Annotated in this window: 39 protein-coding genes and 3 pseudogenes (1 of these 42 only partly in view); 3 read left to right on the top strand and 39 right to left on the bottom strand. The window is 41.9% G+C overall.

Annotation, left to right across the window (positions count from 1 at the left end; translation table 11 throughout):
• Positions 1-192 precede the first annotated feature (192 nt).
• From G4417_RS08255 to G4417_RS16935, 21 genes and pseudogenes are all read right to left on the bottom strand, one after another.
• Positions 193-885, bottom strand: coding sequence for an LrgB family protein (locus tag G4417_RS08255; RefSeq protein ID WP_173683272.1), 693 nt, complete (start codon positions 883-885; stop codon positions 193-195).
• On the bottom strand, positions 885-1,250 hold the full coding sequence (locus tag G4417_RS08250; RefSeq protein ID WP_173683271.1) for a CidA/LrgA family protein: 366 nt from the start codon (positions 1,248-1,250) through the stop codon (positions 885-887). Before G4417_RS08250 ends, G4417_RS08255 begins: the two co-directional genes overlap by 1 nt.
• A 19-nt stretch (positions 1,251-1,269) precedes the next feature.
• Positions 1,270-1,737 carry a hypothetical protein gene (locus G4417_RS08245; RefSeq protein WP_173683270.1) on the bottom strand — a complete coding sequence of 156 codons (468 nt, stop codon included), beginning with the start codon at positions 1,735-1,737 and terminating at the stop codon, positions 1,270-1,272.
• Between the two features lie 261 nt (positions 1,738-1,998).
• A complete protein-coding gene (locus tag G4417_RS08240) occupies positions 1,999-2,940 on the bottom strand; it encodes a type I phosphomannose isomerase catalytic subunit (RefSeq protein WP_055150182.1) in 942 nt (313 codons plus the stop codon).
• A gap of 116 nt (positions 2,941-3,056) precedes the next feature.
• Complete coding sequence (locus G4417_RS17505; RefSeq protein WP_055150358.1) at positions 3,057-4,769, bottom strand: phospho-sugar mutase; 1,713 nt, start codon at positions 4,767-4,769, stop codon at positions 3,057-3,059.
• A pseudogene (locus G4417_RS17500) lies at positions 4,761-5,909 on the bottom strand (glycosidase); the annotation flags it as partial. The gene G4417_RS17505 and the pseudogene G4417_RS17500, both read right to left, overlap by 9 nt.
• Entirely contained in the window at positions 5,899-7,077 is a 1,179-nt protein-coding gene (locus tag G4417_RS08225; protein WP_055150185.1) for an AGE family epimerase/isomerase, read from the bottom strand. The gene G4417_RS08225 and the pseudogene G4417_RS17500, both read right to left, overlap by 11 nt.
• Positions 7,078-7,194: 117 nt before the next feature.
• On the bottom strand, positions 7,195-7,923 hold the full coding sequence (locus tag G4417_RS08220) for a hypothetical protein (RefSeq protein ID WP_156331184.1): 729 nt from the start codon (positions 7,921-7,923) through the stop codon (positions 7,195-7,197).
• A 57-nt stretch (positions 7,924-7,980) separates the two neighbouring features.
• Positions 7,981-9,339 (bottom strand): GH1 family beta-glucosidase, encoded by a 1,359-nt coding sequence (locus G4417_RS08215; RefSeq protein ID WP_173683269.1) that lies wholly within the window; start codon positions 9,337-9,339, stop codon positions 7,981-7,983.
• A 24-nt stretch (positions 9,340-9,363) separates the two neighbouring features.
• Positions 9,364-10,440, bottom strand: a complete 1,077-nt coding sequence (locus G4417_RS08210) for an SGNH/GDSL hydrolase family protein (RefSeq protein ID WP_173683268.1) — start codon at positions 10,438-10,440, stop codon at positions 9,364-9,366.
• The gene (locus G4417_RS08205) at positions 10,440-11,489 is read right to left on the bottom strand and encodes a GDSL-type esterase/lipase family protein (RefSeq protein WP_173683267.1); all 1,050 of its coding nucleotides are present in this window, start codon (positions 11,487-11,489) and stop codon (positions 10,440-10,442) included. Before G4417_RS08205 ends, G4417_RS08210 begins: the two co-directional genes overlap by 1 nt.
• Positions 11,490-11,664: 175 nt before the next feature.
• Complete coding sequence (locus G4417_RS08200) at positions 11,665-12,687, bottom strand: glycoside hydrolase family 130 protein (protein ID WP_173683266.1); 1,023 nt, start codon at positions 12,685-12,687, stop codon at positions 11,665-11,667.
• Positions 12,688-12,719: 32 nt separating this feature from the next.
• The gene (locus tag G4417_RS08195) at positions 12,720-13,565 is read right to left on the bottom strand and encodes a carbohydrate ABC transporter permease (RefSeq protein ID WP_118247109.1); all 846 of its coding nucleotides are present in this window, start codon (positions 13,563-13,565) and stop codon (positions 12,720-12,722) included.
• Positions 13,565-14,578 carry a carbohydrate ABC transporter permease gene (locus tag G4417_RS08190; RefSeq protein ID WP_118247108.1) on the bottom strand — a complete coding sequence of 338 codons (1,014 nt, stop codon included), beginning with the start codon at positions 14,576-14,578 and terminating at the stop codon, positions 13,565-13,567. The genes G4417_RS08195 and G4417_RS08190 overlap by 1 nt, the downstream gene beginning before the upstream one ends.
• A gap of 221 nt (positions 14,579-14,799) precedes the next feature.
• Positions 14,800-16,158, bottom strand: coding sequence for an ABC transporter substrate-binding protein (locus G4417_RS08185; protein ID WP_118247107.1), 1,359 nt, complete (start codon positions 16,156-16,158; stop codon positions 14,800-14,802).
• A 286-nt stretch (positions 16,159-16,444) separates the two neighbouring features.
• Positions 16,445-17,455: a LacI family DNA-binding transcriptional regulator gene (locus tag G4417_RS08180; RefSeq protein ID WP_173683265.1), complete on the bottom strand. Its 1,011-nt coding sequence runs from the start codon at positions 17,453-17,455 to the stop codon at positions 16,445-16,447.
• A gap of 27 nt (positions 17,456-17,482) precedes the next feature.
• Positions 17,483-19,675 carry an alpha-galactosidase gene (locus tag G4417_RS08175; protein ID WP_173683264.1) on the bottom strand — a complete coding sequence of 731 codons (2,193 nt, stop codon included), beginning with the start codon at positions 19,673-19,675 and terminating at the stop codon, positions 17,483-17,485.
• Positions 19,676-19,920: 245 nt separating this feature from the next.
• Positions 19,921-20,342: pseudogene (locus tag G4417_RS17145) on the bottom strand (family 1 glycosylhydrolase).
• The gene (locus G4417_RS17140; RefSeq protein WP_055150219.1) at positions 20,329-20,718 is read right to left on the bottom strand and encodes a family 1 glycosylhydrolase; all 390 of its coding nucleotides are present in this window, start codon (positions 20,716-20,718) and stop codon (positions 20,329-20,331) included. Before G4417_RS17140 ends, G4417_RS17145 begins: the two are co-directional and overlap by 14 nt.
• Before the next feature lie 110 nt (positions 20,719-20,828).
• Positions 20,829-21,431, bottom strand: coding sequence for an IS630 family transposase (locus tag G4417_RS08165; RefSeq protein WP_156331185.1), 603 nt, complete (start codon positions 21,429-21,431; stop codon positions 20,829-20,831).
• The gene (locus G4417_RS16935; protein WP_156331186.1) at positions 21,401-21,541 is read right to left on the bottom strand and encodes a hypothetical protein; all 141 of its coding nucleotides are present in this window, start codon (positions 21,539-21,541) and stop codon (positions 21,401-21,403) included. Before G4417_RS16935 ends, G4417_RS08165 begins: the two co-directional genes overlap by 31 nt.
• Positions 21,542-21,923: 382 nt before the next feature.
• On the opposite strand from G4417_RS16935, the gene G4417_RS08155 reads away from it, so the two are divergent.
• On the top strand, positions 21,924-22,145 hold the full coding sequence (locus tag G4417_RS08155; protein WP_055150225.1) for a hypothetical protein: 222 nt from the start codon (positions 21,924-21,926) through the stop codon (positions 22,143-22,145).
• Positions 22,146-22,189: 44 nt separating this feature from the next.
• On the opposite strand, the gene G4417_RS08150 is transcribed toward G4417_RS08155, so the two are convergent.
• The 16 genes and pseudogenes from G4417_RS08150 to G4417_RS08075 form a co-directional block, all read right to left on the bottom strand.
• Complete coding sequence (locus G4417_RS08150; protein ID WP_055150228.1) at positions 22,190-22,843, bottom strand: ribulose-phosphate 3-epimerase; 654 nt, start codon at positions 22,841-22,843, stop codon at positions 22,190-22,192.
• 17 nt (positions 22,844-22,860) lie between these two features.
• The gene (locus G4417_RS08145; RefSeq protein ID WP_055150231.1) at positions 22,861-23,481 is read right to left on the bottom strand and encodes a KpsF/GutQ family sugar-phosphate isomerase; all 621 of its coding nucleotides are present in this window, start codon (positions 23,479-23,481) and stop codon (positions 22,861-22,863) included.
• Positions 23,462-24,166 carry an L-ribulose-5-phosphate 4-epimerase AraD gene (araD, locus tag G4417_RS08140; protein WP_055150234.1) on the bottom strand — a complete coding sequence of 235 codons (705 nt, stop codon included), beginning with the start codon at positions 24,164-24,166 and terminating at the stop codon, positions 23,462-23,464. The genes G4417_RS08145 and araD overlap by 20 nt, the downstream gene beginning before the upstream one ends.
• Position 24,167: 1 nt before the next feature.
• A complete protein-coding gene (locus tag G4417_RS08135; RefSeq protein ID WP_055150237.1) occupies positions 24,168-25,856 on the bottom strand; it encodes a ribulokinase in 1,689 nt (562 codons plus the stop codon).
• A gap of 5 nt (positions 25,857-25,861) precedes the next feature.
• A complete protein-coding gene (locus G4417_RS08130; RefSeq protein WP_055150245.1) occupies positions 25,862-26,827 on the bottom strand; it encodes an ABC transporter permease in 966 nt (321 codons plus the stop codon).
• Positions 26,820-28,325: a sugar ABC transporter ATP-binding protein gene (locus G4417_RS08125; RefSeq protein WP_055150251.1), complete on the bottom strand. Its 1,506-nt coding sequence runs from the start codon at positions 28,323-28,325 to the stop codon at positions 26,820-26,822. The genes G4417_RS08130 and G4417_RS08125 overlap by 8 nt, the downstream gene beginning before the upstream one ends.
• 79 nt (positions 28,326-28,404) lie before the next feature.
• The gene (locus G4417_RS08120) at positions 28,405-29,430 is read right to left on the bottom strand and encodes a sugar ABC transporter substrate-binding protein (RefSeq protein ID WP_082419140.1); all 1,026 of its coding nucleotides are present in this window, start codon (positions 29,428-29,430) and stop codon (positions 28,405-28,407) included.
• Between the two features lie 15 nt (positions 29,431-29,445).
• Positions 29,446-30,285, bottom strand: a complete 840-nt coding sequence (locus G4417_RS08115) for a MurR/RpiR family transcriptional regulator (protein WP_055150254.1) — start codon at positions 30,283-30,285, stop codon at positions 29,446-29,448.
• A gap of 287 nt (positions 30,286-30,572) precedes the next feature.
• Complete coding sequence (gene hxlB, locus G4417_RS08110; RefSeq protein WP_055150258.1) at positions 30,573-31,127, bottom strand: 6-phospho-3-hexuloisomerase; 555 nt, start codon at positions 31,125-31,127, stop codon at positions 30,573-30,575.
• Between the two features lie 747 nt (positions 31,128-31,874).
• The gene (locus G4417_RS08105) at positions 31,875-32,174 is read right to left on the bottom strand and encodes a transposase (RefSeq protein ID WP_082419141.1); all 300 of its coding nucleotides are present in this window, start codon (positions 32,172-32,174) and stop codon (positions 31,875-31,877) included.
• A gap of 243 nt (positions 32,175-32,417) precedes the next feature.
• Positions 32,418-32,876, bottom strand: a complete 459-nt coding sequence (locus G4417_RS08100) for a metallophosphoesterase family protein (RefSeq protein WP_055150263.1) — start codon at positions 32,874-32,876, stop codon at positions 32,418-32,420.
• Positions 32,877-33,020: 144 nt separating this feature from the next.
• A pseudogene (locus tag G4417_RS08095) lies at positions 33,021-34,244 on the bottom strand (endonuclease Q family protein); the annotation flags it as partial.
• A gap of 125 nt (positions 34,245-34,369) precedes the next feature.
• Positions 34,370-34,951, bottom strand: a complete 582-nt coding sequence (locus G4417_RS08090; protein WP_161276208.1) for a M48 family metallopeptidase — start codon at positions 34,949-34,951, stop codon at positions 34,370-34,372.
• A 66-nt stretch (positions 34,952-35,017) separates the two neighbouring features.
• Positions 35,018-35,827 (bottom strand): HD domain-containing protein, encoded by an 810-nt coding sequence (locus G4417_RS08085; RefSeq protein WP_161276207.1) that lies wholly within the window; start codon positions 35,825-35,827, stop codon positions 35,018-35,020.
• A 39-nt stretch (positions 35,828-35,866) separates the two neighbouring features.
• Positions 35,867-36,838, bottom strand: coding sequence for a DUF3878 family protein (locus G4417_RS08080; RefSeq protein ID WP_173683263.1), 972 nt, complete (start codon positions 36,836-36,838; stop codon positions 35,867-35,869).
• A 45-nt stretch (positions 36,839-36,883) separates the two neighbouring features.
• A complete protein-coding gene (locus tag G4417_RS08075; RefSeq protein WP_173717675.1) occupies positions 36,884-37,609 on the bottom strand; it encodes a transglutaminase domain-containing protein in 726 nt (241 codons plus the stop codon).
• Between the two features lie 337 nt (positions 37,610-37,946).
• Here G4417_RS08075 and G4417_RS08070 point away from each other — a divergent pair, with 337 nt between their 5' ends.
• Positions 37,947-38,333 (top strand): AbrB/MazE/SpoVT family DNA-binding domain-containing protein, encoded by a 387-nt coding sequence (locus tag G4417_RS08070; protein WP_202048513.1) that lies wholly within the window; start codon positions 37,947-37,949, stop codon positions 38,331-38,333.
• Positions 38,334-38,603: 270 nt separating this feature from the next.
• Here G4417_RS08070 and G4417_RS08060 read toward each other — a convergent pair whose 3' ends face one another.
• On the bottom strand, positions 38,604-39,278 hold the full coding sequence (locus G4417_RS08060) for a hypothetical protein (RefSeq protein WP_173683261.1): 675 nt from the start codon (positions 39,276-39,278) through the stop codon (positions 38,604-38,606).
• A 58-nt stretch (positions 39,279-39,336) separates the two neighbouring features.
• Positions 39,337-40,182: a hypothetical protein gene (locus tag G4417_RS08055; protein ID WP_173717674.1), complete on the bottom strand. Its 846-nt coding sequence runs from the start codon at positions 40,180-40,182 to the stop codon at positions 39,337-39,339.
• A 615-nt stretch (positions 40,183-40,797) separates the two neighbouring features.
• Between G4417_RS08055 and G4417_RS08050 the strand changes: the two genes are divergently transcribed.
• On the top strand, positions 40,798-40,952 hold the 5' portion of the coding sequence (locus tag G4417_RS08050) for an AAA family ATPase (RefSeq protein WP_173683259.1). 1,435 nt of this gene lie beyond the right edge of the window; 155 of the gene's 1,590 nt are visible here — the first part of the coding sequence; the start codon lies at positions 40,798-40,800; its stop codon lies off the right edge, out of view.

Genomic DNA, 40,952 nt, shown 5'->3' with positions numbered 1-40,952 from the left:
ATCCCGCATAAAATCAAGGTATATTAGAATGTAGAATTTACTTTTTCATTCAAGCAAAAACTGTTATGTCAGTTCATCTGTTCATCTGACACAACAGTTCTCTTGTATAAATTCTTGTATAAATAATATGATGTTAGGTTAAAATCAACAGATATATTGCCCAAACAATTTATCAGGCAATTACTACTGTTCTTACATAAACTGCGCAAACACAGACGCACCTACAACAGTCAGAAGACCGGCAACTGCGATTGCAAGACTGCTCATGGCACCTTCTATTTCACCCAGCTCCATTGCCTTTGCAGTACCGATGGCATGGGCAGAGGTTCCAAGCGCCAGCCCCTTAGCGATGGGTTCTTCAATGCGCGCAAGTTTGATCACAGTCTCTGCGATCATGTTTCCCAGAACGCCGGTAATGATAATAACCGCAACCGTAATCGTTACTATACCACCCAGTTCCTCGGAAACCCCCATTCCGATAGCAGTGGTAATGGACTTCGGAAGAAGTGTTACATACTGCTCATGGCTCAGGCTGAACAGCTTTGCAAGAATCAGCACACTGACCAGACTGGCAAGTACACCGGAAATAATTCCAATAACTACTGCTTTCAGATTCTTTTTCAGAAGTTCCATCTGCTGATACAGCGGAACTGCCAGGCAGACCGTTGCAGGTGTGAGCAGGTAGCTGATATACTGACCGCTCTGATTATAGGTGTCATAATCAATATGCAGTAAACAAAGCACCGCTATTACTGCAATAATCGCGATCAGAAGGGGATTAAAAATTGCCATCTTAAATTTTCTTTTCAAAAGAAGTCCTGCCTCATATGCGATCAGGCTGATCGCTGCGCCAAAAAACAGGGAATTACTCATAAATTGTGTCATTATCTTTTCTGTCCTTTCTTTCTGTCCATACGAATAACTGCCTGTGTGACACGCCCCGTCACAACCATTACCACAACTGTGGTGATCACTGTAATCAGAATAATCGGCACACATACCGGTTTCAGTATGCCCCAGGCTGTCAGTAATCCGACACCTGCCGGGATAAACATAACCGGCATAATCTCTATGAGAAATTCCGCTGCATCTTTGACCTGTTCCAGTTTGATAATGTGTGTTCCCAGTGCGATCAGCATAATCACAAGTCCGTACACACTTGCAGGTACAGGAAGCGGGATCAGAACATGTAATGCCTCTCCCATTGCAGATATCAGTAAAATAATCCAGAATTGTCTTACGTATTTCATTTTCAGTCTCCTCTAATCCTTACTGAACGGCTACAGGCTTCATCATTCCATTTACCAGATCTTCATACTCCTGAGTTTCCTCAAGAGATGCACGACCGGTTCTCTGAATCTTTGTCACGCCCGGATACTGTCCCGGGAAAGATTCCAACATGATCCCATCGCCGTATATCTTTACTTTATCCCCATTTTCCAATACATCATCGGAAATTAATTTTCCTTTTTTATTGTAAATGCCCTCTGCCGGTATGTCTGCGCTGAAAATAGTTCCATTGTTCAGATCCACAAAAACTCCGGTCTTCAAAAATTCTCCTGTTTCGATATAGATTGCAGAAATAGCATTTGCTTCCTCTTTCTGCTCTTCTTCTCTGACCATCTGTGCCTGCTTTCCTACCATATTCCAGAAAGCACCTCCCATTACAGCAAAAATGGCAAGCAGAACAATCATACCGATAATAAACTTCCAGTCTCGTTCTTTTTTACTTTTCAAATATTCAACTCCTTCATATTGGTCTAACCAATTTAGGTTCGTTACGTTTTTTTATTATAACGTATTCATCACAAATTGCAAGGCTGTTTCTGCGGAAATCCTGTTGTTTTCCTTCATATATTTATATGTTTTTCAAAAAATACAAAATAATCCGGTCTGCATCACCGGTCTGATAAGCAAAAAAAGAAAAAGTTTTTACAGGCTTCACAGGCTTTCTGTAAAAACTTTTTCTTTAATAATTTTTTTAAGAAGTACGCTTATTTATACAGTGGTAAGCAGTGCCTCCATATCACCTTCCAGCTCATACTCGCCGGAACCGGCTGTGATAAAGATACTGTCACCCTTCTTCACTTCCATAGTCTGTCCGCTTGCAGTGATCTTACCTGCACCACTCATAACCAGTACACTTACGAAAGAAGTGCCGTCAGCTTCTCCTGTCAGTTTCTTTCTTCTCAGTCCGTCCAGGATCACTTTGTCTACTGTGAAATATTCGCAGGATGCAACGTGTGGTCCGAAATCCCTGTCAGTAGCTGCAGGCTCACGTTTTGTCACCTGGAGAGCCTTGTCTACATGAAGTTCTCGCTCTTTTCCGTCCGGTCCTTTGCGTCCATAGTCGTAAACACGGTATGTAACATTGGAATTCTGCTGAATTTCAGCGATCAGGCTTCCTGCTCCAATGGCATGGATAGTGCCCGGATCAATAAAAAGTACGTCACCTTTATGGATCATTACTTTATTCAGAACATCTGTGAGAGTATGATTGCGGATACGTTCCTCAAATTCTTCTTCAGAAACTTCTTTTGCAAATCCGTAGAAAAGGCTTGCCCCTTCTGCCGCATCCATCACATACCACATCTCGGTCTTTCCGTACTGTCCTTCGTTTTTCAGTGCGTAAGCATTGTCCGGATGTACCTGGATGGAAAGGTCTTTTTTTGCATCAATAAATTTGATCAGAACCGGGAACTGCTCGAAGGACTGGCAGTCAGTTCCCAGAATCTCTTTCCCGTTTTCATCAATATACTGCTGCAAAGTTTTCCCTGCATATTCTCCGTTTACAATATAACTTGGTCCGTCCGGATGACAGGAAAGCTCCCAGGACTCTGCCAGAGGATCCCTGTCATATTCAATCCCAAACTCAGTTCTTAATCTTGTACCGCCCCAGAGGTAATCCTTGCAGCTTGGTTTTAATTTAAAAATTGCCATTTGTAAATTTCCTCCATTTACTTCAGGCACGCCTGAGAGATTCTCCTGCGTGCCCCTTTTCTTTACTACCTGTCTACTATTTTACTTAGTCAGACAAGTATTTCAGGCTCTTTGTGTTAAAGTTCCACAACTGCCTTGGATAATGCTTCCAGCTTGTCTGCAGCATCCTGTGCATCTGTACCCTTCACGCCTGCATAGTATTTAATCTTCGGCTCTGTTCCGGATGGTCTTACACAGAACCATGCACCATCCTCCAGCTCAAAGTACAGTACATTGGATTCCGGAAGTGTCAGTGCAGAAGTTTCGCCTGTTGCGATATCTGTGCGTACGCTCTTCTTATAATCCTCAAGCGCAGTTACCTTGAACGGACCAACCTGTTTCGGAGGCTCGTTTCTCAGCGCATCCATCAGACCATCAATTTTTGCTTTTCCTTCTGCTCCAGGGAAGGTCTGGAAGAAAAGGCTTTCTTTATAGAATCCGTATTTCTGATAAAGCTTCTCCATCTGCTCGCAGAGAGTGATTCCTTTTGATTTATAGTAAGCTGCTGCCTCGCAGAGAGCCATAACAGCTACAACTGCATCTTTGTCTCTTGCATGGGTACCTTCCAGACAGCCGTAGCTTTCTTCGTATCCGAAGAGGAATTCATGGTCATGATTCTGCTCAAAGAATTTAATCTGCTCACCAATGTATTTGAATCCTGTCAGTGTCTCGATCAGTGCCACATTGTATTCTTTCGCAATAGCTCTTGCCATTTTTCCGGAAACAATCGTAGTTACAACAGCACCATTCTCAGGAAGCATACCCAGTTCTTTTTTCTGGGAAAGAAGATATTCCAGGATCAGCATTCCGGACATATTTCCTGTGAAACTTTCATACTCGCCGGTTTTCTCATTCTTTGCATAAATTCCAAGTCTGTCTGCATCCGGGTCAGTAGCCAGAACGATATCTGCGTCCACTTCTGCCGCAAGCTTCAGAGCCAGTGTAAATGCATTCTTATCCTCTGGGTTCGGATAGCTTACTGTAGGGAAATCTCCGTCAGGAAGCTCCTGCTCTTTTACTACATAAACATTGTTAAATCCAAGTTCTTTCAGTACACGTCTTACCGGAATATTACCTGTTCCGTGAAGAGGTGTGTAAACGATTTTCAGCTTATCTGCCTGCTCTTTGATAGCTTCCGGACGGAGAACCAGTTTCTTAAGAGCTTCCATGTATCTGTCATCAATTTCTTCACCGATCACTTCGTAAAGGCCGGCTGCCTTTGCATCTTCTTCAGACATTGTCTTCACCTGAGCGAAATCTGTAATCGCCTGAACTTCTGTAATGATCTGTTTATCCTTAGGAGCTGTGATCTGTGCGCCGTCCTCCCAGTAAACTTTGTATCCATTGTACTGTGGCGGATTGTGGCTTGCAGTTACCACCACACCTGCTATGCAGCCTAACTCACGAAGTGCAAAGGAAAGCATTGGTGTAGGACGAAGGGACGGGAAAATATATGCCTTAATTCCGTTTGCAGCCATGCACAGAGCTGTCTCTTTTGCAAATTCCGGTGACATATGTCTGGAGTCAAATGCAATGGCAACACCCTTTGCCTGTGCGTTCTCTTTGATGATAAAGTTTGCAAGTCCCTGAGTTGCTTTTCTTACTGTATAAATGTTCATACGGTTGGTACCAGCACCGAGAATTCCTCTCAGTCCGCCTGTACCGAATTCCAGATCTTTGTAAAATCTCTCTTTGATCTCCTGAGGATCATCTGCGATTGCTTTTAGCTCAGCTCTTGTGTCTGCGTCAAAGTACTCATCCTCGCACCAGCGCTGATAAGTATTGTTCATGATCAGTTCGCAGCGCTGCTTTACGCAGTCCGGAGAACGGTGTGGATCTCTTGGTGTGTTGAACAGATAGTCTTCCAGTTTGTCAATAGTTGTAGTTGCTACGTGCATTCTTGTATCGCAGGATGCATAGTAAATATAAACATCTCCGTTTTCTCTTGCGATGGCACCGTTTGTAAATACTACATTGGAAACATCTCCGACTCTCTCTTTTCCAAGCGGAACAAGGAATACACCTGATGGCTCAGCGATCACTTTAGACGGATCATTTAAATCTGTTCCGAATACATAGAGAACATAACGAAGTCCTGCTGCTGTATTTCTTACACCGTGAGCAATGTTGATCCAGCATTTCTTACCTCTGATCGGCACTGCACCTGCACCGTTCTTGGACTCTGTCAGTGTGTGGTAAATTCTTCTGCTGATGATCTTCTCTTCATCGATCACTGCATGTTCGATATCGTCGCAGAGACCGAATCCGATTCCTCCGCCGCTTCCTGTTTCAATGAAGCCGTCCATCGGACGTGTGTAGAATGCATATTTGCCATCTACAAATTCCGGATGAAGAACTACGTTTCTCTGCTGCGGGGACTGAAGAGTTTTCAGATTGTCCAGACGCTCCCATGTCTTGAGATCTTTTGTTCTTACAATACCGGCTTCTGCAACTGCTGCAGACAGATCCGGATTTGTTGTATCTTTGCTCTCAGAGCAGAATACACCGTAGATCCATCCATCTTCGTGTTTGGTCAGACGCATGTCATATACGTTTGTTTCCTCCGGACAGGTATCCGGAAGCTGTACCGGATAATCCCAGAAATGGAATCCGTCGATTCCTGTATCACTTTCTGCTACTGCAAAGAAAGATTTACGGTCATTTCCCTCTACACGGACAACCAGATAATATTTTCCGTTCAGTTCAATAGCACCGGAATTCATTACTGCGTTGATTCCAAGGCGCTCCTGGAAATTGGGGTTTGTCTTCGGGTTCAGGTCATATCTCCATTCAACCGGTGCGAACTCTCTTGTCAGTACCGGATATTCATAACGGTCATAAATTCCATTGTAAAAATCTGATTTCTGATTCTTTCTTGCGATCAGTTTTTCTACTTTCGCTTTTTCAACGTAATACTGTTTATTCAGCATCTTTCATCCTCCTTATAACTTCCATACACATACGTCCGTTGTGATACGGGCATTTCCACGGTTCTACGATTGGTTCATCTGCAGGTGTGTGGTCTGCGTTTACATACCAGAACCACTCAGAACCCTCTCTCGGGTCCAGCAGATATGCTTTGATATAGCTCCATACATCCTCGGCAGCCTGCAGGTACTCTTTCTTCTCCGGATTTCTCTGGTATCCGTTCAGGAAACCTACCACTGTCTCAGCCTGTACCCACCAGACTCTCTTTGTATCATTCACACCCTTTTCACATTCGTTCATCAGGGAATGATCATTATAGGCCCTCTGATAAATGTTCTCTACAATCTCGGCTGTGATCGGTGCGATCTTCGCTGTGTATTTCTCATCACCCAGCACTTCAAGGCCTCTGTCCATCAGCCAGGAAGTCTCAATATCATGACCGTAAGAATACAGATCGATCAGACTGTTCCATGTCTTATCAAAGAAAACTTCCTGTCTTCCAAGTTCCTTATTATAAACCTTGTCTGCGAAAATATCCATCATAAAACGCAGCCTGTCACCGGTCTTTTCGTCCTTTGTCACACGATAGAATTCGGTGTATGCTTCGAATACATGAAGAAGTGTATTCATGGTCTTCTCTGCAATGACTCCGTTCTCAGAAAGTTTGTCATTTTCTTCCGGTTCAAATTTACGGTTGAATGCTTCCAGATATCCGTACTCATCCGTACATCTCTCCTCGATCACCTTCTGAAGTCCTCTGGCGATCTCCAGGGCTTCCTCATTACCGGTGGCATCATAATAGGAAGAAAGAGCATAGATTGCAAAAGCCTGATTATATGTATGCTTAGTTGTATCTGCCGGTTTTCCGTCATAAGTGACTGACCAGAACATGCCACCATATTCTCTGTCCAGACACTTCTCTTTCAGGAATGCATATGCATGATCTGCATCCTCTTTCAGTTTTTTCTGTCCCAGTGTCATATAGGCATTGGCAAAGAACCACAGGATTCTGCTGTTTAAGATACATCCCTTTTCATAATCCTTCTGTACCTTAAGGTCATAACCCATATAGCCATAATATCCGCCATTCTCTTCATCCCTCAAATTCTCCCAGAAAGGGATTAGCTTCTGCTTTAATTCTTCCTCAATTTCCTTTGCAAATGTACCCATTCTTCTCCTCCTGATACAAACAAGTCCCCACCCACTGCTTATTGCTTTTTTGCAAACTCAGCAGGGGACTTCCCTGATTTGGTTAAATTATTTTTACAGATGCTTTTTATCTTCATCTTATCTCTGTTTGTAAATAAAGTCCAGCAATTTCACTGCATTTTCCATATTCTCAGCTCCCTGCGCTATCGACAGTACAGGCATCTGGATCTTTGTTTTAATATCACTGATCCTGCTTGCGGAAATGTCCACTCCATAAGGAAGTTCCTCACCTTTTGCGGTTGAATGATCCTCAAAAGAATCTGTGTCTTTATCTGTATCTTCATCTTTATATCCGGCTGCTTTCACATACAGATCTGCATATTTTGAAGAAACACCGGGAACAGTACTGATATCCTGAAAAAAACCATAACCTGCCAGTTCTTTGTACACAGCTTCATCCGCTATGACCACATCAATCTGCTTATTATAAAGATACACTTCCAGCTTCTCAAGGCCTCCATCATCCATATAAAAGCTGTCATCGATTATTATTTTCCGATATTTTCCATCTGCCCCCAGATATTCTGTAAGCTCTTCTTTCAGTTTCTCAGTTCCTTCTGTCTGTAAGACTTCATCAACCACAGCCACATAGAGTACTGTGTCTTCTTTTGACTTACTTATAAAATTCCATACAAACAGAACAACTGCCAGGATAATTCCTGTAAAAACCAGCAGCTTCACCAGATAGTAATCCAGAAAATACTGCATTCTCTGATGTCGGTTCATTTCTGACCATTTTTCTTTTTCTGTCTTTTCTTCTCTTTTCTGATAAAGATAAGCATCATCATCAAGTGCTGTTTTCTTCATTGCATTACCTTTCCGCCTGAAAGTCCGGAGATACTGCCGAGCATTTCCGGAAACCATTTACAGATTATTGCCATTCTCCCGGATCACATCTCTGTACCAGTATGCAGAATCCTTCAGAATTCTCTGTTGATTTCTGAAATCTACATACACAAGCCCGAAACGCTGGGCATATCCTTCTGCCCATTCAAAGTTATCCATCAGTGACCACTGGAAATATCCTCTCAGGTCAATCTCCGAAGCAGCTCTCTTCAGCTCATGAAGATAACGTGCCAGAAAATCAATTCTGTTTGGATCGTGGACTTTTCCATCCAGTGAGATCACATCATGACAGGAAATTCCATTCTCAGTAATATAGATTGGTTTCTGATAGCGTTCATATAAGAACTTCGGCCCCCAGTAAAGTACTTCCGGTGTTACCGGCCAGTTGATGGCTGTTTTCGGAAAACCTGCATAGCGTTTCACATCTTCCGGTTTCCCGTCAGCCCCCATGCGGACACATCTTCCATTGTAGATATTCTGTCCGTAAACATCGATGGGCTCAGAAATCAGCTTCATATCTTCTTCTGTAATCTTTGGCAGATATAGTTCATAGCGTTTCAGCCCTTCTTCCGGATAATGACCAAGAAGAACCGGGTCTGACCACCAGGAAACATTCCATGTCCAGTTACTGTTATCCGGCTGCAGAGCGAACATTGCCTGTCTTGCCGCCTCAATATCCTCCGGCTTCTCTGTTTCCGGATAAACCATACCGCAGGTAGGTGCATAGCCAATAACAAGGGGCTGCCTGCCATACTGGCGCAGCATTCGGACTGCCTGTCCATGGGCTTTCATTACATTGTGCGCCATCTCAAAGGTATCACGTAAAGGTGATTTCAGCCCGGGAGCATGCGCCCCTGTCAGGAATCCAAGTCCTACAAAACACTGAGGCTCATTTACTGTAAAATAATGTGTCACCCTGTCGCTGAATCGTTCGGCTACAAGCTTTGCGTATTCGCCAAACCACTCTACAATCTGAGGATTCATCCAACCTCCCTGTTTATAGATTTCATAGGGAAGTTCCCAGTGATACAGAGTAATGTACGGTTCAATCCCATTGTCCAGAAGCTCGTCGATCAGTGCATTATAAAACGCAATCCCCTTCTCATTTACTTTTCCATATCCATCAGGAAGCACTCTTGTCCAGTCAATGGAGAAACGATAAGCCTTCAGTCCCATCTCTTTCATGATCTTTACATCTTCCGGATATCTGTGATAATGATCACAGGCAGTTTCTCCTGTATGGCCTTCAAACACGTGTCCCGGTTCTTTTGTATAAACATCCCAGATATGTTCTCCCTTTCCTTCGCCTTTTACAGCACCTTCTATCTGATAGGAACTGGTTGCAGTTCCCCATGCAAAATCTTCTCTGAATCCCATAATCGGTTCTCCTTGTCTGATATTTCACGCCACGATCAAAGACATCAGGTAAAATGGCGTTGCGTCTTTATTGTTATCCGGCAGGATTTCAATTTCTACCGTATGAGTTTTGTTTTCCCCATGGTGAAGGATTGGTTCCAGATACAGGCAGTCACCCCAGTCTTCATCGAAATTTGCATCAAGAAGTACCTCATTGGCTCTGTCCCCATCCAGCACAAGCTTGGCACGCAGTGCAGGCTTATGAATGGTTTTTCTGTACTGTACCGCAATACAGGAGCCTTCTGTCTCAAAAGTAACCTTATCTCCCGGCTTCTTTCCGATCCATCCGTTTTTGAAGTGATCCAGATGTCCTGTTTTCTCTTCTGTATCTGCCCGGAATCCTGCAAGCTCCGGAGAAATTTCCCGGATTGTCAGTCGTCTGGCATTTTCATATGCGTTCTGGGTCATTGGTTCCGGAATCGTCAGCTCATCTTCCGGCTCTGCCATATGGCTTCGAACCTCTTCCAGAAATGCAATGATCTTCTCTGCCACCAGTTTATGGCCTTTATCATTTGGATGAAGACCGTCCGGTGTCAGTTCTTCTCTTGTATATTTTCCCTGCTTCATTTCCTGATACAGAGTATCTTTCATGCTGACATGAGGAACCTGATACCGGTTACCCACTGCATTGTGAAAATCCTGAGCAGTTTTTCCCGTGTCATAAAATACATTGTTCAGGATTACCACTGCAGGTTCTGATTTCCACCGAAGAAGTTTACGTATGACACCTTCATAGGTTTCCTGGAAAAATTCATCCGGTTCGTCATTCACACTGAAATCCACCATTACGAAATCCGGCTGATACATCAGCACATCCGTAACAGCTCTGGAAACTCCATAATGAGAAGTTGTTCCTCCGATCCCGCCATTTACATAATGAAATTCCCCTTTTGGAAAGGTTTTCTTCCACCAGGTAAACACTCTGTAGGCATATGTATTCTCATGCTCAGTGGCAAGGCTTCCCTGGGTAATGGAACCTCCCAGGAAACCAATGGTCAGTTCTTCACCTCTCTGTGCTCTTGCCATACAGTTTTTCAGTCTTGAAAGATTTATCTTTTCCATCACTTCTCCCATCCCTTCACATTCAGTTTCTCTATATAAGCAGCCAGCTCCTGAGACATTTCCTCTGCCTCCGGGATACGTAGATGTCCGGGAGTACCCTTTCCATTTCGTGTGAAAAGACACTGGGTGATGTCCGGATGATCCAATTCTTTCACAACTTCCCCGATTGATCTGTCCCAGGACTCATCATGGCAGAGCAGGGTTGTACAGCAGACAATTTTTACCTCCGGATACTGTTTCTTCAGCCCTTCTATAAATGCCTTATAATGTTCTCTCCACTGCTTTGATCTCTCACTGTTGTAGTCTTCTTTCATGTAATCGTCCGGATGATTATCATTCTGACCGATTGCCACAATTACCACCTGCGGTGTATATTTGGAGAAATCCCACTCTGTTGCATTCCCAAACAGTGGATTATAATGTATTTTATTCCAGGCTGTCTCCATTCCAATTGCTTCCGGTTCGTAAAACCAGCCAGTATGATCCCTCAGAGCAATTCCACCCTGAGCAATATCATGGATCTGCGCATTCAATCTTCTCGCAGTCATCCATGCATAGGAATACCAGCTGTTGGAATATTCGCCATTATGTTCCGGGTCTTCTTTTCCCGTGTAGTCCACAGCCTCAGATACCTCACCTGCTGATACAGAATCTCCATACACTTCGATTCTTCTTTCCGGCAACGGATCTGAATCCATGATTTCTGCTCCCTGGCCAAGCTCAAATCCCAGGAAAGTAAGTTCATGGCAGGAATCCTGTCTCTTGAAGATCATCACTTCATGTTCCGTTTTCTCGGATTCTTTTACCGGAATATCCAGCAGCGCTTCTCCGTCTTTCGGAAGGAGAACACAACTTTGCTCCCCATCCAGGATCACTCCCAGATAATTGTTCCAATAAGCATTACGGTTCTTCACATGAACTTTCAAAACGTTTCCTGTAAATTTCATTTTTACAAATGTACACGGAAATACAAAAATCGGTTCCAGCGGATTACTCCAGTCAATTCTTCCACTGTAAATCAATTTCTTATGATCTGCTAAAATTGTCATTCTTCCTGCCCTCTGTCTTCTATAATCTCATAATCTCCCATATTACTGATCAGTACAGCGAAAATTAAGTTTCTGCTATATTCACTGTACTAGCCGGTAAGGCAAAACAGGAGCCTCACGCCATCACACATGGCACGACGCCCCTGTCTCATCCTGTTTTATAATTGCAGGTTGATTATCTCTTTCCGATTTCAGTATCTTCTTCTGTCACAACACTGTGTTCTTTAATATAGGAAACAATCTCATCAACTTCTGTAAATGCAAGGCCTACATAAGTATCTGCACATCCGTAATAGATAGCAATCTTTCCGCTTTCTGCATCATGGATTGTTGCGCATGGGAAGGTGACATTCGGAACAAATCCACGTTCTTCATACCATTCTTCCGGTGTGAGAAGGAAGTTCTGGCAGCGGTATTTCACGATAGACGGATTGTCGATATCAAGGATTGCACCACCGATACTGTAAACATATCCGTTACAGGTTCCACTTACTCCATGGTAGAACAGAAGCCATCCTTCTGTTGTCTCAATCGGAGCTGCACCGCCGCCAATCTTCAGAGATTCCCACCATTCACTGCTCTTACCCATTACATGACGGTGTTTTCCCCAGTAAGTCAGGTCAGGGCTCTCAGAAAGGAAGATATCTCCGAATGGTGTATGTCCGCTGTCGCTCGGACGGGAAAGCATTACAAAGTTTCCATTGATTTTTCTCGGGAACAAAACTGCATTTCTGTTAAATGGAAGGAAAGGATTCTCAACTCTTACAAAAGTTTTGAAATCTGTTGTTTTTGCCATACCGATCGCTGCACCGTAGAAATCCTGGCACCAGATGATATAGTAAGTATCTTCTACTTTTACAAGACGAGGATCGTAAGCATATACAGGCATGAATTCTTTCCCGTCTTCATCTACGAACTGAATCTTATTTTCATCAAAGTTCCAGTGAATAGCATCTTTGCTTCTGCCAAGGTAAATATACGGGATTCCGTTTGTCTGCTCACCACGGAACACACCGATGAATTCTCCTTCATAAGGAATTACTGCACTGTTGAAAATTCTTGCAACTTCTTTGACCGGATTTCTTCCGATGATCGGGTTTTCGTTATATCTCCATACCGGAGCTCCCATAAATTCTGCCGGTTTTTCCTGCCACGGTACGTTTGGCACTGCAGGTCCGATAATTTTAACTTCGCTCATTGTCATTCTCCTCTTTCATATAAAGTCAGGCATCAACCCTTAACAGCTCCTGCTGCCATTCCGCCATAAACCTGTTTCTGGAAGATCAGGAAAAGAATCAGGATCGGAATGATTGTGATGATAACACCAGCGCAGATGTAGTTGTACTGGTTACCATAAGGGCCTGTAAATGTATAAAGTGCTGTGGAAATTGTCTTCAGATCCTGGTTCTGCAGATACAGGTTTGACATATAGTACTCGTTGTAAACGCCAACACCTTTCAGAACAACTGAAGTAACAATCGCCGGTTTCAGAAGCGGGAACAGAATCTTGAAGAATACTCCAAAATATGTACATCCATCCATAATCGCTGATTCATCTAAAGATACCGGAAGGTTCTCGAAGAACTGCAGGAAAATGTAAATGGAAATAATATCTGTGCCCATTAATACGATCATATATCCGTAAAGATGATTGATCAGACCTAAGGAATACATGATCTGATAAACAGTAACCTGTGTAGCAATACCAGGAATCAGTGCTGCAAACATAAACAGGTTCTGGATCACTGCGTTTCCTTTGAACTGGAAACGGTTTAAAACGTAAGCAAGCATTGCACCTACAAATACGGAAACAGTCAGTACCACGATCAGTACAAGTGCTGTGTTGATAAATCCGCGAAGCATATTAGCCTGTGTAAATGCAATTTTAAAGTTTTCAAAGTAAGCAAATGTCTTTGGAAGATCCAATACAGAAGATGCATTGTATTCATCTGTTGTCTTAAAAGCAGTAAGGATACACACGCATACCGGAACCAGCGCAATGACTGCTGCCAGGATCAGTACCACATATTTAAAAATATTAAAAATAACTGTAATCGGACTGGTTTTTGTTCTCATTATGCCTGTCCTCCCTTCATTGCCTTTCTTGCTGCTTTTTCTGCTTTCTTTCTCTTTCTTACTGCTGCCTTGGACTCATCGGATGTACCGTCATCAAAAGCATATTTGAAGAAGAGTTTCTGTGCGACTGTGCAGACAACGATAATTGCCAGAAGTACGACTGCCATTGCGCAGGCAAGGCCAACTTTCTGATTTTCATGAGCCAGACGGTTCATGATTACGAAATATGTACCCGTTCCCATAGTACCGTTTGTGATAACATATGGCGGCTCGAATGCACTTAAGGAACCGCTGATGGAAAGGATCAGATTCAGTACTACGATAGATTTGATACTTGGAAGAATAATGTAGCGGAACTGATGCCATTTATTTGCACCGTCCAGAGAAGCTGCCTCATAAAGGTCAGAATCTACAGACATCATTGCACCCAGGAACAGGATCATATTCTGGCCTGTGTATCTCCATACGGAAGTCGCTGCCAGCGAAATGTTGTTAATCTTTTTGTCCTGTAACCAGTAAGGAATATCTTCCAATTTAATTCCCAGTGCCTGGAGGATGGAGTCAAGTACGAATCCTCTTGCATAGAAGAATTTGAAGATGAAACCAACTGCAATACCACAGATCAGATATGGGAAGAACATTGCTCCCTTGAAGAAGGATTCACCTTTTGTCTTAAATACCATTAATGTTGCAAAGAAAAGTGCAAGTGCAAGCTGAATCACTGCCCCGCCCATGTAATAAAGGCTGACATACAAAGATTTGAAGCACTCACTTCTGGAAAATACTTCTTTGTAGTTCTTTAAGCCTACGAAAGTTCTCGGTCCGATATATTTCATCTTATAGAAACTGAACTGTACCATCTTAAAGAACGGAACATATGTAAAAACAGTAAGAAGCAGTAACGGTACGAACATGAATGTGATAATTACGATCCATTTCTGACCTTTTCTGCTCTTAATCCATTCTCCGAACGACTTTTTTGTTTTAGGAGTTGCTGTTGCCGGATTACTCATAATTCCCTCCTTATAAAACTCTCTTCAGTATCCACCGATAGGGATCTTGCTTCAGATTCCCGTTGGTCAATACTGTATGTCTTGTTACTGTCTACTCCGTGTAAAGTAACTATGTTTCTTTCACATAGAGAGCGTGTCTGAAAAATTTCTGTGTAAACTTTTCCAAACACGCTCATGAGTGTTTTGTAACTGCTCAGTACCTTTACAGTTACAGCAATTTTTTATTCGTTAACTTCTACACCAAGACTGTCCTGTGCATCAGACCATTTTTCATTCCACTGATCCATCATTTCATCTAATGTGTTAGAACCATACAGAGCAGCTTCAAGGATTTCACAGTCTGGGTAATCATCGTTGTTGATACCAACTTCGCTTTCGCTGTTAAGTTCGTTGAATAAGGACTCTTCGCCTTCTTTTGCAGGGTTGTCTGCAAGAAGTTCAACACCTTCGAAATCAGCAAGTGCATCCGGAAGATCTCCGCTCTTTAATGCCGGGATGCTTCCTTCATCATCATAGATAGAAGAATCTTCGATGAGCCATTTCATGTAAAGCATTGCTGCGATCTGGTTGTCTGTATCCGCCTGATTGTTTACACCGAAAGAATAGTTTCCGCCTGCACCTGCATAACGTTTTCCGTCAACTGTGATCGGGAATGGCATATATCCTACATCATCAGGAGTGTCACCAGCGTCTTTACACTGCTGTACTGCCCAGGAGCCAAGTACCATTGTTGCGATCTCACCGGAGTTCATTTTTGTTTTGGAAGATTCCCAGTCACTGGATGCAGGGTCATCTTCTACAAGTCCTCTTGCAACAGATTCATACATGGTATAGTAAACTGCGTATGGACCTGTCATATCGTCCTGTTTTGCAAACGGATTCTTTGTGTGGCAGATTGTGTTGTTCATGTAATCTGCATCGCCTGTTGCAGTTACACCGATGTAAGCATCCCATGCTCCCATTGGCCATCCTGCTGCAAAGTTTGTATACAGTGGAACTGCATCTGTGTTATCTTTAATTGTTTGTAAGTCCTCAAGGAATTCATCCGGAGTAGATGGAAGTTCATCGATTCCTGCCTCTTTCCAAACTCTCTTATTATAAACGATACCACTTGCTGTACCGCCGTTAGCGATTCCGTATACAGTTCCGTCATAGCTCTTGTCCTGTACGAAATTGTATGTCTGATCTAATGTGTCATAATCGCCAAGTGGTGTAAAATAACTGCTTAATTCACTCTTGTCAACACTGGTAGGAATGAAACAAAGATCACCCCAGTCGCCTGTTGTAAGACGAAGCTCCAGAGACTGCTCATAATCTGTGATTCCTTCGTATTCAACCTTGATGTTTGGATACATCTTCATAAATTCATCTGCATATCCTTTATATACAGTATCCACAATATCAGTTCGGTTTGTCAGCACTTTGATGGATGCTTTCAGATCCTGATAATCTTCTCCTACCTTGATCTGATCCAGTGTTGGGATTTCCTCATCTGCTGCAAAAACACCAACTGCCGGGATCATAGATGCTGCAAGTACTGCAGCCAGACCTACACTTAACACTTTCTTTGACACGCTCATGTCGGTTCCTCCTTTACCCTTTTCACTTTTCCTTAAGCTTTTCTTAATTCGCTTACCTTTAAGTTGATTTAATCTTACCACATCTAACTTAAATATCAAGCTATTTTCACTTAAATAAACATTTTTGTTAATAGTACGAAATATTTAAGTTGAGGTTTTGTATAAAATCACAAGAAAAAAGCTCCTGTCATACCCGCTTTTGACGGGTAGCAGAAGCTTTTGGTGGTTTTTGATTAATTTTTATTTTAAGTCATCTATTAAGTTGCGCAGAAGAACTGCTAATTCTTTAGTTTTTCTTGCGAACGCTTTCTTTTTCCACAATCTTTCCGGAAACAATGCTCAGGCCTCGTCCTGAAGCAGGATTCTTAATCTGTTTCAGTGCTTTTTCCAGCGCCACTTTTGCCATCGCCTGTGTATTTACCTCATAGCTGGTAATTTTTTTGTCCGGGAATCCAGGGTACAGGTAATTATCAAAACCAACTACGGAAATATCCTCCGGCACGCGATATCCCTGTTTCTCCAGTTCCATGATCAGCATTCCCGCAGCAAGATCGCAGTTGCATACAAAGGCTTCCGGCATATGCTCCGGCAGCCTGATGCTCATAGCACCCTTTTCATCACGGTCCTCAATCAGCCATTCGTCCAGCAGAGCCTGTCCATGCTCTAACTGTGCTTTGTAAAAACCGCAGTAACGGTCCATGATACTGCTGGTCGCATGAATAGAACCAACATACGCCATCTTTGTGAATCCCTGCTCAAACAGGTACCCTGTCATCAGATACATTCCATAGAAGTTATCAGTGATGACTGCATCATTTGCCAGCTCTTTGTCATAGAAATCCAGGAATATCACCGGCACATCTGTGCGCTCTTTCATAAAGTGGATATACTCCCTGCTGATCTCTCCCATCACTACCAGGGCATCTACTGTATGCTCCTCCTGGATCCTCGGAAGAATGAAATTATCCTCCATGTCATACTTCAGGATCTCTACAGCAGCCATACAGCCCTTATCTGTAGCTACCAGAGCAAGTTCCTGATACATTTTCCAGTAAAAAGTAGTATATGCCGCCAAATATTTCTCTGAAATAATGACACCGATATTGCGCAGGCCACCTTTATTTCTTTCACGCTTGGCTGCTACCGTCATCTGATGATAACCCAGCTCATCTGCCACCTTTTGGATTTTCTCCCGCATCTCATCACTAACGCCCTTATTGCCAGACAGAGCATTGTGAACAGTTACAGTGCTGACTCCTACCTTTGCGGCAATATCAGCCATCCTTACTTTTCCCATTACATTATATGTCCTTTCTTATCCCCTTTACTCAGTCACTTTCACAAAATGATACAATTTACTCTTAAAGTCTCCCCAGAACCCTTTCACAAGGAAACCACACTTCATCAACATCTCACCTGTATATTTCTCTTCGGTTCCCTCAAGCGCATAGACAGCCTCCGGATCAAATCCCTGCAGGAAGATTCTTCTGCTGTGGGCATTGGGTGTGCTGAGTACATGCACATAAGTTACCAGAACTTCTCTCTTATCTTTTGCAGCTACTGCCCAGCAGTCATACAGATGATTCTCTCTGTAGGAAGCAATTCTGTAGTAGTCACCCTCACGTACCAGTTCATGATATTTGTGGTACATCTTTGTCTGCTCCGGAATCATCTTTCTGTCTTCTTCCGGAATCTTTGTCACATCCAGTTCGTATCCAAAGGTACCTGCCAGTGCCACATGTCCTCTTGTCTCGAAAGGCGTCACCCTGCCAACTGTATGGTTCGGGCAGTCGCTGACGTGAGCGCCCATGGTAGATAACGGATAGATCAGGGAAGTTCCTTCCTGGATCATCAAACGCTCGATGGCATCTGTGTCATCAGAACACCAAATCTGTGGACTATAGTATAACATACCCGGGTCGAAACGTGCACCACCTCCGGAGCAGTTTTCCAGAAGAAGGTCAGGGAATTCTGTAACCAGTCTCTCCTGAAGTGCATAAACACCCAGAACATAACGATGGAAAAGTTCCTGCTGCTCTTCTGCTCCCAGATAAGTGCTTCCCAGGTCACTTAACTGACGATTCATGTCCCATTTCACATAAGCAATATTGGCACTTCTTAAGATAGAAGCCACGCTCTCATATACATAATCCAGTACTTCTGATCTGGAAAGATCAAGGACGTACTGTTGCCTGCTCTGTGTTGCTTCTCTTCCCGGAATCTGGATTGCCCATTCCGGATGCGCCCTGTAAAGATCAGAGTTGGGAGAAATCATCTCCGGCTCAAACCAGATACCAAACTCAAGACCAATCTTATTTACTTCATCTACCAGATGTTTCAGTCCGCCTGTGATCTTATCTGTGTTGACCTTCCAGTCGCCAAGAGAACAGTTATCGCTGTTTCTCACGCCAAACCAGCCGTCATCCATAACCAGCATCTCAATACCGCAGGACTTCGCTTCTCTTGCGATATCTAACAGCTTATCAGTGTTAAAATCAAAGTAAGTAGCTTCCCAGTTGTTGATCAGGATTGGTCTCTTCTTATGAAGATATTTACTTCTGATCATGTGGTTTCTGTAGAAATCATGATAGCTTCTGGTCATTTCTCCCAGACCTTCATGAGAATAAGTCATAACAACTTCCGGTGCCTGGAACTCTTCTCCTGCTTTCAGGATCCAGCCAAATTCTTCTTTGTTGATACCCATAACTGTACGTACAGAATCAAACTGGTTTAACTCTGCCTGTCCGATAAAGTTCCCGGAATATACGAAATGCATTCCGTAAACTTTGCCCTGCTGCTGAGTGGTTCCCGGTGTTACCAGAGCCACAAAGGGATGCTCCTGATGACTGGATTCTCCTTTTGTAGAGGATACCATCTGTTTTCCATAACGGAGCGGTCCCTGCTGAATGTGACGCTCTCTTGCCCAGGAACCATGAAGTGTCAACATCTCAAAGTTCTCGTTGTCCATATCCAGACATGCACTGTAGATTTTCTCAATTTTAAGCTTCTGATCACCCTTATTAATTAATTTCACACTTCTGGTGATCACGTTCTCTTTTTCAAATACAGAATAGCTTAACACTACCTGCAATCTCAGGATCTCGTCTTCGCAGAGGATATCCAGAGTCTGTACTTCTTCCTCTGTACCGAAAGATGCCGGAAGTCCTTTGAGAGCTTTTTTCCCATTATAAATTTCGTGGGAAACATAGTGGATTTCGCATCCCATCTGACCAGCTTCATTGCGCACATTCAGGCAGCTTTCACGGTAATCTCCGATTCCTCCGGTCGGGTATTCCATTGGAAAACTGTCCAGAAAAGAAGATTTCTCTCTTTTGTTTACAGATGGTGTATACGGTGGCTCCTCCATACGCAGCATATAATTCTCTGCTGCTTTATATAAGCGGTCTCCGTAATAAATATGTCCCAGATATCCCTCCGGAGTTAATCCCATTAAGTAAGTACTTGTTTCCGTATCCAGACGGAAGATTTTCTTGTCTTCATTAAACTGAACAGCCATTTCTGCTCCTTTCTGTTATGCAGTCTCTGCGAAAATTGTTTCATCCGTTGTGTTGGATGGATTTTTCCGTTTCTTTTCTCTGTCAGTATACTTAATTTTTAATTTCCAGTCAACTTAATTTTTTAAGTTATACAAAACCGCCAAAACAGAAAAGAAAAAACTGGCAAAAGAAACAAAGAAAAGACCTCTTTTCGAAAATTACAACCAATTTCCGATAAAGAAGTCTTTTTCTGTTCTGTACTTTCTTACAGCATTTCTCCATTCGTCTGTATTACATCTCGATACCAGTATGCGGAATCTTTCAGAATCCGCTGCTGATTTCTGAAATCTACATATATAAGTCCGAAACGTTCCGAATAACCTTTTGACCATTCAAAATTATCCATCAGCAACCACTGAAAATACCGTTTTCCGTAATGTACATCGGCTTCTGATACCGTTCGTATAAGAATTTAGGTCCCCAGTAAAGTACCTCCGGTGTTACCGGCCAGTCAATTGCTGTTTTCAGGAAACCTTCATAACGTTTCACATCTTCAGGTTTTCCGTCTGCTCCCATACGAACGCATCTCCCATTGTAGATATTCTGTCCGTAAACATCAATCGGTTCCGAAATCAGCTTCATATCCTCATCCATGATCTGCGGAAGATATGCTTCATAACGTTTCATACCCTCTTCCGGATAATGTCCAAGCAGAACCGGATCCGACCACCATGATACACCATGTCCAGTTTCTGTCATCTGACTGCATAGAAAACATAGCCTGTCTTGCTGCTTCAATATCCTCCGGTTTTTCTGTCTCAGGATAACACATCCCGCATGTAGGTGCATGACCAATAATAAGCGGCTGTTTTCCATACTGTCGGAGCATCTGAACTGCTCTTCCATGTGCTTTCATCGCATTATGTGCCATTTCAAAAGTGTCCCTGAGAGGTGCTTTCAGACCTGGTGCATGTTCTCCATTCAGAAATCCAAGACCCACAAAGCACTGTGGTTCATTCAGTGTAAAAAAGTATTTAACCCTGTCACTAAACCGTTCTGCCACCAGTGTGCCGGCACATTGATATTTAGCATTACAACAACTTCCTATTCGGAAGCTGTTGTAAACGTAGGATACAATGAACTCAACTTCACTCTTGCATCAGCAGTTCGGAACTACCAATTAACTTTTGCTGCGACTTTATTACGCTCGACTTCCCACGCAGCTAACTCTTCACGAAGACTTGCAATGTTTTCAATCGTTCGTGACAAACACTGTCTGGTCATTACATTCCGTTCTATTTCTGCAATGTCAAGCCAGTTTCCATGTTTGGGTGTATAGAGAATTTCCAAACGCTTGATAATCCGTCTTGCCTCATCTGCTGGATACCTTTTATACAAGGACGCCGGTTTATGGGTGTTAAGGTTATCCATAACAAGAATTATTTTTTCTGCATCAGGATACATGACATCAACGAGATATTTTATCTCTTCTGCCCAGTCAAAGGCAGTACGATGTTCTCGCACGCTGACATAATGAGTGACTCCAAGCGGTTCGATAAAAGCAAATATGCTGCAGATACCATTCCTGACATATTCCGAATCTGTTTTCTGATTGTCACCCGGACGCATGGGCAGTGGTTTCCTTCCATCGCCCAGTAACTGGTAAGGTTTTTCGTCCATGCATACAACTGGTCTTTCAGGATTGTATGCGAGTTCATATACATCAAGGACATCTTCCATACATGCTATAAATTCGGCATCATCTTTTTGGGGGATGCACCAGTAGTCGTTTTTGTAAGGTCGAAGTTTGTTTTTTTTAAGGCTCTTCGGATTGCCTCACGGCTGACCGGAGTATCAAGAACAATTTTTGCTTTCTCTTTTACCATAAACCTTGAGGAGATATTTTATTTTAACAACAAAAAAACGCCGTATTTATGCGGTGTTTGGCATTTCGCAAACGCCTAATAATTTTCATGCATGAAGGGAGTTTTACGATGAACATGAAATTATTTGCTTAAGTGCTGCTCTGCAGTGTTCTTCTCTGACGGTATTTGCCGCCAATAAACCAGACGATACCAAAGCAAAGCCACAGGATCATGAAAACACACAGACAATCATAGAAACTGCAATTGATTCGGAAACAGATGAATATGATACTCAGCTTACCGATATGGACATCTATTATACTACGGAAGTGCTTCTGAAAACACCACAGAGAAAACGGAATTTTCCGCTACACCGGAAAGCGATGATTCCACAGATAACGACGTGGTCTTTCTTTTTGCAACCCACAATAAGAACTGGAATCTGACTGGATTCAATATCGGCTGGGATTCTGTCCGGACAGAAGACGATGTAGATACAGAAAATGCAGAAACTTCTGCCGATGATACGACCTCCACAGCTATCATTAGCGGAGCTGATGGACCGACCAGTATCTTCCTTGCCGGAAGACTTGGCTCAGAGACAAAAACCGAAACGGAAAAATAAGCATCAGGAGACAGAGATTTTTGCGTTCCTCTGTCTCCTGACATTTATGCCTCCACGATTTCTTTTACAAGCTCTTTCTTCTGGTTACTACCAAAAAAAGCCCGCCCCATAATGATTCGGTCTGCACCGTTTCTGATACAGTCCAATGCTCTTTCCAGATTCAGCCCACCGTCCACACTTAACATTGTGTTTCTCTTTTGTTCTGTTATCAGATGTTTGATACACCTGATCTTTTCGTATGTACTCTCTATAAATACAGATCCTTCTCTTCCTGGTACGGTACTCATTACCAGTATTTCTTCTGCCTCGTCCAGATAGGGCTTTATTTCTTCCCATTCACTTTCCGGTGATATGGCAATTCCGGCACGTATACCTTTTTCTTTTATTTGCTGAAGTATTTCCAGATTTTCTTTTTTCTTCCCTGCTTCCAGATGAATGGTGATTCCTACCGGTTCCAGTGAAAAATAAGGCTCCAGCATTTCTTTTGTCATATATGCCATAAAATGGAAATCCTGATCAATGGAATAGACTTTTTTTATCTGTTTCAGCCAGACTGGATTCAATCCAAATAATGGTACAAAATGTCCATCCATAATATCCACATGAAATGATGTAATTTCTGAACGTTTTGTCTGCTGCAGCTCCTCATTCATTTGCAGAATATCTGCTGCGAACAGGGAAAGCGACAATTTTGCCATATTGTTCTCTCCCTTCTTTAATTTCCTGTCTGTGCGAAAAGTCTTTCTCCCACTTCTCCGCCCGGATGGATCACAAGAAATTCTTCTTTCGTATATCCATTATGATTTGCCAGAGTAATGGACATTGCGTCAAATAATGCAATTACAGCCAGGGTACTTGCAGTTGCAAGCATGTTGAAAGCATCTGGCTCTCTGTCAATCTTTATCTTTAATAAAAAGTCGCTTTTCTGTGCCAGATTACTTTCCTCCGTCTCCGTAACCAGTACCGTCCTGATCCCCTTCTTTTTGCAACTGTCTATCATCGATTCAAGTTCCACTGTATGCCCACCCTTGGAGAAGAAAATGATCAAATCATCTTTCTGTAGTACTCCCATACCTCCATGTAATGCATCGGAAGGAGAAAGGAAAAATGCAGGTCTGTTAATGCAGTTCAACGTATGAGCTATTTTTTTTGCTGCAGCCCCGGAAGTTCCACATCCACAGGTAATTACTTTTCCATTGCATTCATTTAACAGTAACAGCATTTGGTTCACATCATCCTGATTCAAATGATCTGCCAGTTTCTGTATTTCTGCCGCTTCTTTTTGTAATACTGTTTTTACACTGTCAAAGCCTGTTTTATTTTTTACCCTGTCCATAGTATGCGTCTTCTCCAAATTTCCTGTTGTAATGCTTATTTTTCAGTTCTTCCTGTATTCTGGAAAGCTTTCCGTCCGATATCGTATAGTTGCAATATGCCATTTTAGAAATATATTCTAAAACCTGGCTATTTAATACTGCTGCCTTTGGTGAAGTCCCCCACACAAACGGTCCATGACTATGTACCAGAACTGCATTCATTTTTCTGCAATCCAGTTCTGCAAATCTTTCCAGAATGACATCCCCGGTATTCTTTTCATATTCTCCGGCAATTTCCTCCGGAGTCATCAATCTCGTACATGGAATATCACCATAAAAATAGTCACAGTGCGTTGTTCCGTAAGCAGGTATATCCTTGCCAAACTGTGCCCACATCGTTGCATACTGGGAGTGTGTATGCACAATTCCCCTGATTCCGTACTTTGCAAATGCCTTATACAGCGCTACATGAGTTGCAGTGTCCGTGGATGGTGTATATTCCCCTTCTACTACCTTTCCATCCAGATCTACTACTGTCATATGCTCCTGCTTCATCACATCATAATGGACACCGCTTGCCTTGATTACTACCAGCTCTGTCTCCGGATCATAACCCGAAACATTTCCCCATGTGGAAATCACTAACTGTTTTGTTACCAGATCCAGATTGGCTTCCAGTACTTTCTGCTTCAATTTCTCTAACATATCATTTTTCCTCCGTTTCCTGAATACACTGATTCATGCGCTTTTTCAGCCGCTTCATAACATCATTCTGTCCTCTGCCAAAATAGTCATGCACCAGTTCGTATTCTCTGTATAATCTGTCGTATTCTTTTTTATTTTCAACATTTGGAAAATACGTCTTATCTTGAAGATTTCCCATCCGTTCTGCCGCTTCGTCTACACTGTCATAGCCACCGGCTTCCTTTCCTGCTGCCAACGCTCCCCAGATACAGGAAGATAATGCTGCGTTCTGTCTGGAACCGGCAATTCTGATCGGCCGTCCCGTTACATCTGCATAAATCTGCATCATAAACGGATTCTTCTGAGCAATTCCCCCTGCCACAATAATCTCATCCACTGGAATCTCATATTCCACAAATGTTTCAATGATCTTTCTTGTACCAAACGCAGTTGCTTCTATCAATGTCCGGTACATGTCTTCTATTCTGGTATTTAATGTAAATCCCAGCATCATTCCGGACAGGCTTCCATCTACCAGAACACTTCTGTTTCCATTCCACCAATCCAATGCCAGAAGTCCCGTTTCCCCCACTTTTTTCTTTGCGGCCAGTTTGTTTAAATATTCATAAATATGGATTCCCTGTTCATTTGCTGCTTTTTCATAAGACGCCGAGAGAAAATTCTCTGTCAGCCATGCGAAATGATCTCCTACACAGCTCTGTCCTGCCTCATATCCAAAATACCCAGGTACAATTCCATCTTCCACATAACCGCAGATTCCCGGCACCATTTTTTCTTCTGTACACATCAGTTCATGACAACTGCTGGTTCCCATCATAATCAACATACGTCCCGGACCTGTTACTTTTGCTCCCACAGTTGCACCGTGAGCATCAAAATGCCCCACTGCCACCGGTGTTCCCTCCGGAATACCGGTGAGTTCTGCACTTGTTTTTTTCAAAACTCCTGCCCTGGTGCCAATAGACTGCACCGGTCCCCAGATTTTTTCCTCTATTACATGTTCCAGTCTCGGATCCAGCGCTTTAAAATAATCCGAAGACGGATATCCATCCTTTTTATGCCAGCAGGCTTTTGCGCCGGCAGCGCAGCTGTTTCGAATCAGTTTTCCTGTCAGCTGCATCACAATCCAGTCTGTCACTTCAAGAAATGCATCCGTATCTTCATAGATCTCCGGACTTTCATCCAATACCTGCCATATTTTTGGAAACATCCATTCACTGGATATTTTCCCACCGTAACGCTGAATAAATTTTTCATTTCTCGCCAGTGCTGTCTCTGTCATTTTATCTGCATAGGGTTGTGCAGCATGATGTTTCCACAGCTTCACATAAGCATTGGGACTGCCTTTCCATCTTTCCAGAAAACAAAGTGGCGTTCCGTCCTTTTTTATTGGCAAAATTGTACAGCCGGTTGTATCGATCCCGATTCCAATCACCTGTTCCGGCCTAATCTCCGCCTGTTTTATTACATCTCTTATGGTGATCCTCAATACATCCAGATAATCTCCAGGATGCTGCAAATGCCAGTCTACTCCAAGTCTGGTACCATCCGGCAAAGTCTCACTCATTACTCTGTGCCTGTATTCCAGCACACTGGTGGCTATTTCCTCACCAGTCTCTACATCTGCCAGAAGGCATCTTCCTGACAATGTTCCAAAATCAATTCCGATGGTATATTTTTTCAATATCACCCCTCCTATTTCTGAACCATTCTCTGATTCCTTACTTTTCCGGAAAATTCCATAAATGCAACCGCCAGAATCAGAACAATACCTTTTACCAGTTTCTGTACATAGTCATTGATGCCACACATAATCATCCCGGTTGATAACACTCCCATCAGAACTACACCGATCATTACCTGATTAATTCTTCCCTCGCCTCCTGACAGACTTACGCCGCCAAGAACTACTGCCGTAATCGCATCCATTTCATATCCGTCTCCGGCAGATGGCTGGCCGCTGCTGGTTCTGGAAAGTAATACCAGTCCTGCAATACCTGATAAAAATCCGGCAAAAGCATATACAATCAGTTTTACTCTCATGACATTTACACCGGAAAGATGGGATGCTTCTTCATTTCCCCCAACACCGTATACATAACGTCCAAATGTGGTTCTTTCCAAAATAAACTTTCCAACCAGAAATACCAGCAGCATCAGAATTACCATAAGTGGAATTCCGGCTATGGATGTTTTTGCGAAATTACCATATGTTTTACTGAAACTGTGAACCGGTAATCCATCTGTAACGATATATGCCAGTCCTCTTAATGCTGTCTGAGTACCCAGTGTTGCAATCAATGCCGGCATATTTAACTTTGTCACACAAAATCCATTGAGCGCTCCTACTGCAAGCGCAACCAGTAAAGCAACAAGAGATCCTATTACTCCCGGTGCTCCCGCCTGCATTACAAGTGCTGCTATTACCGCACTCAGACCCGCAATGGAACCAACTGATAAATCAATTCCTCCCGTAAGAATTACATAACACATTCCCACTGATGTAATTCCGGTAATGGACACCTGTTTTAAAATTGTCATACAGGTATTAATGCTGAGAAAATTGCTGGATGCAACAGAAAAAAAGATAATCAGAATTATCAGAACCATCAGGATTCCATAGTCCAGCATTTTTGTTAATACATCATTTTTCTTACTCATGTTCCTCTACTCCTTCTTTCTCTGTAGACGCAAATTCCAGAATTCTTTCCTGTGTGTACTCTGTTCTTTCCAGTTCTCCTACAATTTTTCCATGGCTCATTACCAGAATCCGGTCTGACATGCCTATCAATTCCGGCATTTCACTGCTGATCATGATGATTCCTTTTCCCTGTTTTGCCAGTTCTGTCATCAATGCATAGATCTCCTGTTTCGCGCCCACATCAATTCCGCGGGTAGGTTCGTCAAAAATCAGCACATCGCAGTTTGTTGCCAGCATTTTTGCCAGAACAATTTTCTGTTGGTTTCCGCCAGACAGATTCTTCGCAATCTGTTCCCTGTTTGGTGTTTTTATTTTTAATTCTTTTATATAATCATCCACAAGACTTTCTACTTTTGATTTCTGTATGACTCCCGTATTTGTACATTTATCATAGATGCTGAAAACAGTGTTCTCCTTTACTGACATTCCCAGAATCAAACCCTGCCTCTTGCGGTCTTCCGGTATCAGACCAATTCCATGCTTCAGACCATCTCTCGGGTTTGCCGGGCAGAAAGTTTCTCCATTCTTTTTCAGTCTCCCGGAAAGTATCCGATCGGCACCATATATGGCTCTTGCCACCTCCGTACGTCCTGCTCCAACCAGTCCTCCAAATCCCAGTATTTCTCCTTTTCTCAACTGAAAACTGATCTCTTTTATTCTCTTATTGGTCAAATGATCTGCTTCCAGCAGCACTTCCCCTTTTCCAGCGATATTCACAGGGTAGGATTCCGTCAGTTCACGTCCTACCATATAAGAGATCAGCTGCTGCTTGGTTACATCTTTTACATCTTTAGTAACAATATATCTTCCATCACAAAATACCGTCACGCGATCACATAGTTCAAATACTTCCTCCAATCTGTGCGATATAAAAATAATAGTAACTCTCTTTTCTCTGAGTTTTTCAATGATGTCAAAAAAAATCTTTGTTTCATTGATGGTCAGTGGTGCTGTTGGTTCATCCATGATAATAAACCTGGCATTTTTCGATACAGCTTTCATAATTTCCACAATCTGCTGATAAGCCACTCCCAGTTCACATACTTTTGTTTTTACATCCAGATCAACGCCCATTTCCTTACACAGTTCTTCCGCACGCTGATTCATTTCTTTTATGTTTCTGATTCCATATTTCTGAATTTCTCTTCCATAAAAAATGTTCTCTGCAACTGTCAGATATGGAATCAGACTGAACTCCTGATAGATAACCGATATTCCCAAATCCATGGATAACTTCGGTGTCATTTTTTCATACACCTTATGTTCAAATTCAATTGTTCCTTTTGTAGGTTCATAGGCACCCGTCAGTAATTTTATAAATGTTGACTTGCCTGCTCCATTTTCTCCACAGAGCGCATGAACCTCTCCTCTTCGCACATCAAAAGAGATATCATCTAACGCTTTCACTAATGCAAAATATTTGGACAAATGATCTACTTTCAATATTATATCGTTCATTTGCGTCTCCTCTTTTTTAAAGAGAAAGGGGTATGCGCTCTGGCATTTCCCCTTCTCCGGATATATCTTTTTTTACTTTTTATTTTCCATCCCACTCATAGGTTCCGTCCAGCACGTCAGCCTTTGGTACCTTCACATATGGAAGATATACGGTTTCCTGTTCTTCCGGGATACCTTCTGTTGCGTATTTATATAAGTAAAATGCTGATTCATAACCACCCTTATATGGGAATAAATCTACAGTTCCCCGGTAGATGCTGTCTTCTTCTGCAATGTAAGTCAGAGCTTCATCTGTTGCATCTCCGGAAAATACAGCATATTTTTCTCCTTCTTTTCCGTCATTTACCATTGCCTGATATCCGCCGATTGCACCGGAATCATTGGTTCCAACTACAACGTTCAGATCCGGATACTGTGCCAGAACGGATTCTACAATCTTCATACCGCTTTCCAGCGTATCTCCAGCCTGTCTTGCAACAATCTCAACGTCCGGGCAGATCTCTTTTAACGCTTCTTCCACACCATCACCACGTGGAATAACGGACTCTACATTGTCCTGTGAAATGATACATACCTGTGCTTTTCCATCCAGTGTATCTTTAATCCATTCTGCCGCCTGTTCTCCGATGGTATGTCCATAATCATACTCGTCCAACGTATAACTGAGCTTTACATTTTCCTGTGTCTGAGCAATGCATGCAGTTGCAATGCCGCTTTCGTTAGCTTTATCTACAATTTCCAGAGTTGCCTGTGTATCAATCGGAGTAAAGGTAAATCCGCTGTAACCATCATTTACCAGACTTTCCAGTGCATTTAACTGTGTGTCAACATTGTATTCCGAATCAATAACCTGATAAGTAACACCAAGATCCTCGCATCCTGCCTCGAATCCCTTCTTTACCATTGCATTCCATGGATTCGCAAGATTCATACTCACATATGCCAGTTTAATATCTTTGTTGTCTTTTGCAGCAGCTTCTTCTTTCATCGCTTCTACATCAATGGTCCAGTCATCATCTGCAAATACTACTGATCCCATAGATAACATCATACTTACTGAAAGACCTGCACATAACAATCTTGATACTACATTTTTGTTCATCATAAATCCCTCCTGATCTCATAGTTTGTTTAAATCAATTGCATTTTGCACCATTCGCATATGCTTGTTGTATTCTTTTCCTTTTCTCAAAGTCATTCCAAGAAACAAGGCATCCAGTATGGCCTGATCTGCCACACGCCGTGCCACTTTGTCTCTTCCGCAAGTCAGATCACTGGTTGAAATAAACAGTGGGATGTCAGTCACTTTTAATAACGGAGACTTGTTCATTTTAGTAATACATATCGTAGTTGCACCCTGTTCTTTTGCAATACGCATTGCCTGCACCACATTTCTTGACCTGCCTTCATAGGATACGGCAAATGCCACATCTACAGGTTTTAAATTTGCTGCCGTCATTAACTGCATCATGACATCACTGTAAGCAGAACAGTTAATACCCATTCGGCTGATTTTCGTATCCGTCAGCTGACACACTGCATAGGCGTCTCCAACACCGAAAAAATGAATAGATTTTGCATTTGCCATAGCGTTTAATGCTTTTTCGTAATTTGGAGTTACCAATGACAATGTATCTGTCAGTGTCTGCATATTGCTGTGAAATACTTTTTTCAGTATTGTCACCATATCGTCCTGCGCTTCTATTTTTTCAGGACGTTCTGAACTTTCTTCATTTGCTGCTGATAAAAATGCCTGTTTGAATTCTGTGTACCCGCTGTACCCCATTCTTTTACAAAATCTGACAATCGAAGCATCACTGCTTCCTGTTTCATGAGCCAAACCTGACAGTGTAAAATTGGCAATTGCTTCCGGATTTTCCAGCAATGCTTCTGCCACAACCTTTTCTGCCCGCGGAAGAGATGGGAGTTGAAATCTGATGCGCACCATTATTTCATTCATACTTTTTCCTCCACATTTTCAGTAAGTTATTGAATTCTTACTTCATAATTAGAATATCATATTAAAATTATGGAGTAAATTTTGCATATTTTTTTCATCATTTTGCACTATATACACTATCTTTATCCATTTAATTGTTTGTTATATTTGTATAGTTTTTTAATTTTTCCACTTCATTTTGAAAGCTTTACTTCGAAATAACACTTCACTTCTTCACTTTGAATAACAATACAGGAATTTATATACGAGAAAGTTCGACAGATGTTTTACACATCTTCCGAACTTTTTCATTCAAAATTCGCATGTCTTTTTTTCAGTTCTTTTTCCGATATTCCCCTTTTTTCCATCAACTGGATCACAAGTGCCTCAAGGCTGATAAACAAAGCCTCCTCAAACAGTGATCCCATTGGCTGAACAGATTTTTTCTCTGTATCCTCTTTAAACTTCGCATCTGCATTAATCACAACTGCAACAGCTGCGTCTGCATGCAATGACGATTCCCTGCATGTCGTAAACACAATAATTGGTATCTGTAGTTCTTTTGCCTTTTTTGCATACACCTTAAGTGTTTCCGTCTCGCCACTTCCGCTTCCAAGAATAAGTAAATCCCCCTTTCCTGCTGCGGGGGTATTCGTATCACCGATCCAATAAGCTTCATATCCGGCTTGCTCAAGCCGCATGGTAAACCCCTTCATTACATATCCAGTTCTTCCCATACCGGCTACAAATATCTTTTCGGCCTGATCTATAAGCTGACCTATCATGGCAAATTCCGCAGTTGATCCGCTGCTCAGGCATTCCTGAAGTTCCTGTAAAATCTCGCTGATATATTTTGTATACAATTTCCACTTCTTTCTCTATGGGAATGCAAAATCTATTCATCTTCTTTATATCAAGTTCAGTAAAAAAAGTAAAGGACATTTTTCCTGCTTTCCAACTCATTACGTACTTTTCAGATGTTCTGCCACCACTCCCGCGAATACTCTATGTCCTTCTGCATTCATATGCTCCTGATCTTCTTCGCTACTCTATACATAGTATGCCGCCCGGAAGAAGTCTGTTCCGTACTGTTCTGCGATCTTCTCATAAACATCTCACAGCTTTTTGGCGACTTCTACGAATTCCGGCGAAAATTCCTGATTAAATCCTTTTTCCCAGACCCGTTCTCAAGAAAGATTGGAGAGATCAGCAGGTTTTTACTGTCAGGTGCGAACTGTTTTGCCTGATCTTTTAACTGCTCCTGCAGGGCGCTCGTCCATCTCACTCCTCACGGAAAACGGCTGCCATCCTTCGGATTATATCCCCATGTACTTGAATCGCCAAAACAAAGTACGTCTCCTGAGTTTGACACTTTAACATTTAATATATAGCCAGCAACCCTTGTGGTTACTGGTATTTTTTTGTCAATACTTGAAATTTTATGCACAGGGTTGTTTCATGAATGATTTTTAAAAATATGATATGGGTGTCAAAACATAATAATTATCGCCCATAGAAATCTATGTTCCTTGAAAATTTCATATAAAACAACAAATATCCGCTGTTGGCTCTGTTTTGGGGTAAGAAAACGCACCACTATTTCTGCTCTGTTAGCTGATTTGGGGAATTAAGGCGCACTGATCCACACTGTTCAGATATCCAAACAGCTTCTTAAAGTTCAAGGCTGCCAGTTTTATCCCAAAACGGAGCTTGGTGGGGAGAAGCCCTCTTACCAGCATATGGTCTATCTGGTATTTCCTCCGCAGGATGGATGGGATTGTTTCCACTCCGTTTCTGATCCGGGACAGTTTCTTATATTTTTCTGTCTTCATTTTCCTTTGCGTCGTTGCTCTGTCAGAGGATTTCTTATTTACCCTTAGGGCTTCAGTTTGTCTAGCAACCTTACCCACCTCATTGCCTTATCAAGTTTCTATACGTAGGCTCAAGAACTTTGCTATGCGCTTCCTTCATCCATGACATTACTGACACCAACTTGCGCTTCGCTACACTTGGCGGTAAATACCCGTGGTCAGACTTTCACTGACTAGATTAGTGCCATGCTTGGCACACTAGAAAAAAGTCCCTCGCCTTATGGCGAAGGACCAAACTTTCAACCCGACCATTTATATACCACATATCGGTCAGTGGTAAACTTACTTTTCAGGGATCATGGCAATTTTTTCCCACTGATAAGTTCCATTGTCAACTGTCATTACTGCCATGGTGATTTCCTGGTCAAAGCGCCTTGGGCCGCAGCTTCCCGGATTTAGCCATAGGCGGTTGTCTATTATTTTTTCGAAATATTTATGGGTGTGTCCGAAGATTACTACCTGTGTGTCTTTTAAATTCCAGTCTACACCTTTCTTATTATGAGTCATGAAAAATCTTACGCCTTCAATGGTGAAATGTAAGGTTTTTGCAATTCCCTCTGCCCAGTCTTTGTCGTTGTTTCCGCGAACTACATAAATGGAACCCATCATACGAAGTGTATCCAGGATTTCCGGTTTGTTTACGTCACCTGCGTGGAGAATGCAGTCGCAGTCTTTTAAGATTTTCAGAATTTCCGGCCTGAGCAGGCCGTGAGTATCTGAGATAATTCCTACTTTCTTCATATGTCATTTCCTCGCTAATCATTTTCTTCTGACAAATTTCCAATCCCAAAATAAGTCATCCGTACTTTCTTATAAAGAACTAAAATACTTCATAAACTTTATATACAACTATATGCAATTCATTACGCTATTTCAATTTTCATTAAACAGTTCAATCTTTCCATATTCCCCGTCATACCCCGGGATTCTTTTCACATTTCCGGTTCTTACATTCTCAATTCCTTCTGCAATCCGTTCTCCTGCGCAGGATTTGATATCTTCTGCCGGTACATTTCTCAGAATGTCAAATTCTGTTCCCAGTGTCTGCAACATCTGTTCAAAACATCCCTGTACTTTCTTACTTGCAGTGGAATATCCCATACATGCAGAGATTACTTCCGGCAGAGGTACAAGACTTTCATATTTTTTGCCGTCTTCTTTTACAAAACCTTCGGCTCTGTCTGCAAGCTGTTCTACTCGGTGATCTACACCCATCGTCAGTTTCTTTCCGCAGATAGGGCAAATTTCGCCAAGACGTTCCGCTTCCACCGGACTTAATGACACACCGCATTTTCTGTGTCCATCAAAATGGTATTTTCCCTCTTCTGGAAAAAATTCTACCGTGCCTTCCAGTCCTTCTCCAGTCTGGATTGCCTGATAAAGCCCCTCATAAGAGCAGTCAATATCTAAGAGATTCGCCTCACGCCCCAGTTTGGCCGGGGAGTGTGCATCTGAATTGGATACAAGCTGATAGCGGTCCAGTTTGGAAATTCTCCAGTTCATAGCCGGGTCTGAGGAAAGTCCGGTTTCCAGCGCATGTACATATGGTGTCAGTTCTTCAAAGCATTCCTCTACAGAATCAAATCCTGATTTCGCACCAAGAACCGAAAAATGCGGCGTCCAGATATGTGCCGGAATCAGAATTCCTTCCGGGCAGACATCCAACATCATTTCCAGAAGATCATGACTGTCTAAGCCCAGAATTGGGCGACCATCCGAATGAATATTTCCGATTTTCTCCAGACGTTGCGCCATGGCGTCTGCTGCCTCCAGACTTGGAAGTAAGATTACATTGTGTACTTTTCTGGTCTTTCCATTCTTCTTATAAATAGAACTGATTTCCCCGGAAACAACAAATCGTGTTCCCTCCCCCGGAAACTTCCTGCTCTCTTCTTTTACATATCCCTCTCTGAGCCGGTACAGGCCATTGCCCTCCGGAATAAGTCTCTCCTGCAACTCTTCCCGCCACACCGGATGTGTGAAATCTCCTGTTCCAATCAGTGAAATTCCTTTCTTTCTTGCCCAGAAATCCAGATTCTCTGGCGTGCCTTCCTTGCTTGTTGCCATGGAAAATCTGGAATGAATGTGCAGATCTCCTATCATTTTCATTAGCATTTTTCTCCTTAATCCACAGTCATGCGGATAAAATTATACACTTATTTATAATCAAATAACCTCTTCGTAGTTTAGGTAAATTACTTCCTGTAAAAAATTACAGCATATCAATAATATCCCTATAATTTCCAACCATTCTCTTTCAGCCACAATTTATGCGTCTCATAATTCGGCATTACTTTTCCAACTTCGTCCCAGAATGCCTTCGAATGATTCATTTCTTTCAGATGGCAGAGTTCATGAACCACCACATAATCCAGCACCTCCGGCGGTGCAAGTATCAGTTTCCAGTTGAAGTTCAGATTTTTCTCGCTACTGCAGCTTCCCCATCTTGTTTTCTGTTCTCTGATAGTGATATTCCGATAAGAAACACCCATTAATCTGGCAAAGTAAGCCACCCTTTTTGTAATCGTTTCCTTTGCTTTTCGCATATAAACATTTCGCTTTGCTTCGCTTAGTCCTGCACTCAGTGGCTTCTGTTCCCGATATTCTTTTGTCCGTTCCAGGCATTCCAGAACCCAGTCCTGTTTCTGATTTACAAATCTCTTAATCCGCGGCAGACCGGTTCGAAGCGGTGCACGGACGATAACATTTCCGTCCCTGCGCACCTCCAGAGTCATGGTTTTTCGGGCACTTCTTATGACCTGATATTCGAATTCTCCGCAGGTGAATTTCTCCTGATTTTTTTCTTTTTTATCCATATCCGCAAAATCGTTCTCGTCTTCTTATTTATAGCATCCACAGTATAAATTTTCGCCGGCATCGGATCACTTTTTATTCTGAATTCTTTCATCCATATATTTTTCCATTTCTGCTACCAGAATATCCATCTTCTCTTTAGTATCCGGAAGTGCATAGGGAACTCTGTCTGCAATCTTTTTCACATAATCATGCTCACGCATAATCTCATACGTTTCCGGGAAATTAATATCATAATACTGTGCAATATAGGAAACCCAATAATCCACCTTCGAAACCCGGTCAGAAGACAATACAGATTCTTTTGACATGCAGGATTCCCATACTTTCGGAGCAATCACGCCCTCTCCCGCACCTTTCTCATCTACTCCCAGAAGTGTTTCCATTGATTCTTCCAGCTTCACACGACAGTTATCCAGCTTGTCCGCATCACGGATCAGCTTCGCATGAAGCAGAGTTCTCTCATCCGTAATTCCTTCCAGTTTAAAGTCACTGTGCTTCTCAATCGCAGTGCAGATCAGACTATCAAACCTGTCATCCTTCACAAATCTACGGATCATTTTCTCCGGTCCGAACAGAAGCTGTGCACCATATGCTGCATGCTCCATAGTTCCCGGTTCAAAGCTGTCAAATCGTTTAATCTGTTCAAATCTGCCAATATCATGAAGCAATCCTATCACTTTCGCCAGTTGTATATCTTCCTCATCCAGTCCCATACGGCGGGCAATGTCCTCTGCAGCATCAACCACTCCATAAGTATGTACGATTTTCAGATGAATCTTATCATCCGCTCTGTCATATTCATCCAGATATGCTTCAAAGGCAGCTTTCGCTGCATCAAAATCTCTTGTTAAGTCCAATAATTTATCTTTATCCATTGATATTATAACCCCTTTTTTATTCCTGTTCAGACTACTTTACATTTTCTCAACCATTATTTTCTGCTTCCACACACCTTTTCTCACCGTCACAAGATATACCTGAAACGATATAGAATCGCAGTCATAAATGAAAGGTTCTTCTCTGTATATAATAGTCTGCACATTCTTTTGGTGCAGTTCACTTCTTTTTCTTTCCGCCTCTGCCAGCAATTTACAGAGATACTGATTCTTTTCTTTCCCGAAATCTCTGTCCGGGTAGACCGAAGCTGCTTCCCTGATTTTTTCTCCAAGCAAAGTAACCACTGGTAAATGACTGCTCCTGCAAAACATTCCAGCTATCTTTCTGGCATTTGATATATCCGGATTTTTTTCATAACGCCTGAGCATTTTTTCCAGTTTTTCATCCCCTGCTTCTTCTGCCAGTTCCTGCATAACTGCCAGTGCTTCCGCCGTTACCTCCCATGGATTGTCCACCGGAACAATATACTTCTCCGGTACTGCCGGATAAAAAAGATAATTTAACGGTGGGAAATCACGCAACATCGCCAGTTTTCGTTCCTGCTCCGTGCAATATTCTTCTCCCAGATACTCATATTTATCACGCAATATAGCGATCTGGTACTCCATTACCCTGAGATTTTCATAGCCCTTCACCCAGAAATGTCCCAACTCTCCATAATTATACAAATGTGTTTCCAGCAAAATATCTTCAAAGAATACAGTAAACACATTCCGCCCCTGATGAATCACCAGAATATACTCTGCCTCACATAAATCCCTGTCTGCCTTCTCTACAGAACCCTCAAACTCTCCCTTATAATCCCTTACATAATTTCCCGTCATCCTGGCATTTTTCAAAACCAGAAAACTCTCCACCGCATCATTCATCAGATAGATCAGACGTAACTCTCCATTCTCCGTCTGTCCGGTAAAACTGTCCGGAATATCCACAAACTCACACAGTTCCTGCTCAAGAAGCAGATTTAATTTTTCAAAATTGTCTTCCATTATTACTCCCCTGTAGGATCATTTTGTTCTTCGGAAGCTCCTGCTTTATTTCCAGGTAACTTTTCCGCCTTTTATGTTCATAGTAAACACTTTATCACAACGAAGTCTGAAAGGATATGCCTTACGGGTTACCAGAAACAGATTCCTGTCTCTATGCGCATTCTGCATGCTGCAATCACACATTTTCCATGTATTTCCGGTTTTTACTTCGCACCATCCATGAGGAGATAAATTATTATGTGCATAAGCAGTTACTCCTCCGGCAGCCACCCGACTGTCGTATCCCAGAACTCTTGCAATATATGCCAGCGAAGAAGCATATCTGCAACAATTCCCTCGATGATTTTGAAACATATATTTGGCATAGGATGAAATGGTAGCAGCAGAAATATCGTTATCCAGCCAGCCTCTGTAATACTGATACTTGCACAATGCCTCAAAGCAATCCCGTAATCGTTTACTCCTTGAATCTTTTGGAGATGAGTTTTTCATCACAAATGAAACCGCATACTTAATCTCCGGTGCTGTAACGCGGACGCCACTTCGATCCACATAGTAATATCCCTTTTGCTTTGAACCCACAATTTTGTTTTTCTGCAAAATATAATTGGCATCAAAATAGTAGTATTTTTTATCAATCTTTCTCCAGCCTTTTACACGTTTGCCATTAACAGTATAATATGTATTGGAATTTTCAGTAACCCATCCTGTATCATCTGTTTCTTCTGCAAATACCGGAGAATAAGAAATACTCAACAGCAAAACTGCCATAAACGCTATTGCTAACCAAAAATACCTCTTTCCTTTCGTATTTCCAGCCTTTAAATTATTTTCAGATGCAAGACACTTCATCTTCAACAAAAACTCGCCTGCCTTTCACAAAAACACAATATCTATACAAAAATTTAGCTGATTATTGTATGGCTGTCAATCCCATAGATTTTTTTGAGTATATAAGATTAAAGCTAAAAATGAAAAAAACTGTATCAGATATCTTTACCATATGAATTGACATTCCAAACATAATATTTCACAATATAACAAAGAAACCAAGCAACATGTATATTACAGAATAAATGAACATAAAATAGGAAGGAGGCATACACAAATGCCAACAGCAACAATCCCATTGAAAGGCAACGCATCCATGGAATCAAAAAAAGTCAGTATTTCATCTAAACGCCAGATTACTATCCCACAGAAATTTTTTACGCTTCTGGGTTTTAATACAGAAGCAGAATGTATTATGCGTGGCAACGAACTGATTTTACGCCCTGTTAAAGAAAATACCAGTGGTAAATTTGCCGAACAGATTCTTGCCGATCTGATCAGACAGGGATATAGCGGTGAAGAATTACTCGAGAAATTTAAACAGGCACAGCGAAAAGTCCGTCCGGCAGTTGAAGCAATGCTTGCCGAAGCAGACCGGGTCGCAGAATCTAAATCAGAAGGATACTCCCTAGAGGATGTTTTCGGAACGGAGGATGAAAAATGACACAGGTACAGATCCTTCCACCAGCAGCAAAATTTCTGAAAAAACTCAACGATAAAAAGCTGAAATCTCTGTACAAAGAAGCTATTGAAATGATATGTGAAGATTAAAAGACAGGTGATCTGGCAGGAACCAGAGAAAATTTTTACGAGGAATTAAAACGTTATACGCACTATATAACAGTACATATTTGTATCATAAGAGAGACTCTCTCATAAGATAATCCCCCAGAAGTTAATCAGTACTTCCAGGGGATTATTTTATTGACAAAATTTATTCCTGCGCTCCCTTCCAGTTAATAATTTGCATATTTTTACAGTATTTTTTGTAATATCTGTTATATTTGCTCTTAGAAACCTGTTTCCCATTTAAATATCTGTTGACGGGTACATAACCATATCCATTCATCTGCCCTATAGCATCTGATAATGTTGCCAGACGGTACAGTTTTCCTTTCTGGATTTTATATACATTTCTGGATGTAAGCCGTGCTGTTATTGAAGCGGCAATCGTAAATGTATTATTCTGACGGTTATAATAAACGTCCGGCATGATACTTGTAGTCTGCAAAACAGCCAGAACCTTTACTTTATTTTTATAGATTGTCAGGATTATCAATTGACCACCCGGTATCACTGCAAGATATTCCGGTACTCCATCTCCGCTCAAATCCGTCCGTATCCAATAGGACATATCCGAACAAAATGGCCTGTGTAAGTCTACTTTTTTTCCTGTATCATTTCCAAACCATCCTGAACGGGCCCGCAGATCATCAGTTATTTTAACTTTTCGAGGATGAGCAATCCATTGGCACTGTGCCTCAGTATATAACTGTGACGCCTTACTATATGACATACCAGCTGCCTGTACAGATTGTATCGGTAATATCCATAACACTGCTGCCAATAATACCACAATTATTTTTTGAAATATTCTTTTCATATTCATTTTTCTGTCTCCTGCCATCTGAATAAATCCCTGTACCTGCCTATAAATCACATTCTGCTTATACATATAGAAGATTGGAAAACCACTGCTGTTTTGAAGATACAAAATTTTTCTGTTTCTGCCCGTTAATCCAGCCGGTCTTTGATCCACATTTTAAGCGGATATAAAGTCTGCCCCCAGTGTATCTCCATTTTTGCACAACTGCTTTGTTTCCTTTTCGAAGAACAAAAGATGTTCCACCGCCTCCGCACTTTTTATATGCCCGAATTGATTTATTGGCTACAAGTGTACGATCACCATTATACATGCCATTATACATGGTACGATAATCAATTATTTTTCCATAACTGCTCGCAGGTTTTAACACACCATTTTTATAGATATATGTGTAGTCCAGCCTGCAGAAACCTATCGTCCAGCACATAACTTCATAGCGTACTTTCAGATTATTTCCGCTGTTGTCGATTACTTCACCGCGGGCATAATCTTTATAATCTCCAAAAGCCTTCGTCATATCTAACAGATATTTCCATCTACCATTTTTATATCTCAAAATACCATTTATAAATTTATGATCATTATCACTCGTGGCACTAAGATATAATAATGGTCTGGCATTATCAAAGATATATAATCTGGCTTTCAGGCTGAAAAATGGCATTTGCATATTTTTAAGTTTTATGTATTGCCCTTTTCCATTTACGCAAAGATAAACTGCATTATAATATCCATCACCAGTATAATAAGTATCCAGACTGACTGCCTTTACTGTAAAATTATCTTTTCTTCCATCACCGGTAACATCGTAATAGGTATATGCATAACCTGTTTTCAAATCTACCGGTATGGAACTGGCTGCACTGATAGGATGAGTTTTTATCAGACCCAGGCCCAGTATTAACATTATAAGTATTAGTGATAGTTGAAAGTTACATTTACTTCTTGCCATAGTTTCCTCCATATATTCATCTTGTGGTTTATTTTTCTATATACCAATATACTCCTAGTACATCGTTTTCGAAATAACTATACCACTCACTTGTCTGCGAATCCGATTGCACAGATAAAAAAGCCTCAGCGTAGCCCGCTACGCCTGCGTTTTTTTATCTGCACACTCGAATCCGCATCCTGCGCGATTGGTATAGTTATTTACGAAACGATGTACTAGAGAATTTATAATTATATCTAGATCTATATCCTGACCTTCTTTCTTACCATATAACTCCGCAATATAAATTGTAACATATTTTTGTCACATATTTTTCCCATTTACATAAATAACCATATTTTGCTACATATTTAGAGCATATCAAGTGGATATTCGCAATCCGCTTCGCTACGCAGCTCTACACCGGATAACTGCTCCGCAGTTTATCAAAGGGAGCTTGCATTCCCGTATCAGATGTCAGATATCTTTTCCATGTCTCATTGACATTCTGAATATAGCATTTTACAATATAATAAAGAAACCAAGCCGTATACATAATAAAAAGCCACTAAACAGAAAGGAGTCATTTCCATGGGACGATTTGTAAATTCCGGAAACAGTGCTTTTCAGGTTGCGCTGAATTCAGAAATCTATGTAGATAAAACCGGCTTGCTGGCATATACAAATAAAGTTATGGATACCACCGCGAAATTCATATGCAACAGTCGCCCCCGCAGGTTCGGGAA

This window comes from Blautia wexlerae, from assembly GCF_013300825.1.
Classification (GTDB): domain Bacteria; phylum Bacillota; class Clostridia; order Lachnospirales; family Lachnospiraceae; genus Blautia_A; species Blautia_A wexlerae_B.
Note: the sequence above shows the minus strand (reverse complement) of the source record. Positions and strands in the feature narration are given on the sequence as shown.

Coding starts and splice junctions, on each gene's coding strand:
- G4417_RS08090 (WP_161276208.1), bottom strand. CDS start 34,951: ATGGATAAAAAAGAAAAAAATCAGGAGAAATTCACCTGCGGAGAATTC.
- G4417_RS08200 (WP_173683266.1), bottom strand. CDS start 12,687: ATGAGCGAAGTTAAAATTATCGGACCTGCAGTGCCAAACGTACCGTGG.
- G4417_RS08115 (WP_055150254.1), bottom strand. CDS start 30,285: ATGAATGAAATAATGGTGCGCATCAGATTTCAACTCCCATCTCTTCCG.
- araD (WP_055150234.1), bottom strand. CDS start 24,166: ATGTTAGAGAAATTGAAGCAGAAAGTACTGGAAGCCAATCTGGATCTG.
- G4417_RS08070 (WP_202048513.1), top strand. CDS start 37,947: ATGCCAACAGCAACAATCCCATTGAAAGGCAACGCATCCATGGAATCA.
- G4417_RS08100 (WP_055150263.1), bottom strand. CDS start 32,876: ATGAAGAAAGTAGGAATTATCTCAGATACTCACGGCCTGCTCAGGCCG.
- G4417_RS08185 (WP_118247107.1), bottom strand. CDS start 16,158: ATGAGCGTGTCAAAGAAAGTGTTAAGTGTAGGTCTGGCTGCAGTACTT.
- G4417_RS08240 (WP_055150182.1), bottom strand. CDS start 2,940: ATGGCAATTTTTAAATTAAAACCAAGCTGCAAGGATTACCTCTGGGGC.
- G4417_RS17505 (WP_055150358.1), bottom strand. CDS start 4,769: ATGAACAATACTTATCAGCGCTGGTGCGAGGATGAGTACTTTGACGCA.
- G4417_RS08195 (WP_118247109.1), bottom strand. CDS start 13,565: ATGAGAACAAAAACCAGTCCGATTACAGTTATTTTTAATATTTTTAAA.
- G4417_RS08075 (WP_173717675.1), bottom strand. CDS start 37,609: ATGGCAGTTTTGCTGTTGAGTATTTCTTATTCTCCGGTATTTGCAGAA.
- G4417_RS08215 (WP_173683269.1), bottom strand. CDS start 9,339: ATGGGATTCAGAGAAGATTTTGCATGGGGAACTGCAACCAGTTCCTAT.
- G4417_RS08085 (WP_161276207.1), bottom strand. CDS start 35,827: ATGGATAAAGATAAATTATTGGACTTAACAAGAGATTTTGATGCAGCG.
- G4417_RS08175 (WP_173683264.1), bottom strand. CDS start 19,675: ATGGCTGTTCAGTTTAATGAAGACAAGAAAATCTTCCGTCTGGATACG.
- G4417_RS08180 (WP_173683265.1), bottom strand. CDS start 17,455: ATGGGAAAAGTAAGGATGGCTGATATTGCCGCAAAGGTAGGAGTCAGC.
- G4417_RS08055 (WP_173717674.1), bottom strand. CDS start 40,182: ATGTTAATACTGGGCCTGGGTCTGATAAAAACTCATCCTATCAGTGCA.
- G4417_RS08250 (WP_173683271.1), bottom strand. CDS start 1,250: ATGAAATACGTAAGACAATTCTGGATTATTTTACTGATATCTGCAATG.
- G4417_RS16935 (WP_156331186.1), bottom strand. CDS start 21,541: ATGGTAAAAGAGAAAGCAAAAATTGTTCTTGATACTCCGGTCAGCCGT.
- G4417_RS08205 (WP_173683267.1), bottom strand. CDS start 11,489: ATGACAATTTTAGCAGATCATAAGAAATTGATTTACAGTGGAAGAATT.
- G4417_RS08190 (WP_118247108.1), bottom strand. CDS start 14,578: ATGAGTAATCCGGCAACAGCAACTCCTAAAACAAAAAAGTCGTTCGGA.
- G4417_RS08080 (WP_173683263.1), bottom strand. CDS start 36,838: ATGGAAGACAATTTTGAAAAATTAAATCTGCTTCTTGAGCAGGAACTG.
- G4417_RS08225 (WP_055150185.1), bottom strand. CDS start 7,077: ATGGGTACATTTGCAAAGGAAATTGAGGAAGAATTAAAGCAGAAGCTA.
- G4417_RS08255 (WP_173683272.1), bottom strand. CDS start 885: ATGACACAATTTATGAGTAATTCCCTGTTTTTTGGCGCAGCGATCAGC.
- G4417_RS08210 (WP_173683268.1), bottom strand. CDS start 10,440: ATGGAAAAGATAAATCTTTCAAGACTGAAAAACTGTATGGCAAGAGCA.
- G4417_RS08145 (WP_055150231.1), bottom strand. CDS start 23,481: ATGGACAGGGTAAAAAATAAAACAGGCTTTGACAGTGTAAAAACAGTA.
- G4417_RS08120 (WP_082419140.1), bottom strand. CDS start 29,430: ATGATGAACAAAAATGTAGTATCAAGATTGTTATGTGCAGGTCTTTCA.
- G4417_RS08130 (WP_055150245.1), bottom strand. CDS start 26,827: ATGAGTAAGAAAAATGATGTATTAACAAAAATGCTGGACTATGGAATC.
- G4417_RS08150 (WP_055150228.1), bottom strand. CDS start 22,843: ATGGCAAAATTGTCGCTTTCCCTGTTCGCAGCAGATATTCTGCAAATG.
- G4417_RS08060 (WP_173683261.1), bottom strand. CDS start 39,278: ATGAATATGAAAAGAATATTTCAAAAAATAATTGTGGTATTATTGGCA.
- G4417_RS08125 (WP_055150251.1), bottom strand. CDS start 28,325: ATGAACGATATAATATTGAAAGTAGATCATTTGTCCAAATATTTTGCA.
- G4417_RS08220 (WP_156331184.1), bottom strand. CDS start 7,923: ATGAAGAAAACAGCACTTGATGATGATGCTTATCTTTATCAGAAAAGA.